Below are 49,339 nucleotides of genomic sequence, written 5' to 3'. Positions count from 1 at the left end.
CCTAAGATGGGTGAGATTACACAAGAAATAATCAAATTCAAACATCTTTAAATTTGGCTTTTGGTTCTGCCTTAGCAAGCATTGGGCTTAGCATTCCTGTAATTGCAATAACATCTGTAGTTACAGGGATAAGAATGAGTTTAGGTATTGATACTAAATCAACTATTTTACTAGGATTGTCATTATTTATTATTACTATTTCTTTAGCAACAGGGAAAACTAATATTATGCAGGGATTTGTATTAATATCAATTTTTTTAATTTATTTATTCACTATAATAATACCTTAGAAATCATATTATTTATTAGTTTTTTCTGATGGTAAACAATTATTAGCTAGATGTTTTATGTTAAAATTTCTTAAATATATAGAAGAAGATTGGAAATGTTAATGAGTGATTTTTTATATAAAAGATAATTTTTCTTAAGTTCATTACTATATGGACACACCCAATTGATAATTTGGGGTTATTTTTAAATCAACTCTTAATTATATTTGAAAAAAGGTTCAACTGTAATACAGTCAAACCCATTTGAAATATCATAATATAAAATTCTGAATAGCTTTTAAGCGTAATTTTTTACATTTTGAATATAATTTCTCACATCGTTTATAAAATTTTTAGATAAAAAAGAACCTTCTATACATTCTTTTTTATTTTTCTCATTAAGCAATACAATTTCTTTTAATTCATGATTCAAATTAAAAACCGCTTCTATTGCTAATAAGTTAAGTTCTACAGTATAATTAGCATCATCTATTTGAGTTTTATTTATAGCTTTACTTAAAGCAAATTGAGATTTTTGATATTCATTAATATAATATATTAAATTATCCAATTCATCATTAATTCTTCCAGTTGTCATACTTATTTTTTTAAAAGGTACACAATAATAATTAAACTCTCTACTTTATGTGTAATTATAACATAGAAATAACATAAATGGAAACATATTTAATAAATTCAAAAAAGTAATGAAAGAAACTCATCTCATTCTATACTTTTTCTCTTCAAATATTCAACATAAATGAAGGATTTGTTTTATTTAAAAAACAATAGAAGTTTTTGTTTAACAAAGTAAGGAATTAATGAAGGAAAATAAATGGATTTTTATTTGAAACGGCAGTGATTTTTACAGTTTATTGCTATAAATAAGAGCCTACTTAAAATTAAGTATCAAATAATTTGAAATAAATTATTTGATAAGTATTAAAATAGGCTCTTGAAATTCAATCAATTCATCATCATCATCACTTTCACAGTTGATTGAATTCTTTTATATAAAATATAAAATATAAAATTTGGGCGTTCCCTTTGGTCGGGATTTCCGTTGCAATCTTTTCTAATCAGGAAAGGATTTTCTCTACAATCCCTAACGCAAATACAAATCAATATTTACATTAAAGGAACAATTTTTATAAATTACTTTGTAAGTAAGCAATCATTTTCTCAGCAACTTTTTCCGAAGATGCAGGATTTTGACCTGTAAATAATAAACCGTCTTCTACAACATGCACTCCCCAGTCTTCAGTTTTAGAGTAATGACCTCCTAATTTTTCTAATTCAACCTGAACTAAGAATGGAACAACATCTGTTAATTGTACCGCATCTTCTTCAGAATTAGAAAAACCAGTTACATTTTTTCCTTTTACAAAAGGTTCTCCATTACTTAAAGTAACATTCTTGAAAACTCCTGGAGCATGACAAACAGCACCAACTGGCTTACCAGCATTATAGAAATCTAAAATCAATTGTTGAGAATGCACATCATTTGCTAAATCCCATAGTGGTCCATGACCTCCTGGATAGAAAATAGCATCGTAATCCTCAGCTTTTTCATTAGCTAATACATGTGTATTTGCAATTAAAGCTTGAACATTTTCGTCTTTATTGTAACGCTCTGTAGCTTCTGTTTGTGCAGCTTCTGTTTCGCTATTAGGATCTATAGGAGCTTGTCCTCCTTTAGGTGTAGCAATAGTAACTTCGTGTCCAGCATCTACAAATTTGTAGTAAGGAGCAGCAAATTCTTCTACCCAAAATCCTGTTTTATGTCCTGTATTTCCCAATTCATCATGAGAAGTAACAACAAATAATATTTTCATAATTTTAATTATTTAAATTCAACAATAAATTCTTCACTTGGTAGTCTAACTTTTTTCATAGATCCAATCCAGTCTAATTCAGGATCGGCAACACCAACATACATTAAAGATACACTTTTAAGACCTAGCTGGTCTAATTTTAAAACTTTATCTACAATAGCGTTATCAAAACCTTCTACAGGAGTAGCATCAACTTTTAACTCAGCTGCTTGTGCTAATGCAAGCCCTAACGCAATATAAGTTTGACGAGCAGTATGTGCAAAATTTTCCTCTGCTGGTGTATTCAAGTAAATACCTTTTATTTTATCTGTATAACTTCCGAAACGACCTCTTGGCAATCCTCTTTCATCTGTAGTAAAATCATATACTTTATCAATTCTTTCTGCTGTATAGTTGTCCCAAGCAGCAAAAATAATTACATGTGAACAATCTCTCATACATTCAGGATTAAGAGCTCCTTCTACTAATTGATTTTTTAAATCTTGGTTCTCTACAACTAATACTTTAAAAGGTTGTAATCCAGATGAAGTAGGTGCTAGTCTAGCAGCTTCTACAATTTTATCAATTTTATCTTGACTAACTTTTTGCGATGGATTGTATGCTTTTACTGCATGTCTCCAATTTAAATCTTCTATTAATGACATTTTTTTAATTATTTAGTTAAAAACACAAACAACATGGTAATTAAAGCAGGAATACCTTGTATAAAAAATATTTTTTTACCAGAGGTTATACCTCCAAAAATACCTGCAACAGTAATACATCCTAAAAAGAATAGACGAATATTACAACTCCATTCATGATTTTCTATAAGAAAAGACCAAATAAGTCCTGCAATCAAAAAACCGTTATATAAACCTTGATTAGCAGCTAATGCTTTCGTAGGAGTAAATAAATCTTTTGGTAAAGATTTAAATGTTTTTTTACCTGCTGTTTCCCAAGCAAACATTTCCATCCAAAGAATGTAACAATGTTCAATTGCAACAACTGCGGTTAAAATACTTGCTATAATTTCCATATCATTTGTATTAATTTACAGAAACACTTAATATAACTTCAATATTTCCACGAGTTGCATTAGAATAAGGACATACTTTATGTGCCGTTTTAATAAGATTTTGAGCTTCTTCCATTGAAACACCTGGTATATTAGCATGTATCTCAGCTGCAAGACCATAACCTCCGCTTTCTAATTGTCCGATAGCTACTTTTACTGTAACGCTCGTTTCTCCTGTTTTTATTTTTTGCTGTTTGATCACCAAATTCAATGCACTATCAAAACAGGCAGAATATCCTGCTGCAAATAGCATTTCAGGGTTTAAAAAGTCATCATTTGCACCTCCTAATGCTTTTGGAGTACGTACTTGCATATCTAAAACACCGTTTTCACTTTTTACTTGTCCGCTTCTACCTCCCGTAGCTGTAGCCTGAGTTTCATATAATTTTTTCATTGTTGTTTGTTTAAAATTTTATTTGCTATTTTTTTTAATTGTTTAAGCTCATCTACAGATATCGCCATTGATTCTAACAATTTTTCTGGAATATCTTTGACTTTCTCTTTCAAAGCACTTCCTTTTTTGGTCAAAGAGATTACTACAATGCGCTCATCTTCAATGTTTCTACTTCTAACAACCATTTCTTTTTGCTCCATTCTTTTTAGTAAGGGTGTTAGTGTACCGCTGTCTAAGAAAAGTTTTTCACCTAATTGCCCTACTGTTTGCTGTTGTTCTTTCCATAAAACCATAAGCACTAAATACTGTGGATAGGTAATATCAAGTGGATCTAAATATAAACGGTACATGTTGATTATCTTTTTTGAAAGCGCATATATGGGAAAACAAAATTGATTATCTAGTTCTAGCGTATCTTTCATAGTTCATCAATATTAAATTACATAACAAAGTTACAAAATTATATTGTACAAAATATAATTTTGTAAAACATTAACAAATGTTTTATTAAAAATTACAATCTGTAAACATTAAGTAATACCTTTTATAATATTTAGAAATAGAATTTTATTAGTTTTTATTTTATTAAGGATAAATATTTTTCATATCCTTTAGCTTTCATTTCTTCTTTTGATATAAACTTTAATGATGCACTATTAATACAATATCTCAATCCTCCTTTATCTTTTGGGCCATCATCAAAAACATGACCTAAATGAGCATTACCAGTTTTACTTCTTACTTCAGTTCTTTTCATTCCAAAAGAATTATCATTTATTTCTTCAATAAGATTTTTACTGATTGGTTTTGAGAAACTTGGCCAGCCACAACCTGATTCAAATTTATCCGTTGACACAAAAAGAGGTTCACCAGTTGTTATGTCTACATAAATTCCTTCTCTAAATTCAGAATTATATTCATTTGAAAAAGGTTTTTCTGTTGCACCATTTTGTGTAACATCGTATTGCAAAGAAGTTAAATGTTTTTTAAGTTCACTTTGGCTTTCTTTGATATATTCTTTTTCTTGAATAGGATTTGCCTTACGAGCATCATCAAATAAACTTGGTGATATATGGCAATATCCTTTTGGATTTTTATTTAAATAATCTTGATGATAATTTTCTGCATCATAAAAATTATGTAAAGGCATATTTTCTACTACAATTTTTTGATTATAATTTTTTTCTAAATCTTTTAACTTCTGATCGATTAATTTAGAGTCAGTTGGGTTTGTATAATAAATTCCTGTTCTATATTGTGTCCCTAAGTCATTTCCTTGTTTGTCTAGACTCGTAGGATCTATTGTCTTAAAATACAAATCAATTAATAATCCTAGATCAACTATATCAGGATTATAAGTTACCTTGACAGTTTCAGCAAAACCAGTTTTACCTGTGATCACTTCTTTATAAGAAGGCTTTTCTATAGTTCCATTAGCATAACCTACAACTGTATTTGTAACCCCTCTGACCTGTTGAAAAAAATGTTCTGTTCCCCAAAAACATCCTCCTGCAAAATATATTTCATTTTCTGATGTGTTATTCATTTTCTGATGTTTATTCGATTTAACTAAATTATTTTTATGAGTTTTACAACTTATACTTGTTAGTATTATTCCTGTAATAATTAATGAGCTTATGATGAATAATTTTTTCATGATTTTTTATTTAAAGATTGAGCTAAAAGAGTGAAACCAAAGCCGAAGTAAGCTATATCTTTTAAAATGAAAAAATCTGTTACAGGAACTCCATCAACAAATTTCCAAATCCCGGGAGTTGTAAAAAGATAACTAAGAGTTGTTCCGAAAATAATAAGAATAGCTATTCCCGCATATTTTTTTAATGATTGATATTTTAAAGTTAAAACAACTAATAATGCTACAAGTAATTCAAGTACTCCAACTATATTAGATACAGTTTGATCACTAAATATTTTATAAATCCAAAACGATAATGGGTGATTTTCTACAAGAGACTTTATAGCTTGAGCCTCTGTTGGTGTAAACTTAAAAATGCCTATCCACACTAAAAGTAATACTGTTCCAAATAGAGGTAAGTAATATCCTATTTTGTAAAGATTTATAAAGGGTGAATTAATATTCAAATTATCTTTATGAGTATGAACTAAATTTTTTGTTTCCATTTTTTAATAATTTTTATTGTATATACGATCTTTTATAATAGTAGTCGTATAAATAATTAAAACCTGACAAAAAAAATCTATTTTTTTTGTTAGATATTAATCTTTCTATAATTTTTATAAAAAAAACCATTGTAAATATATCATTTAAAATGGTTTGAGTTTTTTTATTGTTTTATGAATTTATCTTAAATTTCATTAAATATGTGATGTATTATAATTAAAATAAAAATTAACTTTAGACTATACTTTGGAAATTATTTAATAAATATTTTAGTCTTAAAAATAGCAGTTTAAAAAGAAAATATTATTTATACACTTTATTTTTTGATGATAAACATTCGTAATGTATTTACTCATGTTTACAATGAGTTTCTATTTTGGACTTTATTTTAGATTTTAGATCATCTACATTAATTAATTTTTCTTTTGAATTTTGTTTATTCAAAAGATTATCTATTAGCTTTACTTTTTTGTAGTAAGAAGCGCACCATTTACAACTATAAATATGTAAATTCAATCTCAAATTTTGAATTAATGAGATTTTTTTTGAATTTTTTTTCTCTATTTCAAATGTTATTTCATTACAAGGCATAATAACCCAATGAATAATTTTATTCCACATAAGTTAATTTTTAATTAGATAAATTAGATTCAATGCACTCTCTTAATTGTAATCTAGCTCTTTGAAGAATCTTCCATAAATTAGTCGATGTAATTCCTATTTCCTGACAAACAAGTTCTGTTTTTTTTTGTTTTAAATAGTATAGTTTTATAGGAATTAACCATTTATTAGGTAATTTTTCTAAACAATTTTCTAAATAGTTTTCTCTAATATTATTTTCATTTTCTGTCCAATCATTTAATATATTTTTATCAATCCAATTACCATTTTCATCAAAAAAATAATCTAAAGTGATCTCATTTTTATTATTATATTTTTTTCTGTAAAAATCAGAAATTTTATTTTTCAAAATACTAATTAACCAAGTTTTTACAGAGCTATTCCATTGAAATTTCTCATAATTTTCAAAAGCTGAAATAAAAACATCTTGTACTAAATCTTCTGCATCTTCTTTGTTAGATATTAAATAGTTAGTTTTTTTTAATAGGTCCAATGTATAATCATCAATCCATTTTTGGATATTAATATTTTTATCTTTATTTATCATAGGTATATTTTTATAGAAAAGTAATATTTTATGTCATAGAAAAAAAACTATAAAAAATGATTACTTTTTCTTATTGCAAAATTTCAAGTACTTTCTTCTAAAGTTGTAATAAATATAGAAAATTCTAAAGCTACATCAGATATTAATCCTTCTTATAATGATAATAAAACAATTGATAGAGTAATTGTTCAACGATTAAAGTAAGAAGAATTATGATCAAAAATAGTCTATATTAAAAATAGTAATAAGTAGCAATTTTATATATTATAGCCCCTTATTAAGCAAAAGTTGGAAAAATAATTAACGTTATAAAAAAATATCTCTAAAGTTTATCTGTTAGATTAAGCTCCTTTTTAAGTGCTTTTGGTAGAATTCGGATAATATACTTTTCACGCCAGTTGACACCAATCACTGTTCCTACTTTTCCTGAGAATCCGCTAAGTATTCCTATTTTTATTTCGGCCATAATCTTAATTTTTTTATATTATTTAACAGTGAGTTAGTGGGGTAATATATTGGCTTTGAGGTTTTAAGATGCGATAGCTAGTATATGCCATTAATAACCGCTATTGTCCATTTTTGTCCAGTATGAAGGAGAGTAGAAAAAAGATGAAAAACACATTCCTACACTTATCGTTACCCGCTCATCTTGCGCACGTTTATGGAAATGTTGTTCTCCATTTTCGAGTTTTTTTAGTGGGTCGATAATATAATTGTAAAATATTTTTCCTTTTTCAGTCGGAACCATTTTACGCGCCGAACGATCAAATAATTTTGATCCCGTATAGGCTTCCAATGAGTTCAAATGCAGACTGACACCAGGTTGAGAGATGAACAATTCTTGAGCCGCCGCCGATAAAGTTCCTGTTTCGTAAATCGCTTTAAATGTGCGCAACCATTCTAAATTCCAATGCATAATTTTTTGTTTTTAAACTTAATCGTAGGGTAAATCATTTGGATCGACATCAATATAATCAGGCTTTGGAAGCATCGCTAATCGAAAAGCTTGTATAGAAGTCCATCCTTCTAAATGCGCTTTTACAACACCATGCATACCATCCATCAATTTACCTTCTGGACAAATAATTATAGGATAAGCAAGATCAGCTTCTTGGATCAATTTTATATGTTCGGTAATTGATCGACAAGTAGGCGAATCACCTTCATCGCTGTACCAATAAGTTTCGTTATACTCTTTGATGTCTTTTAAAGCAATTGTTTCTGATTGAAGCTCTTGCGTTAACTGAATCAATCGATCCACATCCCAAGCGTAAAGTTGCTGATTTATTCGACGAAAATGATATTGTTTTCTCATTTATATAATTATTATGATACAAAGGTACAATTTAAATTATTTTTAAAATAAAAAAAAATGATAGAAATTTACAGTATCAATAATTAAAATTATAATAATGAATAAAAGTTTATTAGCATTAGCTCTTGGTGGATTGGCAATAGGGGTAACAGAATTTACAATTATGGGAATGTTACCAGATGTAGCAAAATATTTTGATGTATCTATTCCCAAGGCTGGATATTTGATCACTTCTTATGCCTTAGGAGTTGTTATAGGAGCTCCTTTACTTATAGTTGGTATGAGAAAGTATTCATCAACAAAAATGCTTTTAGGTTTGATGTTGTTATTCACAATATTTAACGCTTTGTCAGTTATAGCACCTTCATTTGAATTTTTAATGCTTTCTAGATTTATTTCTGGTTTACCTCATGGTGCTTTCTTTGGTGTTGGTTCAGTAGTGGCAAGTAAATTAGCTCGAAAAGGAAAAGAAGCTCAAGCTGTAGCAACTATGTATTCAGGTTTAACGCTAGCGAATTTATTAGGGGTGCCTTTAGGGACCTACATAGGACATCACTTTTCTTGGCGATATACTTTTTTATTGATTGTAATTATTGGAATTCTTACTCTTGTTAGTTTAAAACTATGGATGCCTGAGGTAAAAATTAAAAAACAAGAAAACCAAAATAATCCATGGAGCGATTTTGTAATCTTTAAAGATAGTAAAGTATGGTTTATGATTTTAATTTTTTCTGTAGCCCCAGGAGCATTATTTGCATGGATCAGTTATATCGCTCCGTTAATGACACAAGTATCAGGTGTACAAGAGCAAAATATGCCTTATATTATGGTATTAGCGGGATTAGGCATGTTCGTTGGTAACTTAATTGGAGGAAAACTCACAGATCGATTCTCTGCATCTAAGATTGTAATGATTGTTCTTTTCTTACAAATTTTAACTATGGGAACTATTTATTTTACGGCTCAGATTACTTGGTTGTCTTTAGTGATGACATTTATAACAGGTGTTGTCTCTTTTGCCTTAATCCCGTCTTTAACTTTATTGTTATTAAAGTCAGTTAAGAGTAATTCGGAATTACTTGTTGCTTCTTTAGGACCAGCTTGCTTTAATATCGCAAATGCTTTAGGAGCTTATTTAGGAGGTGTTCCCCTAGAAAAAGGATATGGATATACATCAGCTGAGATTGTAGCTATTGGTATGGTTATATTAGGCATAATCATATTTAGTATTTATATGAAAACAAATAAAAATAGAGTACAATTAATTTAAAAAAATAGAAGGATGAAAATTAATATTTTTAAACTAGCAAAAATTGGTTCGTTAGAATTAAAAAACCGTATCGCAATGGCTCCAATGACAAGAGCTAGAAATAAGGACGGAATACCAAAACAATATAATGCTGAGTACTATAGTCAGCGCACTGGAGCAGGTTTGATTATAACGGAGGGAACTGCAATTTCAACTACTGCCTCTGGTGTACTTCATATTCCTGGATTATATACACCTGCTCAAGTACAAGGTTGGAAATTAGTTACTGAAACAGTTCATGCTAAAGGAAGTAAAATCTTTACTCAACTATGGCATGTTGGACGTATATCAAATGTTTCTAATCAACCAGATGGGCAGGCTCCAGTAGCTCCTTCCAATATTCAGGCTAGTAATTCTTCTGCTTGGGGATATGACGAGAATGGAAAAGAAGGATTTGTGACAGCTTCTAAACCAAGAGCTTTAGAAACTAAAGAGGTCTATCAAGTAGTTCTTGATTTTGCTAATGCAGCTAAAAATGCTATTGAAGCAGGTTTTGATGGTGTTGAACTTCACGGAGCTAATGGATATCTTATCGAACAGTTTTTAAATCCATATGTAAATAATAGAACTGATAGATACGGTGGAAGCATTGAGAATAGAAGTCGCTTTTTACTAGAGGCAATCGATGCAAGTATTGAAGCAATTGGCGCGGATAAAGTTGGTATTCGTTTAACTCCTTATGGAGGTTTACATGAATTACCTCATTATGATGAGATAGAGGAAACTTATGAGTATTTAGCCCAAGAATTAAGTAAAAGAAAAATTGCTTATATCCATATTATGGATCAAAAATCAAGAGGAAGTTTTGCTATTCCAGAAGGGTTTTTAGAGCGTTTTAGAGCATGGTATGATGGAATAATTATTTTGGCAGGTGGAATGGACCGAGAAAAATCAGAAAAATTAATCAATCAAGGTGTAATTGATATTGCAGGTTTTGGTGAACCATTTATCTCTAATCCTGATTTAGTTGAACGTTTAGAAAATAATTGGCCTTTAACTGAACCAAAAAGAGAATTGCACTATGGATTAACTATGGAAGGATATCTTGATTGGAAAACCTATAAACAGGAAAATAGCTTACTATAATTTAGTATAATATGAAAGTATCTATAAATTGATTAATATGGAGATCCTCACAAGGTTTTTAAGCAAATAGAAGTGTTAAAACCACAGGTTTTACCAGATCAAGTGCTAATCAAAGTAAAAGCTAGTGCTATAAATCCCATGTTGTGTTACAACTAGCAAAAATTTGTGAAACAGAGGTTCATGCAATGGTTTCAAGTGTAAACAAAGCAAAATTAGCAAGTAAATTAGGAGCAGATTATACCATTAATTATAAAAAAAAGCATATAAATCAGATTATTGATAAGTATACTAATGGGCAGGGATATGATGTTGTATTTGATAATGTTGGAGGAGAGAATCTATTCAATAGTTTTGCGCTTGCTAAGATAAATGGTTCGATTGTCTCTACTCTTACTAGAGATAAAAAGATTGATATTTCAATTTTACACCAAAAAGCATTAAACCTTCATTTTGTATATATGATTACTCTATTGATTTATTATAATCTGCAAGGAATCGATAAATTAAAAGAAATAATGAATCAGTTAACTATTTGGGTTGGACAATCAAAATTAAAACCACTTATTAATAAAGTATTTGATTTTGATCATGTAGCTGAAGCTCATCTTTACGCTCAAAGTGGTCAGGGTTCAGGAAAGACCATCGTAAGTATATCCGAATAATTAAATATATCAAACACAAAATTTAACCTTATAGTTAGTCAGTTTTTTTCTATTGAGTGAAATCCCTAAAGTATACGATTATGATAAAAATGGCATTGGTGGAAGAAAAACAATTGTTATAGCTGATAAACAAAAGAGTCGATAAATTAATCTATCACTATTCTGATAAAAATATATAATTTAAGTTATTTGTATAATATATAAATATGATAGAAATTTACACTATCAATAATTAAAATTATACAAATGAATATATTTATTATCAACGGAGCGCAAAACTTTGCCCATTCAGGTGGAGCTTTCAATAAAACATTAAATAATTGGACAACAGAATTTTTACAAGAAAAAGGTTTTGATTTTCGTGTTACAAATATAAATGATGAATTTGATGCTTTTGAAGAAGTAGAGAATTTTAAATGGGCAGATTTGATTATTTACCATTTTCCTATTTGGTGGTTTCAAGTTCCAAATCGCTTGAAATATTATATCGACGAAGTTTTTACGGCTGGACATGAAAATGGAATTTATAGAAATGATGGTCGTTCACGCAAAAATCCAGCAATTAATTACGGAACAGGTGGATTGATGCAAGGTAAAAAATATATGGTTAATACGACATGGAATGCGCCAGAAACGGCTTTTACTTTAGAAGGAGAATTTTTCGATCAAAAAACAGTTGATGAGGGTGTTTTATTTGGTTTCCACAAAATGAATCAGTTTGCAGGACTAAGTAGAATAAACGGTTTCCATTTCCACGACTTGGAAAAAAATGCAACTGAAGAACGTATCGAAAATTACCGTATAGCATATAGAGAACATTTAGAAAACATATTCATTAAAGAAAAAGAATTGGTATGATTTACCTAACAGCAGTTATTAAAGCAAAACCTGAATATCGCGAAGATGTAACAGTTGTTTTGCAGAATATGGTTACAGAAACCCGAAAAGAAGATGCTAATATTCAGTATGATTTGCATCAAGGTTCGCAGGACGAAAATACATTTGTTTTCTACGAAATTTGGAGAGATCAACAGGGTTTAGATGAGCATAATCAACAGTCTTATATCTTAGAATTTGGCAAATTGGTTGTCGAAAAATTACAAGAAATACCACAAATTTATTTAACAAAAAAACTATAAAAAATGGAATACAGAAAATTAGGAAATACAGATTTAGAATTATCAGCAATCACTTACGGAGCCTTCGCTATCGGTGGAAATATGTGGGGTGGAAACGAGCAAAAAGATAGTATTGCATCGGTACAAGCTTCTATCGAAAATGGTGTAACAACTTTGGATACAGCGCCATTTTACGGTTTTGGATTGAGCGAAAAAATGATTGGTGAAGCTATAAAAGGTTATGATAGAACAAAAATTCAATTGTTAACAAAATTCGGTTTAGTTTGGGACGGAAGTAATAAGGGAAAAGGTGAATTTTTCTTTGATGCAGAAGAAAATGGAAAAGCAATTCCTGTTTATAAATATTCATCAAAAGAAAGTGTTATTAAAGAAGTAGAAGACAGTCTAAGACGTTTACAAACGGATTATATCGACTTATTGCAAATTCACTGGCCAGATACTACAACGCCAATTTCAGAAACGATGGAAGCCTTGGAAATTTTAATTCAACAAGGTAAAATTCGTGCTGCTGGTGTAAGTAATTACAGTGTGGATCAAGTAGAAGAAGCGCGTAAAACACTAAATAGCGCGAGTAATCAAGTTGGATATAGTATGCTGAACCGCGGAGTAGAGCAGGACTTAGTTCCTTATGCTTTGGATAATGATTTAGGAATTATTGTGTACAGCCCAATGGAAAGAGGTTTACTTACCGGAAAATACTTTAAAGATGGAAAACTGAAAGATAATGACCACAGAAATGGTTATTTCCAACAATTTGATTTAGATAAAGTAAAAACTTTCCTTGAAACAATTACTCCAATTGCAGCAGAAAAAGGAGCTACACTTTCACAATTAGTTTTACGTTGGACAAGTTTACAACCTGCTATTTCGATTGTTTTAGCTGGATCAAGAAATGCTGAACAAGCGATAGCCAATGCAAAAGCAATGGATATTACTATTTCTGCTGAAGAAATGAAATTCATCAATACAGAATTGGCGAAAATCTAAAAATAAGAAAATAGATGAAAACAAAACCTATAATCAAATTTGTAGCTATTGGTTACGCACAAGATAAAACTTTAATTGATCCGAAAGATACCAGTTGACAAACATCACCTTATGGAAAAGGAGACGAAATAGGTGCTGCAAATCTGATTACGCCCGAACTGGTTATGCAGTCGATTAAATTGGTAAAGCAAGGTTTACAATATTCAACCAGGAGAACAAGGTGGACAGACTTTAGGTTCTAATAAATTTAGTTTTAATGATGAATTGGTTAACGGTTGGACAGGTGTTGGATCACAGTTAAATGATATTGGACATATTGGAATTGATAATGTATATTACGATGGAAATAAAGCAACTGATTTTCACTTTTAACAATGAATTAAAAACCGTCATTGTTGAAGAGACAAGATTATTGTAAATAAGAGTACCAAAACCGACATACGATTTGCAGACGAGATTCAATCCATTGAAACGAGCGTAAAAAAGATTAGTGAGCGATAGCGAGTCATTTAATATTTTTAGTGAGTAAAATGAAGATTGAACGTCGATAATCGCAGTCTTGACGTTTTGTAATCACATACTCTGTTAGCACAGACTTTGCATTATGGTAAAAGTTTAAAAATGTACCTAAGCTCTACTAGAGCTTCTCCTTTTAATTTCAAATGTTTTTGTGTCAAGTTAAAAATGAACATAGTTAAGCATTTAGTGAGTAGTCGTTATTTCTCGTCTAAGTCTTCGATACTACGTTTTACAAACGTCACTCTGACTGACGATAATAAGAAGCTGAAATGAATTCAGCTTGAGAATTTGTAATTGAAATACAATTTGTTTGTTGTCATTCTGAGTTTATCTAAGAATCTCTTTCTTTCATTTTTTATTCATTTCCTGTTCATTTTAATTATTGGTATTCATATGCCTTACAGGGAAAAGAACAAAAAAGTAATCAATATTTCGGCAGGATCAGTACAAGCAAAGACTTGGCTGTAAACCTCACTACTAAAAATGTTCTCATTTCACTAAAGATTTTAAAAACCCTACGGGCTAAAACCTTTTTTACGTTTTATTCAATCATTTTCTTAACGTGTGAGTTTTAATGCCAGTTTCTTAATTCTTTTTCAATATTCAAATTCATTTTAACAATGAATTTTAAAACCGTCATTGCTGAAGAGTCGAGCGTCAATTCGGCGTAGTGAGCGTTAACAATGATTTATGTTCGCATTTCTTATGCGAATGTTCTAAAGCATTTAGTGAGTAGTCGTTATTGACCGACTTGTAGGCACGGACTTGATTTTTTTGGTTCGCTTTGGATCAAGCCAAAATGAATATATAATCTTTTCTAACCACAATAGAAGCATAGGTTTTTGCTACGTTCTACGCTTGACGTAATACGTTTTCATATAACAGCGAATTTTAGCTAGAATAACGGTATTAACAACCATTCAGTATCTCAATAAAGAAACATAAATAATCTCAAAATTAATCTAGTTCAATAATGCACTACGGGTTATATGTAGTTTTTTAAAGATATTGAAAATAATTGTTGTAAAGCATTTTTTAGTAAGGTATTTTGTACAATCAAAAAATGTTTCTATCTTTGAGATAACCACAGAAAAGAAATGCAAACAATTAAAGAAAATATTAAACCTTTATTTGTTGGAATGAATAAGCAAACTTCTGCTTTACTTTCCAAAATTGTATTTGCTCAATATTCACACTAGAATATTGCAGATTATTTGTTGACGAATTTCGTCATCTATATCCCTTTTCATCAAAATAACAAACAAAATACGATATGCCACTTTATCATCATTTGGGAGAATTCCCACAAAAGCGACATACGGTATTCCGAAAACCAAATGGAGAATTATATGCAGAAGAATTAGTTTCTACGCATGGATTTTCGAGTACGTATTCCAATGTTTACCACTGTTATCCACCAACTTTGGTAAAAGCGATTAGCGAACCTTATTCGGTAGAGCCAAAAATTGCCCGCGCAAAACATTTAAAACATACCTCTTTAAAAGGTTTTAAAGTAGAACCTACCAAAGATTATTTAGAATCTCGTGTACCAGTTTTGGTTAACAATGATTTGCATATTTCATTGGCTGCGCCACAAGAATCGATGACTGATTATTTCTACAAAAATTCGATGGCGGATGAAGTAATTTTTATACACGAAGGTTCTGGAGTTTTAAAAACTGGTTATGGACAAATTGAATTTGAATATGGAGATTATTTAGTGATTCCACGTGGAATTATTTATCAACTTCATTTTAATGATTCTAATAACCGATTGTTTATTACAGAATCATTTAGCCCAGTTGAAACACCTCGTCGTTATCGCAATCATTTTGGACAGTTAATGGAACATTCGCCTTTTTGCGAGCGCGATATTAAACGTCCTCAAAATCTTGAAACAAATGATGAACACGGAGATTTCAAGATTATGATCAAAAAAGAAGGATTAATTTATCCTTACGTTTATGGAACTCATCCTTTCGATTTTGTAGGTTGGGATGGTTATCATTATCCATGGGCTTTTTCTATTCATAATTTCGAGCCAATTACAGGACGTATCCATCAACCGCCACCTGTTCATCAAACTTTCGAAGGTGCAGGTTTTGTGATTTGTAGTTTTGTTCCGCGTCTTTTCGATTATCATCCAAATGCGATTCCAGCACCTTATAACCATAGTAATGTCGATTCTGATGAGATATTATATTATGTGGATGGAGATTTTATGTCGAGAAAATCGGTGGAGAAAGGACAAATTACATTACATCCAGCAGGAATTCCGCATGGTCCACATCCTGGTACAGTTGAAAAATCGATTGGAGCGAAAGAAACACATGAATTAGCCGTAATGATTGATCCTTTCAGACCATTGATGTTAACTGAACAAGCGTTAGAAATAGAAGATCCAGATTATTATAAATCTTGGCTTTATTAAAAGTTATGAGTTATGAGTTATGAGTTATGAGTTGCGCGATTTGTCATCGTGAACTTGTTTCAATATCTCATAAGTTAATTTGAAGAAAAGCTGGAATAAATTAAGCTTGGCGTAACTGTCATTCTGAGCTTGTCGAAGAATCTAAATAATTATAGTAAAACTTAATACATTTTACTTTTTACTGAATACAATAAAATAAAAAACACAATAAAAATGAGTACACAAACATTTGCTGAAAAAATAGCATTAGCACAAGACTTTCTTCCAATTAATGGAACCGATTATATCGAGTTTTATGTTGGTAATGCAAAACAATCTGCACATTATTACAAAACAGCTTTTGGATTTCAGGAAGTTGCGTATGCTGGCCCAGAAACTGGAGTGAGAGATAGAGCTTCTTATGTTTTACAACAAGGGAAGATTCGTTTGGTATTAACTTCTGGTTTAAAATCAGATTCTCCAATTTGTCAACATGCAATGAAACATGGTGATGGAGTTAAAATTTTAGCACTTTGGGTAGATGATGCGTACGATGCTTTTGAGCAAACAACGAAACGTGGAGGAAAACCTTATATGGAACCAACTACGATTACAGATGAGTTTGGTGAAGTAAAAATGTCTGGAATTTATACATATGGTGAAACCGTGCATATGTTCATCGAACGTAAAAATTATGAAGGTCCTTTTATGCCAGGCTATGTGAAGTCTGAATCAACATATCAACCAACAGATTGTGGTTTATTGTATGTGGATCATTGCGTTGGTAATGTGGGTTGGAATCGTATGAACGAAGCGGTTGCTTGGTACCAAGATGTCATGGGATTTGTAAATATTTTATCGTTTGATGATAAGCAAATCAATACAGAATATTCAGCATTAATGTCGAAAGTGATGAGTAACGGAAATGGTTATTCAAAGTTCCCTATTAATGAGCCTGCAGAAGGTCAAAAGAAATCTCAAGTAGAAGAATATTTAGATTTTTACGAAGGAGAAGGAGTGCAGCATATTGCAGTTGCAACTAAGGATATTGTAAAAACTGTGACAGAACTTAAATCTCGTGGAGTTGAGTTTTTATCAGCGCCACCAGAGGCTTATTACGATATGATTCCAGAGCGCGTTGGTGAAATTGATGAGGATATTAAGAAGTTACAAGATTTAGGAATTTTGGTTGATTGTGATGAAGAAGGTTATTTGTTACAAATTTTTACGAAACCAGTCGAAGATCGTCCAACATTATTCTACGAAATTATCGAGCGTCATGGAGCGCAATCGTTTGGAGCAGGTAATTTCAAAGCATTGTTTGAAGCTTTAGAAAGAGAGCAAGAGCGTCGAGGAAATTTATAAATAGATATTTTTTAAAAGCCATTGGATTATTTCTAATGGCTTTTTTCTTAATCAAATCTTAAGTTTTGTGTAAGGAGGTTTCAAATACATTTGTTCAATAAAATGAATGTGAAAATGAACCAAATTAAAACAAAAACGATAGTCATGAATTGTGTATTACTTTCAATATTTTCTATAAAAGGGAATGCACAAGATACAATTCAGCAAACTAAAACCGATTCAATTCAACTTGATTCTATTCCAAAGCAAATATTTAATCCAGAAGATAAAGTTTATCATTTCAACGCCAAAAAGTTGATTATTCCTGCGACTTTAATTACATATGGAAGTCTGAGTTTGGCAATTCCAGCATTGGATAATTTGAATAAATCTACTCAAAACGAAATTTTAGAAGATAAAACAAAAGGAAATAAATTTGATAATTATACACAATATTTACCTGCAGCAGCGGTTTATGGATTGAATTTGGCTGGCGTTCAAGGGAAACATAATTTACGAGATCGTACAATTATTTTTGCAACATCTCAAATCATCAATACAGGTTTGGTGATGGGGCTAAAACACACTGTACAAGAAGAAAGACCCGATGGTACAAACAATCTTTCTTTTCCTTCTGGACATACGGCGAATGCATTTTCTACGGCTCAATTTATGTTTCGAGAATATCAAGATTCTAATTTTTGGTTGAGTTTGGCTGGATATCCTTTGGCAGCTTTTACAGGTGTTTATCGTGTTATCAATAATCGCCATTGGGTTGGAGATGTTGTTGCTGGAGCGGGAATAGGGATTTTATCTACGGAATTGGCGTATTGGTTATTTCCTACGATTAACAATTGGTTTTCTCCAAAAAATAAAGAATCAAAAGTGGCGACAATGTTTTTTCCTGTTTATCAAAATAATCAAGCGGGAGTTGGTTTGGTGATGAGGTTTTAGTTATTTATAACCATATTTCGACCTTTTAAATAATATAAAATAGGACCTAAGTATGGAATTAATACTACAACAAAAATCCATAGAAATTTTGTTTTTAAATTTCTAAATTGATGTGTAATAACATGTATTAAACACATTATAGGTAAAAAGGTCATTGTTAATACAAAAAGAAACCATATCCCAACAAAAATATCTTCCATTGTTTAATTAATTTGCGTAAAACTAATGAATATTTCAACTAACATTCATTAGTTTTTATAAAAAATCATTATCTTCAACGCTCAAAACTGCAAACAAATAAAATGAAGAATATAGAACTAACGATTCCAAAATTGGGAGAAAGTGTAGAGTCTGTACAATTGGTTCGTTTTACAAAAAACGTTGGCGATTTCATTCAAGAAGATGAAGTAATTGCCGAAGTTTCGACGGATAAAGTAGATTCTGATGTGCCTTCTACAACTGCTGGAAAAATTATTGAGTTTAGATTTAATGAAGGAGATGAAATAAAAATAGGAGAAGTTTTCGCTTTAATTGAGCCTTCAGAAACTCAACAACAATCAGCTCAAAAAACTGAAAATGTTGAAGAAAAAAAGATTGAAACTGTTACAACTTCGCAAGTTATAAATTCAATCGATACAAATCATTTTTTATCACCTTTGGTAAAAAGTATTATCCAAAAAGAAAATCTTCAATCAACAGATATTTCACAAATAAAAGGTTCTGGTCGTGATGGAAGAATTTCGAAAAATGATGTATTAAATTATATTCAAAATAAATCATTTACAACTAATAATTCAAGTAATACTTTAAATAAAAATAATATAGTTTCAAGTTCTTCTTATGGAGCGAAAGATGAAATCATTGAGATGGATAAAATGCGTCAATTGATTTCAAAACACATGAAAAAGAGCAAACAAACTTCGCCTCATGTGACGGCTTATGTAGAACCTGATGTTACGAATTTTGTAAAATGGCGAGAAGAAAATAAAGCTGCTTTTGAAGCTAAATACAAACAAAAATTGACATTTACACCGTTAATTGTAGATTGTGTTGTTCGTGCAATTAAAGATTTTCCATTGATTAATGTATCAGTTGATGAAAATGAGACTAAAATAATCAAACACAATGAGATAAATATTGGAATTGCAACTGCTTTACCAAACAATAATTTGATTGTTCCTGTCATTCATCAAGCCAATGAATTAAATTTAGAAGGTTTAGCAAAAGGTGTAAATTCAATTGTAGATAAAGCAAGAAATAATAAACTTTCGCCAGATGATGTTCGTGGAGGGACGTTCACAATAAGTAATGTGGGGACTTTTGGTAATTTGATGGGAACGCCAATTATCAATCAACCTGAAGTGGCAATTTTAGCGACTGGTGTAATCAAGAAAAAACCTGCGGTTTTGGAAACTGAATTCGGAGATATTATTGTGGCGAGACAATTTATGTATTTGTCACTTTCGTTTGATCATCGTGTGATAGACGGATCTTTGGGAGGCGTTTTCTTGAAACGAATTTCAGATTACATGGAGAATTGGGATGTTAACACGCAAATTTAATCAGAATGGAAACCACATTATCAACAACAACATTACTTAAACAAGCATACGAATTATTGGTTACTGCAAAATCTTTAACCGAATTATACGAAGAAAATAAAGCTGTAACAAGCAAATATGTACATGCAACAGCGCGTGGACACGAAGCAATTCAAATTGCAACAGGATTACAATTATTACCACAAGATTATTTAAGCGCATATTACCGAGACGATGCAATGTTACTATCAATCGGAATTACTCCTTACGAATTGATGTTGCAATTATTGGCAAAACGCGACGATATTTTTTCTGGAGGAAGAACCTATTATTCTCATCCAAGTTTGCGCCGTGATAATATGCCGAAAATTCCGCATCAAAGTAGTGCAACTGGAATGCAAGCGATTCCAACAACAGGAATTGCGATGGGAATGCAATACAAAGAGTTAGAAGGTCTTTGTGATGAAGAAGTAAAACCAATTGCAGTTTGTTCGTTAGGAGATGCGTCTTGTACGGAAGGCGAGGTGGCAGAAGCTTTCCAAATGGCAACGTTGAAACAATTACCAATTTTATATTTGGTTCAAGATAATGAATGGGATATTTCGGCTTCGGCAGATGAAATTCGTGCACAAGATATCGCTCATTATGCAAAAGGTTTCAATGGTTTGGAAGTTTTTGTGGTTGATGGAACGGATTTCTTAGCTTCTTATGAAACGATTCAACGTGCAATTGAAATTATTCGTACAGAACGTCGTCCGATTTTGGTTCATGCAAAAGTTCCTTTATTGAATCATCATACATCTGGCGTTCGTAAAGAATGGTACAGAGATGATTTAGAGGAAGCACAATCTCGTGATCCTTACGATAAATTAAAACATACTTTATTAAATGAAGGTTTCGATGAAAATGATTTAATCGAAATTGAAAATAAGATAAAAGAACAAGTTCAGGCAGAATATCAAGAAGCATTAAAAGCAGAAGATCCACGTTCTGAAGATTTATATACGCATGTTTTTGCGTCAACACCGATTAACGAAGAAAAAGGAAATCGTTCACCAGAAGGAAAAGAAAAAACAGTAATGGTAGATTCTGCATTGTTTGCGATTCGTGAATTAATGGCAAAACATCCAGAAGCTTTATTATATGGACAAGATGTAGGATTGCGTTTGGGCGGAGTTTTTCGTGAAGCAGCAACTTTAGCAAAACAATATGGTAAAAATCGTGTATTTAATACACCAATTCAAGAAGCGTTTATAATCGGATCTACAGTTGGAATGTCTGCAGTTGGCTTAAAACCAATTGTTGAGGTGCAATTTGCAGATTATATTTGGCCAGGATTGAATCAATTGTTTACAGAAGTAGCGCGTTCTAATTATTTATCAAATGGTAAATGGCCTGTTTCGATGATTTTACGTGTGCCAATTGGTGCGTATGGAAGTGGAGGCCCTTATCATTCAAGTTCTGTAGAAAGTGTTTTGACGAATATTAAAGGAATTAAAATTGCGTATCCATCTACTGGAGCGGATTTGAAAGGTTTGATGAAAGCAGCATATTACGATCCGAATCCTGTGGTAATGCTAGAGCACAAAGGGTTGTATTGGAGTAAGACAAAAGGAACAGAAGATGCTGCGACAGTTGAGCCGGACGAAGATTATGTATTGCCTTTTGGTAAAGCACGTGAAGTTTTAACGGCTGAATCTTCTCAAAATCATAATTCTGTTACGATTATTACATACGGAATGGGAGTATATTGGGCAAAACAAGCAGCGAAGGATTTTCCTAATCAAGTCGAAATTATCGATTTAAGAACTTTAGTTCCGTTAGATGAAGAAACAATCTTTAATAGTGTAAAAAAACACAATCGTTGTATTGTTTTGACAGAAGAAGCGAAGCAAAACTCTTTTGCACAGAGCATTTCAGGCTTAATTAATGAAGAGTGTTTTGAGTACTTAGATGCACCAATTCGTGTGTTAGGAGCGCAAGATATGCCAGCAATTCCATTAAATTCGACTTTAGAAGCAGAGATGTTACCTAATGCTGAAAAATTAAAAACATTGATTAATGATGTTTTATCTTATTAAAAGACAATAATTAGTATGAATTGTATTTTTTACACTAAAAAAACTAACGTTTGTTAGTTTTTTTAGTTTTTTTGATTAAATTTGTTATTATCAAAAATCAAAATCTGCAAAAATTATGATATTTAATCCCGAGATAGAACAAATGCCAATTGAAAAATTGCGCGTTCTTCAAAACGAAAGACTTCAAAACATGTTGCAAAAAGTGTATAACAATGTACCTTTTTACAAAGAAGCATTTGATGCAGCTGGAATAAAACCAGAAGACATCAAAGGTGTTGAAGATCTACACAAATTACCTTTTACCAAAAAAACACATTTAAGAGAGAACTATCCGTTCGGATTATTTGCAGAACCAAAGAGCAACGTAATCCGTTTACATTGTTCAAGCGGCACAACAGGAAAACCAACTGTTGTAGGTTATACCAAAAACGACATCGAATTATTTTCAGAAGTAGTAGCACGTTCTTTAGCAGCTTCTGGATGCGAACCAGGAATGACATTACAAAATGCCTATGGTTATGGTTTGTTTACTGGAGGTTTGGGATTACATTATGGAGCAGAAAAATTAGGAATGACAGTTATTCCTATTTCTGGTGGAAATACTGAAAAACAAATCATGTTGTTGAAAGATTTTCAGGCTGATGCGATTTGTGCAACACCATCGTATGCATTAACAGTAGCTGAGGAAATCAAAAAAAGAGGAGAATCGTTAGAAAGCTTAAATCTTAAGTTTGCGATTTTGGGATCAGAACCATGGTCAGAAGCGTTACGTCAAGAAGTAGAAGGAAGTTTGAATATCAAAGCGTCTAATATTTATGGATTGAGCGAAATTATCGGACCTGGTGTATCTAATGAAGATTATGAAGAGCAAGGATCAGGATCTTACATTTGGGAAGATCATTTCTTTCCAGAAATTGTAGACGAGAAAACAGGTGAACCTGTGCCTTACGGACAACCTGGTGTTTTAGTGATTACAACATTAACAAAAGAAGCTTTACCATTGGTGCGTTATTGGACGGGAGATATCACAACCCTTACGTACGAACATTCTAAGAAAAGAACGCATATCAAAATGGGACCAATTATTGGTCGTGCAGATGATATGATGATTATTAGAGGTGTAAATTTCTTTCACACGCAAATCGCTGATTTTATTCCAGAATTCCCAGAATTATCACCAAATTATCAAGTAGTTTTAACAAAACCTAAAAATATGGATGCTGTAGAAGTTGGATTTGAAATTAATCCTGACTATTTTGCAAGCCAAGGTTTCACTTGTGATAATTTGAACGACGAATCTAATTATGCATGTTGCAAATTAATCTCTAATATTCACAAAAAAATTAGAGACAATATTGGATTAGGAATGAATGTTAAATTGTATCAAGTTGATGAACTTCCGAAAAGTGAAGGAGGAAAATTAAACCGAATTATCGATAACAGACATTTATAAATATATGCCTAAACAAAGTAAAAAAGAACTCATTATTCAAGAAGCTGCATTAATCTTCAAACAAAAAGGTTATTCGGCAACATCAATGCGCGAACTGGCAGAAAAGGTCGGAATGGAAGCGGCAAGTTTATACAATCACATTCGTTCGAAGGACGAAATTTTAGAAGAGATTTGTTTTAAAGTTGCCAATCAATATGTTTCTCACATTAGTTCGATCGAAGATACGGACGAATCAAATGTTCAGAAATTGAGAGATTTAATTCAATTACACGTCAGAATGATTATTGATGAGCCAAACGAAGTTTCTGTTGCAAATAATGATTGGAAAAATCTTTCGGATACGAAAAAAGAATTGTACAAAACTATTCGAAAAGGATACGAAAAAAGAATCGCTAATCTTATCAAAGCAGGAATTGCAGCAGGCGAATTTAAAGATTTGAATGTTTCGGTTGCTTTATTTACTTTATTATCATCATTACGTTGGATAGAATTGTGGTACAAACCTGGACGAGATATCTCACCAGAGCAATTAGAAAATGACTTAATGACACTATTAATTAACGGATTTCAAAAATAATATGGCTATAAATTTTCACCAATTACGCGTTAAAAATGTAAAAAAGGAAACACCAGATTGTGTATCCGTTACATTTGAAGTGCCAGAAGAATTAAACCAAGAATTCAAATTCAAACATGGTCAATATTTAACGTTTAAGAATTTTCACAATAACGAAGAAATTAGACGTTCTTACTCAATTTGTTCAAGTCCTTTGGATAATGAATTAAGAGTTGCTGTAAAGAAAATTGAGGATGGAATTTTCTCGACATTTGTTAACGATACAATCAAAGTTGGCGATGTTCTTGATGTAATGACTCCACAAGGAAATTTCTTTACAGAAGTACACGAAGACAACAAAAAGTTATATGTAGGAATTGTGGCGGGATCTGGAATTACACCAGTACTTTCGATTATCAAAACAGTTCTACAAACAGAACCTAACAGTCAATTTGTGCTGTTATATGGAAACAGAAACAAAAGTTCGATTATTTTTAAAGAAGAAATCGAAGCATTAAAAAATAGATACATGGAACGCATTAGCGTTTACAATATCTTGAGTCGTGAAACGGCTGATGCTGAGATTTTGAGTGGTCGTATTGATAAATCAAAAATTGAATATTTCTTGCAAAATATCATCGATCCAAAAGAAGTAAGCGAAGTTTTCCTTTGTGGACCAGAAGAAATGATTTTAAGCGGTCGTGACGCTTTTGTAGAAGCAGGAGTTGATGCAAAACATTTGCATTTCGAATTATTCTATAGTGCATCTGCAGAAGCGAAAAAGGTAGAGCGTCAAAAAGCTGTAAAACAATCAGATGATACAATGAGTAAAGTAACCATCAAATTAGATGCAACAGCTTTACAGATTGATTTGGGTTACAATGGCGATACAATCTTAGATGCGGCTTTACAAAACGGAGCTGATTTACCTTATGCTTGTAAAGGTGGTGTTTGCGCAACTTGTAAGTGTAAAGTAGAGAAGGGTGAGGTAGAAATGGACATCAACTACTCACTTGAGCCAGATGAATTAGAAAGAGGATTTGTATTAGCGTGTCAAGCGCACCCTCGTTCTGCAGAAGTCGTGGTAGATTTTGATGCCAAATAATCAACTTTAAAAACGTTTAGAAATGAGTGCAAAAGAAATTGATTTTCAAGAAATCTTCGATAATAAGATTGAAAATGAAGTTCGTATCGAACCAAAAGACTGGATGCCAGACGCATACCGTAAAACATTAATCAGACAAATCTCTCAACATGCTCACTCAGAAATTGTTGGGATGTTACCAGAAGCAAACTGGATTACAAGAGCGCCTTCATTAAATAGAAAGAAAATCTTATTAGCGAAAGTTCAAGACGAAGCTGGTCACGGATTATACTTATATTGTGCTGCTGAAACATTAGGTGTTTCCCGTATTCAAACATTAAATGATTTACATTCAGGTAAAGCTAAATATTCATCAATCTTCAATTATCCAACCCTTACTTGGGCAGATATCGGAATGATTGGTTGGTTGGTAGATGGAGCTGCTATTCTGAATCAAGTTCCATTATGTAGAACTTCTTACGGACCTTATGCTCGTGCAATGGTGCGTGTTTGTAAAGAAGAATCTTTCCACCAAAGACAAGGTTACGAAGCATTAGTGGTATTATCAAAAGGAACACCAGAACAAAAAGCGATGTTGCAAGATGCAATGAATCGTTGGTGGTGGCCTACATTAATGATGTTTGGACCAAAAGATGAAGAATCATCAAACTCAGAATTATCAATGAAATGGAGAATCAAACGTTTCTCGAATGACGAATTACGTCAACGTTTCGTGGATATTTCTATTCCTCAAGCCGAATATTTAGGATTAACTATTCCAGATCCAGATCTAAAATTCAATGAAGAAACAGGTCACTACGAATTCGGAGAAATTGATTGGGAAGAATTCTGGAATGTTGTGAAAGGAAACGGTAAATGTAACAAACAACGTTTGGATGCTCGCCGTAATGCTCACAACGAAGGAGCTTGGGTTCGTGATGCTGCAACAGCTTACCACGAAAAAAGAAAACAAAGAGAATTAGAAAAAGAACAACGCAAAAACGCATAAAAAGATGGAAAATAGAGATTGGCCTTTATGGGAAGTATTCATTAGAAGTAAACAAGGGTTAGACCACAAACACGTTGGGAGCTTACATGCTGCTGATGCTACAATGGCACTAGAAAATGCACGTGATGTATATACGCGTCGTTTAGAAGGTGTAAGTATTTGGGTGGTAGAATCTGCTAATATTCATGCTTCTAATCCTGATGAAGCAGAACAATTTTTTGATCCTGCAGAAGACAAAGTTTACCGTCATCCAACTTTTTATGATGTACCAGAAGAAATTAAAAACATGTAATTTATGACAAGTACAGTTTATCAAAACAATCAAAATTACATCGATTTTATCTTACATTTAGCAGATACAAATCTAATTTTGGCACAACGTTTATGCGAATGGTGTGGTCATGGTCCAATTTTAGAACAAGACATCGCAATGTCTAATATGGCGTTGGATTTATTAGGTCAAACATCTAATTATTATGACTATGCGGCTGAAATGATTGGAAATGGAGCAACAGAAGATACGTTGGCAATGTTACGCGAAGAGCGTGAATACAAAAACTTATTGTTAGTTGAATTACCAAACGGACATTTCGGTGATACAGTTGCACGTCAGTTCTTTTATGATTCTTACCACGCGTTATTGTTAGAACAATTCTTGAAAGTAAAAGATCTTAAATTACAAGCTATCGCTGAAAAATCATTGAAAGAGGTAAAATATCACTTAAAATGGTCATCAGAATGGATGATTCGTTTAGGGGATGGAACACAAGAATCTCACGATAAAATTCAGGAAGCTGTAAATAATATTTTACCTTATGTAAAAGAAGCGTTTTTATTAGCGCCTTACCAAAAAGCTTTAGTTGAAGAAGGATTAATTTTAAGTCCAGAAGAATTCCAAGCGACTTGGTTAACAAATGTAAAAGCAATTTTAGACGAAGCGACAATCAAAGCTGATGTAGAAAATGCTTTTGTACAAAAAGGAGGTAAAGAAGGTGTTCATACAGAGCATTTAGGATTTATCTTAACAGATTTACAATATTTACAAAGAACTTATCCAGATTCGCAATGGTAACCGAAAAAGAAATTTGGCAATACATGGAGGAAGTCGCTGATCCAGAAATTCCTGTGATTAGTGTAATTGATCTTGGTGTTGTGCGTAAAATTGAATTAATTGACCAAGAAAGTGTCAACGTTACAATTACGCCTACGTATTCGGGATGTCCTGCTATGAGTGCAATTTCAATTTCTGTTCGTTTAAAATTAATCGAAAAAGGATTCAAAAATATCAATGTCATTAATCAGTTGAGCCCTTCGTGGTCAACTGATTGGATGACAGAAGAAGGAAAGCAAAAAATGAAGGCTTATGGAATTGCACCGCCAACCAAAAATCCTTCGAGCGATGAGCTCTTTTCAGACGAACAAAATGTAGAATGTCCACAATGTGGCTCTACAGATACCAGACTTATCAGTCAATTTGGTTCTACGGCCTGTAAAGCTATGTATCAATGCAATAGTTGCCACGAACCATTTGATTATTTCAAATGTCATCATTAAAAAATTATGGAAAATTCAACATCAATCCTATACACACAAGAGGGAGGAATTGCTACGATTACGTTGAATCGTCCTTCTGTTTTTAACAGTTTTAATCAGGAAATGATTAAATCTCTTCAACATCACTTGGATGTTGCAGCTCAAGATGTTTCTGTTCGTGCAGTGGTTTTAACTGGAACGGGAAAAGCATTCTGCGCTGGTCAAGATTTAGGAGAAGTTTTAGAAGAAAAAGAAATCGACTTCAATAAAATCGTTCAAGAAAATTACAATCCATTGGTTCTTAAAATTAGAAATATGGACAAACCAGTTGTTGCTGCTGTAAACGGTGTTGCTGCCGGTGCGGGAGCAAATTTAGCTTTGGCTTGTGACATTGTTGTTGCGAAAGAATCGACAAATTTCATTCAAGCTTTTTCTAAAATTGGTTTAATCCCAGATTGTGGAGGAACTTATTTCTTACCTCGTTTAATTGGACTTCAAAAAGCAACTGCTTTAATGATGCTTGCAGATAAAGTTTCGGCGGCTCAAGCAAAAGAAATCGGAATGATTTATGAGTTTTTTGCTGACGATATTTTCGATGCTGAAGTTGCAAAGATTGCTGATAAATTAGCCAATCTTCCAACAAAAGGTTTGGCTTATACAAAGAAATTATTGAATCAAACATTTAATAATTCAATCGAAGAACAATTAATTCAAGAAGGATTATTTCAAGCTAAATCAGGGAATACATCAGATTATCAAGAAGGTGTAGACGCATTTATCGAGAAAAGAAATCCTGTTTTTAAAGGCGAGTAAGAAATGAAAAAAATAGGAATTATTGGTGGTGGAGCAATGGGGTCTGGAATTGCGCAAGTTTTTGCTCAATCTGGTCATCCAGTTGTTTTATATGACACAAATAAAGAAGCTTTAGATCGTTCAAAACAAAACTTAGCGAAGACATTCGAGAAGTTAGTGGCGAAAAAAAAATATACAGCTGAAAAAGCACAAGAAATTCAAAACAATATCGAATATGCAGATAGCTTAACCGCTTTTGCATCGATTGATTTGATGATTGAAGCAATTATTGAAAATTTAGATATTAAAAAATCAGTTTTCAAACAAGTGGAAGAACTCGTTTCTGACGAATGTATTTTAGCGTCAAACACTTCTTCATTATCAATCGCATCAATTGCATCTGCGTGTTCAAAACCAGAACGTGTTATTGGAATTCACTTTTTTAATCCTGCGCCTTTAATGGCTTTGGTAGAGATTATTCCAGCCGTACAAACGCGAGAAGATTTAGCAGAAGAAGTAAAAGCATTGATTCAATCTGTTGGTAAATTACCTGTAATTACGAAAGATACGCCAGGATTTATTGTAAATCGTGTAGCTCGTCCATTTTATAGCGAATCAATTCGTTTATTAGAAGAAGGAGTTGCAGATGCAGAAACAATAGACTTTGCGATGACTTCTGTTGGAGGTTTCCGTATGGGACCATTCGAATTAATGGATTTTATTGGTCATGATGTAAATTATCGTGTAACCGAATCGGTTTTCGAATCATTCTTTTATGATCCAAGATTTAAACCATCTTTCTCTCAAAAACGCTTATTCGAAGCTGGATATTACGGACGTAAATCTGGTCGTGGATTTTACAATTATGCAGAAGGAGTGGAGAAAAAAGTACTATCTCAAGATCAAGCTTTATTAGAAAAAATATACAAACGTGTTTTGGTGATGTTAATCAACGAAGCAGCTGATGCTTTATTTTTAAACATTGCAAACCGTGAAGATTTAGATACGGCGATGACAAAAGGTGTAAATTATCCAAAAGGATTATTGAAATGGGCGGATGAATATGGACTGGAAAATGTACAAAATGATTTAGATGAATTGTATAATTATTACCATGAAGATCGTTACCGTTTAAGTCCAATTATCAGAAATTTCGTCAAAGAAAATAAAACATTCTACTAAAAATTATCAAAAAAAATGGAACCACAAAAGTTATTAAATAGAATGCTTGACCACGATAAATTTAGTGAATGGTTAGGTTTAGAAGTAATCGAAGTTAGAGAAGGATATGCAAAATTACAAGCAGCAATTCGTCCAGAAATGATGAACGGAGTAGGGTCTGTTCACGGAGGCGTAACGTTTGCGATGGCAGATTCTGCGTTTGCTTTTTCGTGCAATATGTACAATAATATTTCTGTAGCCTTAGATGTTCACATTTCGTTTACGAAAGCTGGACGCGAGGGAGATGTATTTACCATTGAATCTCAAGAAGTTTCGACAACGAAAAAAACAGGTATTTACGATATCAAAGTTACGAATCAACATAATGAATTAATTGCTTTATTTAAAGGAACTTGTTTTAGAACAGGTAAACCTTTAATTGAAGAGAATTAAGTAATAAGTTGTGGGTTATGAGTATTGAGTATTTTCAACTCAAAACTTAGAACTCATTACTCAAAACTAAAGAAACAATGAACCAAACATATATTATAGATGGAGTTAGAACTCCAATTGGTAAATTAAAAGGTGGATTATCTGCTGTTCGTCCGGATGATATGGGGGCAATGGTAATCGTCGAATTATTAAAAAGAAATCCATCAATTGATCCTGCTGCATTCTACGATGTAATTTTAGGGAATGCAAATCAAGCAGGAGAGGATAACCGTAATATAGCTCGTATGTCGGCTTTATTATCTGGATTACCTTACACAGTTCCAGGTGAAACAGTGAATCGTTTATGTGCTTCTGGCTTATCAGCTGCAATTGCAGCATCGAGAGCAATTCAGGTTGGTGATGCACAATTAATGATTTCTGGTGGAGCAGAATCGATGACACGTGCACCTTTAGTAATTTCTAAATCGGCTTCTCCATTTGGTGGTGATGCACAAATTTATGACTCAACTTTTGGTTGGCGTTTTATCAACCCAAAAATGAAAGAAATGTGGGGTGTTGATGGAATGGGAAATACAGCGGAAAACTTAGCAGAGCGTGATAATATTTCGCGTGAAGATCAAGATTTATTTGCGGTTTGGTCTCAACAAAAAACGGCTGCTGCCCAAGTGAATGGACGTTTAGCGAAAGAGATTGTTCCTGTTGTTATTCCACAACGTAAAGGTGATGCTATTATTTTTGATATAGATGAATTCCCAAAGAATAATACAACAATGGAGATTTTATCAAAGTTACGCCCAGCTTTCAAAGCAGATGGAACGGTAACTGCGGGTAATGCTTCTGGGCTTAATGATGGTGCGGCAGCGAATATTTTAGCTTCTGAACAAGCGATTAAAGATTTTGGTTTAACACCAATGGCACGTATTGTTTCTTCTGGTGTTGCAGGTGTTGAGCCTCGCATTATGGGAATTGGACCAGTGAATGCAACTAAAATTGCATTAGAAAAAGCTGGTTTAACAATGAATGATATTGATGTAATTGAATTAAATGAAGCTTTTGCAGCGCAATCTTTAGCATGTACGCGTGCATTAGGTTTAGTAGATAACGATTCTCGTATCAATCCAAATGGTGGAGCTATCGCTTTAGGACATCCACTTGGAATGTCAGGAGCGCGTATCTTAAATTCTGCGGCTTACGAATTACAAGCTACAGGAAAACGTTATGCATTGGTTACAATGTGTATCGGTTTAGGACAAGGTTACGCTGTAATTATTGAAAGAGCATAAAATAGTTATTCGAAATTCGAAGTTAGTTTTTCGAGTAATACTAAGTTCGAATTTCGTCAAACGAAAAACTATATTAGAAAAATGATTTACGAATTCAAAGGATATAAACCCGTTGTTCATCCAACAGCATTTATTCATCCGCAAGCTGTGGTGACAGGAAATGTGATTATTGGGAAAGATGTTTACATTGGTCCAGGTTGTGCGTTACGTGGTGATTGGGGACAAATTATTATCGAAGATAATTGCAATGTACAAGAAAATTGTACGATTCATATGTTTCCAGGAACAACAGTTCATTTAAAAGAAAAAGCGCATATCGGTCACGGCGCAATTATTCACGGCGCAACAATTGGTCGTAATTGTATGGTTGGGATGAATGCAGTTGTTATGGATAATGTTGTGGTAGAAGACGAATGTATTGTTGGTGCTTTAGCTTTTGTAAAGGCTGATACACATATTCCGACAAGAAGTGTTGTGGTTGGAAATCCTGCAAAAATCGTAAAACAAGTTTCGGATCAAATGATCGAATGGAAAGATCAAGGTACTCAACAATATATGCAATTACCAAGTGATTGTCATGATAGTTTAAAACCTTGTGAACCATTAACAGAAGTTCCAGATTATTATTACGAGTCAATGGCTTCGAATTATAAAACGTGGAATGAAAGTAAGTAAAATGTAAAAAGTATTATGTAAAATGTCATACTGAACTTGTTTCAGTATCACACTTAAATTTAATGAGATTCTGAGATGAACTCAGAATGACAAAAACTTATAACTTAATACTTACGACTTATAACTAAAAAAATACACAAACAACATAAAAATGGCTAAACAATTAGAAAATTATGCTTTAGGACAATGGACAAAAGGTTCGTCTGAAGGGCAAATGTTATATAACGCCATCAATGGCGAAGAAATAGGAACTGCATCATCAGCTGGATTAGATTTCGGTGCGATGATGGATTATGCACGTACAGTTGGTGGACCAGTTTTACGTAAAATGACGTTCCAAGAAAGAGGTTTAATGTTGAAAAAATTAGCCTTATACTTAATGGATCGTAAAGAAGAATTTTACACGGTTTCTTGGGCAACAGGTGCGACTCGTGCAGATTCTTGGGTTGATATTGAAGGAGGAATTGGAAACTTATTTGCCAATGCATCTTTACGACGTCAATTCGGAGATCAACCATTTTATGTTGAAGGAGAAACGCATAAAATCTCTAAAAACGGAACATTCTTAGGTACACATATTTTAACACCAAAACGAGGTGTTGCAATTCATATTAATGCATTCAATTTCCCAGTTTGGGGAATGTTAGAAAAAGTTGCGGTTAATTTATTGGCTGGAGTTCCAGCTATTGTAAAACCTGCGACAATTACTTCTTTCTTAACGGAAACTGTTGTTCGTGCAATCATTGAATCTGGAATTTTACCTGACGGTGCTTTACAATTAATCACAGGTTCAGCAAACGGAATTTTAGATAATGTAGAGTCAGAAGATGTTGTAACATTTACAGGTTCTGCTTGGACAGGACAAATGTTAAAAGCACATCCAAGAATTACTTCAGAAGGTGTTCCATTCAACTTAGAAGCAGATTCTTTAAACGCTTGTGTTTTAGGAGAAGATGTACAAGTTGGCTCACTAGAATTTGATATTTTTATTAAAGAGGTTACACGTGAAATGACAACTAAAGCAGGACAAAAATGTACAGCGGTTCGTCGTGCATTGGTGCCAGCTCATTTGGTTGAGGATGTTCAAATCGCTTTAGGACAACGTTTAGCAACGACTACAATTGGAGATCCAAATGTGGAAGGTGTTCGTATGGGAGCTTTAGCGGGAGCAGCGCAAGTAAAAGAAGTTCGTGAGAAAGTAGAAGAATTAGCTAAAACACAAGAAATTATTTTTGGAAACTTAGATAATTTCGAAGTAAAAGGTGCTGATAAAAACAAAGGTTCTTTTATTTCTCCAATCTTATTTTTAAACAACGATCCATTCAATAAAACGGACGTTCACAATATCGAAGCTTTTGGACCAGTTTCTACGATTATTCCTTACAACGGAACTGCCGAAGCAATTGACTTAGTTCGTATGGGGAAAGGATCTTTAGTTTGTTCGATTGTTACTGCGGATAATGATATCGCAACAGAATTTGTATTGAATGCAGGTTCTTTACATGGACGTATCGTTATTTTGGATGCAGAATGTATAAAAGAATCGACAGGTCACGGATCACCACTTCCATTATTAGTTCACGGAGGTCCAGGTCGTGCAGGTGGAGGAGAAGAAATGGGAGGTAAGCGTGGTGTATTACACTATATGCAACGTACAGCAATCCAGGGTTCTCCAAATAAATTGACGGCAGTTACGCAACAATACCAATATGGAGCAGATTATATCGAAGAAGATAAACATCCATTCGCGAAGCATTTCGAAGAAGTAAAAGTTGGTGATACATTAATCACAGCAAAACATACGATTCAACAATCAGATATTAATGCATTTGCAGCTTTATCTGGCGATAATTTCTATGCACACGTTGACGCAACTTCTTTAGAAGGAACTATTTTTGAGCGTAATGTTGCTCACGGATACTATTTATTGTCTAAAGCGGCAGGTTTATTTGTTTTAGCGAAAAAAGGTCCAGTTTTATTAAACTATGGTTTAGATGAATGTCGTTTTGTGAAGCCTGTATATCCAGGTTCTACAATTGGAGTTCGTTTTACGTGTAAAGAAAAAATAGATCAAGAGAAAAAAGATGAAAACGATGTGGCAAAAGGAATTGTTCGTTGGTTAGTTGATATTTACGACGAAACGGGAGAAACAGTTGGTATTGCAACAATTTTAACAATGGTTAAAAAATTAAATCAAGATTAATGTAATGTGAGAATGTGGTAATTTGTTAATGAGAAGATGATTATTAAGTTGAGTCTATTTTAGAATCATTTTCAAATTGAAAAATTACGTGAAATATTTGTCATGCTGAGCATGTCGAAGCATCTCAAATTATTAATTGTTTTGATTCAAACAATTAAACATATAATGAATAATTTATTAGTTAAATTTGCTCATTACCACATTTAAAAAAATTATCAAATTAGATATGGAAGCATACGTAAAATCAGATATACAAAATGGAATTGGTACAATTGAATTCTTTCACCCGCAAAGTAATTCAATGCCAGGTTCTCAATTAAGAAATTTAGCAACAGAAATTGAAAAATTAGGAAACGATGACGAAGTAAAAGTTATTGTTTTAAAAAGTGCTGGAGATAGAACATTCTGTGCTGGTGCATCTTTTGACGAATTAATTTCAATCAAAGATCGTGAAACTGGTCTAGAATTTTTCTCAGGATTTGCACATGTTATCAACGCAATTCGCAAAGCACCAAAATTTGTTTTAGCACGTATTCAAGGTAAAGCAGTCGGAGGTGGATTTGGAATTGCTTCGGCAGCAGATTATACTTTTGCAACAGAATTTGCATCTGTAAAGTTATCAGAATTAGCAGTAGGTATCGGACCGTTTGTAGTTGGACCTGCTGTAGAACGTAAAGTTGGAAATTCTGCTTTTACACAAATGGCGATTAATGCAACTGAATTTCAGTCGGCTGAATGGGCTAAAGAAAAAGGTTTGTATGCAGAAGTTTATGCAAATTCAGTTGAAATGGATGAAGGCATCGATATTTTAGCTAAAAAATTAGCTAATTCAAATCCAGAAGCAATGAAACATTTGAAACGTGTTTCTTGGGAAGGAACAGAAAATTGGGATGAGTTATTAATCGAGCGTGCAAAAATTTCGGGTGAATTAGTTTTATCAGAATTTACGATTAACGCGATTAACAAATTCAAAGCAAAATAAGAATACAATATAGTTTATAAAAAAATCCACTTCAAAATGAAGTGGATTTTTTTTATAATTTAAAATACTCGTCTTTATAATATTTACTTTTCTTTACATATAAAATATCTTTTTCTGGATTGAGAATTAGATTGAAACGTTTAATCAAATCGCCACCCATAATATTTTTGTGTTGAATTTTTATTGTACTATCAAAAAATGACATTGGTACATTTTTGAATGTTTGATTTGCCAATTCGAAATTAGGTAAAATTGATTTTTTGGAAAGTATTACATTACCAGCAGCATCATTTAGTTTTGATTCTCCAATAATTTCAAATTTTTCTAATAATTTATTTTCTTTGGCAAAATCATCCGAAATCATCAATGCTCCAGAAAAACCTGTGTGAATCATAAACTCTGTTTCAATCGGTTTTTTGTCAATAAATGGAAAAGCTTTTATATACAGTGTTTCTTGAGAATATCTCGAATTTAATTTTGTATACTTTTTTAGTTTGGTAGGAGCTTTATCATAAACATATAATTTATTCTCATCAAAATTGATTTCTAAATATTTTCCTTCAAAAAATTTCAAACCAATTTTTCCATCACTCTCATGTCCAGATTGTTTGTCAATAAAAATTGGAATTTTGCTGAACTCTTCATTACCAAATTTAATCACATTGCTTTGACTCATTTTCATATCCGAATATCCAGCCCAAGATGTCACATTGTTTAAGGTATCAGAAATCGAAATAGATTTCATTTTTTTATACGAATCTTCAATAATTGTAATATAATCAGAGCCTGTATGTAACATCAATTGCACCGTATCTTTTTGATTGATAATAACTGGTACTAAAATATTGTTGTATTTTGTTAATCGAAATGGTATTTCTTTTACGATATTCTGCCCGAAAATTACAATTGAAATAATAGTAAAAAGTAACGAAAATATTATCTTTTTCATTTAGTTGTATAATTTCATTAAAAGTAAACTAATTTGTAGAAATGATTAATATGCTATAATTAAAAATATTCCTTTTAAATTTGTGGTATGGGAGTAGCTGAATTATTACTAAAACGCAAACAAGAATTGATTGAAAAGAATAAAACTGAAGGTTTAGCTTTTCGAGAAGAATATAAATTGAAAGAAGGTGTAACCGAAACTGAAAGCGGATTATTGTACGAAATAATCACATTGGGCGAAGGAGTGAAGCCAACTTTATCCGATACAGTTTTGTGTCATTATCATGGAACAAATATCAAAGGTGAAGTTTTTGATAGTTCGGTTCAACGTAAGAAGCCAGCCGCTTTTCCTTTGGAAAATGTAATAAAAGGATGGGCGGAAGGAGTACAATTAATGCCAGTTGGAAGTAAATTTAGATTTGTTGTAAAACCAGAAATTGGTTATAAAGATCGCGAAATTTCAAAAGAATTAGGACCATATTCTACCATGATCTTTGAAGTAGAGTTGATGGGGATTTTATAAAATATTAAAAAACAAAAACCTCCAAATTTTGGAGGTTTTTTTATGCTTAATTTTTTGCGTTATTGCGACGTTTTTTCTTTAAACGATTCGTTTGAACTAATTGTTTATGTTTTGGATCTTTTAATTTATCCACTAAAACTTGTAAATGATTTTCTTCTTTTTTTGCCTTTTTAGCCATTTTTCTTGGTTTTAAATTTGATTTAAATTAATCATTATTCCTCAAGTAGTCAAACTTATTTATTTAATTATAAAATATTTAACGTTTATTTTTTAGGTTTGTCACTCATATAAAAAATGATTTTTCCGCCATTAACAATATCAAAATGATTCAAATTAAAAGATGAAAAACTCTTTCCGTTCAACTCTATTTTATGGATGTAAACATTCTTCTTCGATTGATTTTTCACTTCAATTTCAAATTGTTTTCCATTCTCTAAATTCAATATAGCATGATCTACCAAAGGACTCCCAATTGCGTAATCTGTCGATCCTTGCTGAACAGGATAAAAACCTAAAGCACTAAAAATATACCATGCACTCATTTGTCCAGTATCATCATTTCCACCCAAACCATCAGGCGTTGGCTTGTATTGCATATCCAAAATCATTCTGATTTTTTCTTGTGTTTTCCACGCTTGTCCCGCCCAATTATACAAATACGCAACGTGGTGTGCCGGCTCATTTCCATGAACATAACCTCCAATTATTCCTTCACGCGTAATGTCTTCTGTTTCCGCAAAATATTCGTCAGGCAAATGCATCGTAAATAATTTGTCCAATTTTGCTCCAAACTTCTTTTTTCCACCCATTGCTTCAATTAATCCATTTGGATTTTGAGGAACAAAAAAGCTAAAATTCCACGAATTTCCTTCAATAAAACCTTGTCCATGTGTATTCAATGGATCAAATTCTTTCTTGAAACTTCCATCCGCTAATCGAGGACGCATAAATCCAATCGAAACATCATAATTATTTTTCCAATTCTCAGAACGCTTCATAAATGTTTCATATACATCCATTCGATTCAATTTTTTTGCAGCTTGCGCAATCGACCAATCATCGAAAGCATATTCTAACGTATTCGAAATTGATGTACCATTTTTCTCAGCTGGAATATAACCTTTGTCGATATAATCGCCAATTCCTTCATAATCACGTTTATTTGCCGTAACAATACACGCGTCCAAAGCAGCATTTGCATCTTCGTTATAAACACCTTTTACAATCGCATCTGCAACAACTGTAACAGAATGATAGCCGCTCATACACCAGTTTTCGTTGGCATAATGCGACCAAATTGGCAACATTTTTATTGGATTTTGCTCATAATGTTTCATCATCGATTTTACCATGTCATTGTTGCGTTTTGGTTGAATGATATTGAACAACGGATGCAGTGCACGATAGGTATCCCAAAGTGAAAAAGTGGTGTAATTTGTAAAATCTTTGGCTTGATGAATTTCTTGATCCAAACCTTTGTACTGCCCATTCACATCCATATAAGTTGTCGGATTGATGAAGGTATGATACATCGCTGTATAGAAATTTATTTTATCATTTTCTGAAGCTTTAATCTGAATTCGATTCAATTCCTTGTTCCAATTTTCTTTTGCTTCGTTACGCACTTGTTCAAAATTCCAATGTGGAATTTCTGTTGTCAGATTTTCTAACGCATTGGTTTGACTGACTGGAGAAATCGCAAATTTGATTTTTACTTTTTCATCTTTTTCTGTATCAAAATCGAAATACATTTTGATCTTTTTTCCTTCGATTAATGGAAAATTCTGAGTTTCGTTCCATTTACGCCAAAAACCTTTGTAATCAACTTGTCCGTCTTCATTTTTCTGTCCATAATTTTTAAATGGTTTTGAAAAAGTCATCGCAAAATAAACCGTTCTATTTCTTGCCCAACCTCGTGTTTGTCTATAACCCGTAATCAATGTGTCATTCACCACGCGAACATACGTCCATGTATTTTTGTCATCATAATTATAAATTCCAGCATTCAAATCCAAAATAATATGCGAATCAATCGATTTTGGAAATGTATATTGATGAAAACCAACTCGAGTAGAAGCGGTCATTTCTGCCCAAATATTATAATCATCCAATTTGACTTTGTAATATCCAGTTTCGGCAGTTTCGTTTTGATGCGAAAATCGAGAACGATAACCGCTATCAGGATTTTGAGCAGTTCCGGGATTTAATTTTAATTTTCCAACGGTTGGCATAATTAAGAAATCACCCAAATCAGAATGTCCTGTTCCATTAAAATGTGTATGACTAAATCCAGTTATTGTTTTATCTTCAAAACGATAACCCGCACAATAATCATAAACTTTTGGATTGTATTTGTGGTTGATAGCATAAGGAATAGAATCTGTTTCTGGGCTTAATTGAACAGCGCCAAAAGGAACAGTTGCGCCAGGGAAAGTATGTCCCATTTTTTCTGTTCCAATCATGGGATTGACATATTTTACTAAATTCTGTTGCTGCGCAAAAGCAAGAGAATTGAGTGAAAGTAGAGCGATTACTAATTTTGTTTGCATCGATTTTTAAGTATTAATTTGAATAAAGTTAAACAAATCGAGCATAAAAAAAGGAAAGCTTTTTAACTTTCCTTTCGAATCTTTATTTTTTATAAAATCATTTCGGGAATTTCTCCTTCAATAATTAATTTTCCTTCAGTTGCATTTTTGATGTCTTCCACAGAAATTCCTGGTGCTCGCTCTAATAATTTGAAACCACCTTCTGGTAAAACTTCTAAAACAGCTAATTCAGTAACAATTTTTTTGACACATTTTATTCCTGTTAAAGGAAGTGTACATTCTTTTAGAAGTTTAGATTCTCCTGCTTTGTTCACATGTTGCATGGCTACAATAATATTATCAGCCGAAGCTACTAAATCCATTGCACCGCCCATTCCTTTTACCATTTTTCCAGGAATTTTCCAGTTGGCAATGTCTCCATTCTCCGAAACTTCCATTGCGCCAAGAATTGTTAAATTGATTTTTCGTGCGCGAATCATTCCGAAACTCATCGTCGAATCAAAGAAAGCTGAACCTGGTAAAGTTGTAATCGTTTGTTTACCCGCATTGATAAAATCAGGATCTTCTTCACCATCGATAGGGAAAGGTCCCATTCCTAATAATCCATTTTCTGATTGTAAAACAACATTTACATTTTCGGGAATATAATTAGCAACCAACGTTGGAATTCCGATACCTAAATTCACATAAAATCCGTCTTGTACTTCTTTTGCAATACGTTTTGCAATACCATTTTTATCTAACATTTTCTTTTATGATTTAGGTTGAACAGTTCTATTTTCGATACGTTTCTCGTATTTCGCACCTTGAATAATTCGATTGACATAAACGCCAGGCGTATGAATTTGATTTGGATCTAATTCTCCAATTTCTACCAATTCTTCCACTTCGGCAATCGTAATTTTTCCACACATAGCAGCTGGATGATTGAAATTTGCTGTTGCACCACGGAAAACTAAATTCCCCGCTGTATCACCTTTCCACGCTTTTACAATTGCAAAATCAGGCTCGAAAGCATATTCTAACAAATATTCTTTTTCGATTCCGTGAAAGGTAAATTTTCTGATTTCTTTTCCTTCAGCGACTTCAGTTCCAACTCCAGCAGGCGTAAAAATTGCAGGCATTCCATAACCAGCAGCCATTAAGCGAGTAGCTAAAGTTCCTTGCGGAATCAATTCAACCTCTAATTCACCTGAAAGCATTTGACGTTCAAATTCTGCATTTTCTCCAACATAAGAAGAAATCATTTTTTTGATTTGTCGTCCTTGTAATAATAATCCTAAACCAAAATCGTCTACACCTGCATTGTTACTAATACACGTAAGGTTATTGATTTTTTTGTCTACCAATCCTTGAATCAAGTTTTCAGGAATTCCAGAAAGTCCAAAGCCTCCAACAGCAAGCGTCATTCCGCTTTCTACGCCTTGTAGCGCTTCTTCGATGCTGTTTACTTTTTTGTTTATCATTTTTGTTGTGTTTGATCAAATATAATTCTAATGTTAAAGATAAATAAAAACCATTCATATTTCAATTAACCTACAAAAATCTTAGGTTAACCTCTTAAATTTAGATAACAAAATATCGATATATACTTTTGTTTAGAAGATTATATGAGGACATGATAAAGTTGTGCAAGGCTGAGAATCGAAATTTATTTGAAAATAAATTTATTAGGATAAATGCTTTAAATGATACAAATCCGATTTTGGATTTTGCTTTTATTGATGATGTTGCGTTAAGCGGAATGGGTACTTATCAAAAAGTAATTAAAGAAAGTGGTTATATTATTTTAATGCCTTTATTGAATAATATTCGCTTGAATATGAATGGTTTTAATTGGAAAATTGAAGTCAATCAATCATTTGTTTATTACTTAGAAAAAGGAACTATAATAGAAATAGAAGGCGATTTGAGCCACGATTTTTCTTATTTCTATGCGTTATTCATCGTAAAAGAAAAACAGCAAATTGCTAAAATGATTGTTCCAATTGATTTGGATAGAGAGAATCGTTTAGAGAAAATAATCCGACATGATTTGTTTAATGTTTTTTTAGGAAAATTTGACTTGAGAAAAGAATCTGAATTACCATTCAAAAGAAACGAAAGAAGTTGGTTAATCATTTCTTTGACAGGTATTTTTGAAGTTCACAATCGTTTAATAGAATCAAGAGATTTATTACAAATAAGATCTGATGAGAATGTTGAATTTGAATCGTTGAGCGAAAATTCTTTGTTAATGGTAATTGATTACTAATGTTAAAAATACTTAACAAAATGGAAAGAAAAGATTTTATAAAAAATAGTTAAGGATTATTAGGAGCAAGTTTAATTGTTCCAAAAGTGTTGATGAGTTGCAAAGATTCTACTGTTGTAAATGATTGTGAAGTATGGGCCTCTGAAACAGAAGGTCCATTTCCTACAAAAAAGCCAGAAGATTTTTTATCAAAAAATATAAAAGGCGATCGAACAGGAGTAGAGGCGACAATCAAAATTAATGTAACCAATGTTGATGAAAGCTGTCAACCTTTAATAGGCGCGATTGTTGATATTTGGCATTGTGATAAAGATGGAAATTATTCGCAATATGGCGGAATACGAATGCAACCAACCGATTATAAATCGTATAAATTTTTGAGAGGTAGACAAGTAACCGATGAAAATGGAAATGTTGAATTTAATTCTATTTTCCCAGGTTGGTACGAAAGTCGCGCAACGCATATCCATGTTCATATTTACGATCAAAAAGGAAAATCATTAAAAGTGACTCAAATCGCTTTTCCAGAAGGTGAAAATTCTGTTGTAGAAATTGTAAATTCAGCCAAAGAATATGGTTATACAAAAGGTTTGAATGGCTATACGTACAATGAGAATGACAATGTTTTTACAGATGATACAGACGGAAATCAATTGGCAAAAGTGAGCGGAAGTTTAGAAAAAGGATATACAATTGAGGCAGATATTGTAATTTCTACAGAAAATATAGAGAAAGCAAAAGAGCCGATGGGCGGAGGGCCAGGAATTCCTCCACCTCCAGATGGAATGCCTCCTTTTGATAGAAAACCAAAAGATGAAAACAATTAAAAAAGTTCAGTTTGCTTATCGTTTAGTGATTGATGCTTCGACAACGTCAATTTGGGAGAAATATGTTTTTCATGCGACGTACAAAGAGTATTATTTGCAAGAGCAACTTTTTCAACAAGAAATGCATAAAGTAGAAACTTTTCGAGAATTGTTGCGCCAAAATAAAAAAGCAGAGCAATTGCATTATTTGGTAGGAATGGCGACTATTCCGTATATCGAACAATTGGAAGGAAATTTGTATCAAATCACAGATAATTTGAACAAAATCTACCTTAATTTTGTAGATTTCGAGTTGGATGTTATAAATTCTTCTAATCAAAATCACGCAAATCACAAGGTTGCGCTTACGTTTTATACCAAATAATATTTTTATTTTGGAGAGGTTAACAATCATTATTTAATTTCTTTGGATGAAGAGTTAAATGAAAATATAAAAACGTTGATGATTCCAAATAGACAACATTTTTCTATTGTTTCAATTGAATTACAAGATGAATAAAGTAAAAATTACAAAGAGAGAAATCGTTATTTTCAGTATAGTTTCAATTATTTTTCTGTTGATTCCATTTATTGCTGCGCCAAATTTTTCGAGCGATCAATCTATTTTCAAAACAGGTTTTTTCAAGCGAATGCTTTTTGAAAATATCTTATTGTTAGTGTTCTTTTTGGTGAATTATTTCGTGTTAATTCCAAAATTATATTTTCAGAAACGTTATTTTTTCTACATCGTTATTCTCATCATTTTCTTTTTTGTGGTGTATAAAGTTCCAGAATTTGCGTTTCATTTTAACAAAGTTCCACCAAAAATTCCGCCTTTTAATCGTTTTGAGTCTCGAAAACCGCCTCGTAATTTTATGATGTGGAGCCCGAAAATTATTATGTTTTCGATGATGGCGATTGTTTCGCTTTTTATTCGACAAAATAAACGTTTTCAGGAAATGAAAAATGAAAAACAATTGTCTGAAATTGCTTATTTAAGAGCACAAATCAATCCACATTTTTTGTTCAATACGTTGAATAATATTTATGCTTTAACGCTTCAAAAGTCAGATTCTGCTTCGGATGCGGTGATGAAATTATCCAAAATGATGCGATTTGTAGTTTCAGATTCTTCCAAAGATTTTGTGCCTTTGCAACAAGATTTAGATTATATAAAGAATTATATTGAGTTGCAAAAATTGAGATTAACGAACAAAGAATCTGTTATTTTTGAGGTCGAAGGAAATTCTGCAGATTTAAGAATTTCGCCATTAATTTTAATTAATTTTATCGAAAATGCATTTAAATATGGTGTGATTGATGAAGCTTCGGAACCTGTCATTATTTCGATAAAAGTTGAGCAACAAACACTATTTTTGAACGTAGAAAATACCATTTCGAAAGAGGTAACTCCTGAAACTGAAAAAAGTGAAATTGGTTTGAAGAATACGAAAAAGAGGTTAGATTATTTTTATACAAATCATTATAAATTAACTATTCATAATGATTTATCTAAATTTATTGTTGAACTAAAAATTTTCTTGAATGATTAAAGTAATTGCGATAGATGACGAGCCTTTAGCATTAATGGTAATCGAAAATTATTGTTCGAGAAATGAACATGTCGAGTTAGTGAAAACATTCTCAAATTTGAAAGATGCACAGAAATATATCAATCAATTTCCAATCGATTTGATGTTTTTGGATATTCAGATTTCGCGTACGAATGGAATGGAATTTTACAAAAATTTAGAAAAGAAAATTCCTGTTATTTTTACTACGGCTTTTGCAGAATATGCGGTTGATGGTTTTAATGTTGCGGCGATAGATTATTTGTTGAAACCGATAGATTACGATAGATTTGAAGAAGCAGTGAATAAAGCGGTGCTGATTTTGGTGGATAAAAAACTGAATGAAGACAAAGAGTTTTTGACAATTCGAGCTGATTATAAACTGAATAAAATTGCGTACGATGATATCGATTTTATTGAAGGTTTGGACGATTATGTAAAAATTCATCTCGCAAACGGAAAACGAATTACTGCTCGAATATCGATGAAATCTATCTTAGAAAAACTGCCCGATCAACTTTTTGTCCGAGTTCATCGATCTTATATCGTTTCGATAAAAAAAGTGAAATCAATTCAAAATAAAGTCTTATATTTGAAAGACGAAGAAATTCCGATTGGTGAAACGTATAAAAATGTCATTCTAGAATTTTTCAAAATTTAAGAGGTTAAGAAAATGGAAAAAAAAGTGATTAGTCGATTTATCGTAAACATTTTTTTTTCCAATTTTTTTTTAATTCTACTTTCTATCGTGCTCAATATAGAGACGAATATCAAAATTGGTTTACCGTTTAATTCAATTGCGTATTACGCTTTTATTAGCACCATTACCGTATTGTTTTATTTGTATGCCTACAGAATTCCAAAATCTTTAAAATCATCAAGTAATCCAAGAACTCAGTTTTACATTACTCATCGTAAATCTGTTTGTATTTATACCGCTATTTTAGCCGTAATCGCTTTAGTTTCTGGAATTATTTTAGCGATAAATTGTTTACCGAATTACGAAATATTAACTTGGAAATGGTTGGCTGTTTTATTTTTTACGACAGTTTTATCCTTTGGTTATTATGATTTAAAATTAGGAATTTCATTACGTAAAACGATGTTGTTAAAACCATTTTTAATTGGCTGGACTTGGGCGATTACAACCGTTTTTTTACCTGTTTTATTTTTGATGTTGAAGAATGAAACGCATTATGTCATTGATGCAAAATTCTATTTTCTATTTTCTCAAACCTTTATGTATTGCGTTGTGAATGCGATTTTGTTTGATTTGAAAGATTATGAAGATGATAGCAACCGAAATTTAAAAACCTTTGTTGTAAAATATGGTTATCATTTTACGTTAAACCGCATTATTTTACCCTTAATATTTCTAGGATTTTTGAGTTTTGTAATCTTCGGAATATGTTATGGATTACCACTTCACCGCATATTGTTTATGTTAATTCCGATTGTTTTTTTAGCTATTTTCGCCTTTAAACTCAATCGTCCAAAAGCCATTTTATATTATTTAATTGCGATTGATGGAATGATTTTGTTGAAAGCAATTTGTGGAATTTTAAGCGTAATTTTATTCGAATAATGAATTACAATTTTATTGCGCCATATTATCATTCGTTGAGCCAGTTGATTTTTTTAAATCGTCAACATCAAGCTCATTTTGTGATTTTAAAATATTTGAAAAAGAATGATAAAATCTTGTGGGTTGGAGGAGGAGCGGGAAAATTTATCGCTGAAATAGAAAAGTTAAATCTAAAATTGGATATAGATTATGTTGATTTTTCTTCGAAAATGATTGATTTAGCGAAAATAGAAAAAACGTCGAATTTAAATATAAATTTTATTGTTGCGGATATTTTTGATTTCGAAACGGATAAAAAATATGATGTGGTGATGACTACTTTTTTGTTTGATCATTTTAATCAATCCAAAGCAGAAGAATTATTTAGTCAATTAAATTCGTATTTGAAAGTAGGAGGTTTGTGGTTTTATGTTGATTTTGTACAAAATCAGAAAGGTTGGCAAAAAAGTGTGACGAATGTGATGTTGAGCTTTTTTAGAATTATTATTGGTTTGGATATTTCTCAATTGCCTAAAATGTATCAAAGTTTTCTACCCAATTTTAAAATCGTCGAACACAAATTCTTTTTCAAGAAATATATAGAAAGTATCGTTTATCAAAAGAAATAAAAAAAGCGATTCAATTTATTGAATCGCTTTTATTTTACATATAATCGGTGTCTAATTTACCTTTTTTGAACTGAATGATATTCATTTTATTCATTGCCCAAATGCATGGATACATTGGATCGAATTCCCATTTCTTAACTGCGAAATTAGGACGTCCGCCAAATTTATGGTGATTGTTATGTAAACATTCTCCCCACATTAACCAGTCAATCGGCATCAAGTTTGTCGAAGTATCTCCAACATCGTAATTACGGTAACCTAATTTGTGTGAAAACCAGTTGATGATTACACCATGTAGTGGGCTCATCAAAACTTGCATCGGAATGAATACAAAATACGTCCAAAGTGGAGCGTCAACAGCAACATAAATTAATATGTAAATGATTACCCAAGCTAAACGTACAGCATTATTTCCAGCAAATCTATCCCAAGAACGCCAAGAAGGAACACCTTTTTTGAATTTTTCTAAAACTTGTGTTTTATCGTGGTCAATTTCGTTGTAAACAATACGAGTTCTCCACATCATCGCAAAGAAATTTGGATCATATTGTGGCGAATGTGGATCCTTTTCTGTGTCTGCATACGCGTGGTGATGTCTGTGCATAACCCCGTATGTATAGGGACTTAGATAAGATGAACCTTGAAAAATCCACGCTAAAACGTGAAATATTTTTTCCCAAGCTCTTGACATCGTAAACATTGCATGTGATGCATATCGGTGATGAAAAAAAGTTTGGAAAAATAAAGAAGCATACCAATGTATAACAAAGATAATGATTACTGCTGTCATTACTAATTTTAAATTTTTACAAATATAATCGCTAGGATTGTGAATTCCACTAATTAAAATCATAGAACTCATAAAATTATTGATTATTTATAATGAAAAAATTTAATTTTTAATAGACTTTAATCAAATAAATTATCCATTTGTTAGTAAGGTTTTTACGTGTAAATATTTAATACTAAATGCATTGATTAAATAAATGTTAAAGTTACACACCTAAATAAGCAATTATTTCTCTTGCAATTGCTGCACCAGCTCTATTTGCACCCATTGAATGGGCAAGCCTTCTCTCACACGTTTATCTACAATTGCTACGGCTTCTTGCCCTAATTCTTCGGTGAATTTGTTATCTCTAAAATCGAGTGATCTTCTTTTTACCTATGTTGCATCGGTAGCTTTTGAGATTTCGTCTAATAATTGAACGACTTCCAATCACAACGATATCAACTTTGTAAAATAGTTCTGAATGATTCATTTTATAAAGCTAATTAAAAGTATTTGTAAAGTCATGTGAAGAAATCGTTTTATTTGGTTTTCTTCTGAATGCGATATGTAAATAGTGAAACTTTACATCCCCAAAGTTTTAGGGTTTGAATTGCTTGTAAATGATTATCTTTTTCTTTTACAATTAATTGATCGGTAAATGAAGATATAAATTGAGCCCAATAATTGTGTTTAGCATCATTCAATAAAAAGTAGAAACCAGCATCTCCAAATTGTTTTCCGCTCGAATCTAAAATCAATTCATTCTCATGACTGACTCTAGGACTCATAATAACTGTTGCATTGCCTTTTGGTAAAGGAAAAACAGCTTTGATACAGGTTTTGCCAGAAGGAAGTGTACACGTCCCGTAAATTCCCGAATAAATAACTTTACCCGAAGTTTTGAATTTTCTCAACCAAATGGTATAAATAATTTCGTTGTTTTGCGGATGATTTAGTGTGATAATTTTACTTACTAAATCTTCAGATTGCGCGATATTTTTTGTCGGAATATTTAATTGATTAATTCGCTGACTAAATAATCGGTTGACCAAATAACCAAAAAATGAAAAATAAGGATTCCATTTTACATTGAATTCTAAATCATAATTTGCTGTAGATTCATAAAAATCGATCACTTTTTTTGGTAGAATTTCAAGTTGATTATCAGTGAAATTCAATTCATGAATAGATCTTAATAATCCTTTTGAAGTTGAATTTCGAGTGACAATTAAATTTTCATTTTTTGCTAATTGATAAATAAACTCTTCGCCAATTCCGTTCAATTCTCCGAAAGGAGCAATCAACCACGGATAATCTGTAGGATTAATTTTTCTTCCCCAAAGAATCACCCATTGTTGCGTAAACCAATCCTGAAATTTTTGCATTGTAAAAGCTAAATTCATCTAAATATTTTCTTTTTTTGGAAGAAAAGATTCGCAATTATTCCATTGTCCATGTTCAGAAATTGGTTTAAACCGGAGAGTTGTAAATTCAAAATGAAAATCCTTTCGATTACGCTCTTTCATTGCGTTAGCGTGTCTTTTTGGATCAGATATTTTGCTATGTCCATTTACCATATTTGTCATTTCTAATTGAGATTTCCAGATCGAAAATGTCGAAATAATATTGGGATATCGAATAGAAGCCAAAGAAAGTGTTGTGCCTTTGTGATCACGAACTAATTTCTCGACTAGTCTTCCCCAGCGCAGAAAACGAGGAATTTCTGTGTATTTCATTCGCGCAATTGTTACCGCAACAACAGGCTCATTTGTCATATTTACCTCGATATTTTTTGTCGGAATTTGAAAACCAGAAATATTTCCCCATTGTCTCAAAAAATCTAATCGAACATGCCAGCCTTTCGTCAAAAGTTTTCCGTATGAATTGGATTTTAGAAAATTTTCGAGTGATTTTTCATCTTCCCATTGTGCAAATACAATAATAGTTTGATTGAAAATCCTTGTTTTCGAAAAAATGGGCGAACCTAATTTCATTGTGGACATCGTTTCGGAATGTTTCAAACCATTTATTTTATTTGTTTTCAAAGGAAAAAACATCAATTTAAAAGCTTGAAAATAGCTAAGCTTTGCGATATGATACGAGAAAATATTCATCTATGCAAAATACTATTTTAAAAATGAAAAGATGAAGTTGTCATTAAATATTTTGAAAGGAATTTCAAGAAAATTAAATATCAATATATAATGTTCTCTTTACTTAGTTGAGGTAGTTTTCATATTTAATCACTGTTTATAAAAAGATGAAATAATTAGAAACTTCTAATTTGATTGACAATAATTTGTACTGTGGATATCCCCCTGAATTT

General features: G+C 32.1%; 54 protein-coding genes and 1 pseudogene. 34 read left to right on the top strand and 21 right to left on the bottom strand.

Annotated features, from left to right (window positions below; all coding sequences use genetic code 11):
• Positions 1–35: 35 nt before the first annotated feature.
• Positions 36–290, top strand: a complete 255-nt coding sequence (locus tag B3M86_RS00270) for a hypothetical protein (RefSeq protein ID WP_349679588.1) — start codon at positions 36–38, stop codon at positions 288–290.
• Between the two features lie 277 nt (positions 291–567).
• On the opposite strand, the gene B3M86_RS00265 is transcribed toward B3M86_RS00270, so the two are convergent.
• The 12 genes and pseudogenes from B3M86_RS00265 to B3M86_RS00210 form a co-directional block, all read right to left on the bottom strand.
• Positions 568–867 (bottom strand): hypothetical protein, encoded by a 300-nt coding sequence (locus B3M86_RS00265; RefSeq protein WP_291047609.1) that lies wholly within the window; start codon positions 865–867, stop codon positions 568–570.
• 550 nt (positions 868–1,417) lie between these two features.
• A complete protein-coding gene (locus B3M86_RS00260; protein ID WP_038330677.1) occupies positions 1,418–2,104 on the bottom strand; it encodes a type 1 glutamine amidotransferase domain-containing protein in 687 nt (228 codons plus the stop codon).
• A gap of 8 nt (positions 2,105–2,112) precedes the next feature.
• On the bottom strand, positions 2,113–2,748 hold the full coding sequence (locus tag B3M86_RS00255; RefSeq protein WP_125350410.1) for a nitroreductase family protein: 636 nt from the start codon (positions 2,746–2,748) through the stop codon (positions 2,113–2,115).
• A gap of 8 nt (positions 2,749–2,756) precedes the next feature.
• Positions 2,757–3,122, bottom strand: a complete 366-nt coding sequence (locus tag B3M86_RS00250; protein WP_286502449.1) for a DUF1304 domain-containing protein — start codon at positions 3,120–3,122, stop codon at positions 2,757–2,759.
• A gap of 10 nt (positions 3,123–3,132) precedes the next feature.
• Positions 3,133–3,555 carry an organic hydroperoxide resistance protein gene (locus B3M86_RS00245; protein WP_291072251.1) on the bottom strand — a complete coding sequence of 141 codons (423 nt, stop codon included), beginning with the start codon at positions 3,553–3,555 and terminating at the stop codon, positions 3,133–3,135.
• Positions 3,552–3,977 (bottom strand): MarR family winged helix-turn-helix transcriptional regulator, encoded by a 426-nt coding sequence (locus B3M86_RS00240; RefSeq protein WP_180906579.1) that lies wholly within the window; start codon positions 3,975–3,977, stop codon positions 3,552–3,554. Before B3M86_RS00240 ends, B3M86_RS00245 begins: the two co-directional genes overlap by 4 nt.
• A 155-nt stretch (positions 3,978–4,132) precedes the next feature.
• Positions 4,133–5,212, bottom strand: a complete 1,080-nt coding sequence (gene msrB / locus B3M86_RS00235; protein WP_038330688.1) for a peptide-methionine (R)-S-oxide reductase MsrB — start codon at positions 5,210–5,212, stop codon at positions 4,133–4,135.
• Positions 5,209–5,697 carry a DUF417 family protein gene (locus B3M86_RS00230; protein WP_115000182.1) on the bottom strand — a complete coding sequence of 163 codons (489 nt, stop codon included), beginning with the start codon at positions 5,695–5,697 and terminating at the stop codon, positions 5,209–5,211. Before B3M86_RS00230 ends, msrB begins: the two co-directional genes overlap by 4 nt.
• Before the next feature lie 632 nt (positions 5,698–6,329).
• On the bottom strand, positions 6,330–6,866 hold the full coding sequence (locus tag B3M86_RS00225; protein ID WP_291076563.1) for a sigma-70 family RNA polymerase sigma factor: 537 nt from the start codon (positions 6,864–6,866) through the stop codon (positions 6,330–6,332).
• A 322-nt stretch (positions 6,867–7,188) separates the two neighbouring features.
• On the bottom strand, positions 7,189–7,332 hold the full coding sequence (locus B3M86_RS00220) for a hypothetical protein (RefSeq protein WP_185144204.1): 144 nt from the start codon (positions 7,330–7,332) through the stop codon (positions 7,189–7,191).
• A gap of 129 nt (positions 7,333–7,461) precedes the next feature.
• Positions 7,462–7,782: pseudogene (locus B3M86_RS00215) on the bottom strand (LysR family transcriptional regulator); the annotation flags it as partial.
• A gap of 18 nt (positions 7,783–7,800) precedes the next feature.
• Entirely contained in the window at positions 7,801–8,181 is a 381-nt protein-coding gene (locus B3M86_RS00210; RefSeq protein ID WP_125350406.1) for a hypothetical protein, read from the bottom strand.
• Positions 8,182–8,278: 97 nt separating this feature from the next.
• Here B3M86_RS00210 and B3M86_RS00205 point away from each other — a divergent pair, with 97 nt between their 5' ends.
• The 9 genes from B3M86_RS00205 to B3M86_RS00165 all read left to right on the top strand — a co-directional run bounded on the left by B3M86_RS00205 (position 8,279) and on the right by B3M86_RS00165 (position 18,591).
• Complete coding sequence (locus B3M86_RS00205) at positions 8,279–9,451, top strand: MFS transporter (protein WP_291069024.1); 1,173 nt, start codon at positions 8,279–8,281, stop codon at positions 9,449–9,451.
• Between the two features lie 12 nt (positions 9,452–9,463).
• Positions 9,464–10,576 carry an alkene reductase gene (locus B3M86_RS00200; RefSeq protein WP_291069026.1) on the top strand — a complete coding sequence of 371 codons (1,113 nt, stop codon included), beginning with the start codon at positions 9,464–9,466 and terminating at the stop codon, positions 10,574–10,576.
• A 143-nt stretch (positions 10,577–10,719) separates the two neighbouring features.
• Positions 10,720–11,238 carry a zinc-binding dehydrogenase gene (locus B3M86_RS00195; protein WP_286496246.1) on the top strand — a complete coding sequence of 173 codons (519 nt, stop codon included), beginning with the start codon at positions 10,720–10,722 and terminating at the stop codon, positions 11,236–11,238.
• A 246-nt stretch (positions 11,239–11,484) separates the two neighbouring features.
• Positions 11,485–12,096: an NAD(P)H-dependent oxidoreductase gene (locus B3M86_RS00190; RefSeq protein ID WP_125350263.1), complete on the top strand. Its 612-nt coding sequence runs from the start codon at positions 11,485–11,487 to the stop codon at positions 12,094–12,096.
• The gene (locus B3M86_RS00185; protein ID WP_221856550.1) at positions 12,093–12,377 is read left to right on the top strand and encodes a putative quinol monooxygenase; all 285 of its coding nucleotides are present in this window, start codon (positions 12,093–12,095) and stop codon (positions 12,375–12,377) included. Before B3M86_RS00190 ends, B3M86_RS00185 begins: the two co-directional genes overlap by 4 nt.
• Before the next feature lie 3 nt (positions 12,378–12,380).
• Positions 12,381–13,364 carry an aldo/keto reductase gene (locus B3M86_RS00180; RefSeq protein WP_291052339.1) on the top strand — a complete coding sequence of 328 codons (984 nt, stop codon included), beginning with the start codon at positions 12,381–12,383 and terminating at the stop codon, positions 13,362–13,364.
• Positions 13,365–15,156: 1,792 nt separating this feature from the next.
• Complete coding sequence (locus B3M86_RS00175; protein WP_221855015.1) at positions 15,157–16,314, top strand: homogentisate 1,2-dioxygenase; 1,158 nt, start codon at positions 15,157–15,159, stop codon at positions 16,312–16,314.
• Between the two features lie 213 nt (positions 16,315–16,527).
• On the top strand, positions 16,528–17,658 hold the full coding sequence (gene hppD, locus B3M86_RS00170) for a 4-hydroxyphenylpyruvate dioxygenase (protein ID WP_286500594.1): 1,131 nt from the start codon (positions 16,528–16,530) through the stop codon (positions 17,656–17,658).
• A 144-nt stretch (positions 17,659–17,802) separates the two neighbouring features.
• A complete protein-coding gene (locus tag B3M86_RS00165; RefSeq protein WP_260509578.1) occupies positions 17,803–18,591 on the top strand; it encodes a phosphatase PAP2 family protein in 789 nt (262 codons plus the stop codon).
• Here the strand turns inward: B3M86_RS00165 and B3M86_RS13895 are convergent.
• Positions 18,588–18,728 (bottom strand): PLD nuclease N-terminal domain-containing protein, encoded by a 141-nt coding sequence (locus tag B3M86_RS13895; RefSeq protein WP_407933297.1) that lies wholly within the window; start codon positions 18,726–18,728, stop codon positions 18,588–18,590. The genes B3M86_RS00165 and B3M86_RS13895 overlap by 4 nt on opposite strands.
• A gap of 165 nt (positions 18,729–18,893) precedes the next feature.
• Here B3M86_RS13895 and B3M86_RS00160 point away from each other — a divergent pair, with 165 nt between their 5' ends.
• The 16 genes from B3M86_RS00160 (at position 18,894) to B3M86_RS00085 (ending at position 35,397) form a co-directional block, all read left to right on the top strand.
• Positions 18,894–20,153, top strand: a complete 1,260-nt coding sequence (locus B3M86_RS00160) for a dihydrolipoamide acetyltransferase family protein (RefSeq protein WP_291076565.1) — start codon at positions 18,894–18,896, stop codon at positions 20,151–20,153.
• Positions 20,154–20,158: 5 nt separating this feature from the next.
• Positions 20,159–22,213: an alpha-ketoacid dehydrogenase subunit alpha/beta gene (locus B3M86_RS00155; protein WP_291076567.1), complete on the top strand. Its 2,055-nt coding sequence runs from the start codon at positions 20,159–20,161 to the stop codon at positions 22,211–22,213.
• A gap of 115 nt (positions 22,214–22,328) precedes the next feature.
• Positions 22,329–23,666, top strand: a complete 1,338-nt coding sequence (locus B3M86_RS00150) for a phenylacetate--CoA ligase family protein (RefSeq protein ID WP_291076568.1) — start codon at positions 22,329–22,331, stop codon at positions 23,664–23,666.
• Positions 23,667–23,670: 4 nt separating this feature from the next.
• Positions 23,671–24,243 (top strand): TetR/AcrR family transcriptional regulator, encoded by a 573-nt coding sequence (locus tag B3M86_RS00145; protein ID WP_115000316.1) that lies wholly within the window; start codon positions 23,671–23,673, stop codon positions 24,241–24,243.
• A gap of 1 nt (position 24,244) precedes the next feature.
• Entirely contained in the window at positions 24,245–25,327 is a 1,083-nt protein-coding gene (gene paaE, locus B3M86_RS00140) for a 1,2-phenylacetyl-CoA epoxidase subunit PaaE (RefSeq protein WP_291076569.1), read from the top strand.
• A gap of 22 nt (positions 25,328–25,349) precedes the next feature.
• Positions 25,350–26,315 carry a 1,2-phenylacetyl-CoA epoxidase subunit PaaA gene (gene paaA / locus B3M86_RS00135; protein WP_038335708.1) on the top strand — a complete coding sequence of 322 codons (966 nt, stop codon included), beginning with the start codon at positions 25,350–25,352 and terminating at the stop codon, positions 26,313–26,315.
• Positions 26,316–26,319: 4 nt separating this feature from the next.
• Positions 26,320–26,607, top strand: coding sequence for a 1,2-phenylacetyl-CoA epoxidase subunit PaaB (gene paaB, locus B3M86_RS00130; RefSeq protein WP_038335709.1), 288 nt, complete (start codon positions 26,320–26,322; stop codon positions 26,605–26,607).
• Between the two features lie 3 nt (positions 26,608–26,610).
• Positions 26,611–27,387, top strand: coding sequence for a 1,2-phenylacetyl-CoA epoxidase subunit PaaC (gene paaC, locus B3M86_RS00125; RefSeq protein ID WP_291076571.1), 777 nt, complete (start codon positions 26,611–26,613; stop codon positions 27,385–27,387).
• Entirely contained in the window at positions 27,381–27,869 is a 489-nt protein-coding gene (gene paaD / locus B3M86_RS00120; protein WP_219035122.1) for a 1,2-phenylacetyl-CoA epoxidase subunit PaaD, read from the top strand. Before paaC ends, paaD begins: the two co-directional genes overlap by 7 nt.
• A 6-nt stretch (positions 27,870–27,875) precedes the next feature.
• A complete protein-coding gene (locus tag B3M86_RS00115) occupies positions 27,876–28,661 on the top strand; it encodes an enoyl-CoA hydratase-related protein (protein WP_038335712.1) in 786 nt (261 codons plus the stop codon).
• A 3-nt stretch (positions 28,662–28,664) separates the two neighbouring features.
• Positions 28,665–29,822 (top strand): 3-hydroxyacyl-CoA dehydrogenase NAD-binding domain-containing protein, encoded by a 1,158-nt coding sequence (locus B3M86_RS00110; protein ID WP_291076573.1) that lies wholly within the window; start codon positions 28,665–28,667, stop codon positions 29,820–29,822.
• 15 nt (positions 29,823–29,837) lie between these two features.
• Positions 29,838–30,254: a hydroxyphenylacetyl-CoA thioesterase PaaI gene (gene paaI / locus B3M86_RS00105; RefSeq protein WP_291076575.1), complete on the top strand. Its 417-nt coding sequence runs from the start codon at positions 29,838–29,840 to the stop codon at positions 30,252–30,254.
• A gap of 77 nt (positions 30,255–30,331) precedes the next feature.
• On the top strand, positions 30,332–31,537 hold the full coding sequence (gene pcaF / locus B3M86_RS00100; RefSeq protein WP_291076577.1) for a 3-oxoadipyl-CoA thiolase: 1,206 nt from the start codon (positions 30,332–30,334) through the stop codon (positions 31,535–31,537).
• A gap of 81 nt (positions 31,538–31,618) precedes the next feature.
• Positions 31,619–32,212, top strand: coding sequence for a transferase hexapeptide repeat family protein (locus B3M86_RS00095; protein WP_219035117.1), 594 nt, complete (start codon positions 31,619–31,621; stop codon positions 32,210–32,212).
• Between the two features lie 151 nt (positions 32,213–32,363).
• On the top strand, positions 32,364–34,415 hold the full coding sequence (gene paaZ, locus B3M86_RS00090; protein ID WP_291075514.1) for a phenylacetic acid degradation bifunctional protein PaaZ: 2,052 nt from the start codon (positions 32,364–32,366) through the stop codon (positions 34,413–34,415).
• A 226-nt stretch (positions 34,416–34,641) separates the two neighbouring features.
• The gene (locus B3M86_RS00085; protein WP_291075516.1) at positions 34,642–35,397 is read left to right on the top strand and encodes an enoyl-CoA hydratase/isomerase family protein; all 756 of its coding nucleotides are present in this window, start codon (positions 34,642–34,644) and stop codon (positions 35,395–35,397) included.
• Positions 35,398–35,449: 52 nt separating this feature from the next.
• Here B3M86_RS00085 and B3M86_RS00080 read toward each other — a convergent pair whose 3' ends face one another.
• On the bottom strand, positions 35,450–36,346 hold the full coding sequence (locus B3M86_RS00080) for a hypothetical protein (RefSeq protein ID WP_286496263.1): 897 nt from the start codon (positions 36,344–36,346) through the stop codon (positions 35,450–35,452).
• A gap of 87 nt (positions 36,347–36,433) precedes the next feature.
• Here B3M86_RS00080 and B3M86_RS00075 point away from each other — a divergent pair, with 87 nt between their 5' ends.
• The gene (locus B3M86_RS00075) at positions 36,434–36,868 is read left to right on the top strand and encodes an FKBP-type peptidyl-prolyl cis-trans isomerase (protein WP_125350278.1); all 435 of its coding nucleotides are present in this window, start codon (positions 36,434–36,436) and stop codon (positions 36,866–36,868) included.
• Between the two features lie 46 nt (positions 36,869–36,914).
• Here B3M86_RS00075 and B3M86_RS00070 read toward each other — a convergent pair whose 3' ends face one another.
• The 4 genes from B3M86_RS00070 to B3M86_RS00055 all read right to left on the bottom strand — a co-directional run bounded on the left by B3M86_RS00070 (position 36,915) and on the right by B3M86_RS00055 (position 40,883).
• Positions 36,915–37,046, bottom strand: a complete 132-nt coding sequence (locus B3M86_RS00070) for a hypothetical protein (protein WP_257468234.1) — start codon at positions 37,044–37,046, stop codon at positions 36,915–36,917.
• Between the two features lie 85 nt (positions 37,047–37,131).
• Positions 37,132–39,417 (bottom strand): GH92 family glycosyl hydrolase, encoded by a 2,286-nt coding sequence (locus B3M86_RS00065; protein ID WP_291047571.1) that lies wholly within the window; start codon positions 39,415–39,417, stop codon positions 37,132–37,134.
• Between the two features lie 89 nt (positions 39,418–39,506).
• Positions 39,507–40,163 (bottom strand): 3-oxoacid CoA-transferase subunit B, encoded by a 657-nt coding sequence (locus B3M86_RS00060; RefSeq protein WP_219035112.1) that lies wholly within the window; start codon positions 40,161–40,163, stop codon positions 39,507–39,509.
• Between the two features lie 6 nt (positions 40,164–40,169).
• Positions 40,170–40,883: a CoA transferase subunit A gene (locus B3M86_RS00055; protein WP_038331757.1), complete on the bottom strand. Its 714-nt coding sequence runs from the start codon at positions 40,881–40,883 to the stop codon at positions 40,170–40,172.
• A 152-nt stretch (positions 40,884–41,035) separates the two neighbouring features.
• Here B3M86_RS00055 and B3M86_RS00050 point away from each other — a divergent pair, with 152 nt between their 5' ends.
• The 7 genes from B3M86_RS00050 (at position 41,036) to B3M86_RS00020 (ending at position 46,241) form a co-directional block, all read left to right on the top strand.
• Positions 41,036–41,671, top strand: a complete 636-nt coding sequence (locus tag B3M86_RS00050; RefSeq protein WP_286496365.1) for a hypothetical protein — start codon at positions 41,036–41,038, stop codon at positions 41,669–41,671.
• Positions 41,672–41,763: 92 nt separating this feature from the next.
• Complete coding sequence (locus B3M86_RS00045; RefSeq protein ID WP_291075518.1) at positions 41,764–42,498, top strand: intradiol ring-cleavage dioxygenase; 735 nt, start codon at positions 41,764–41,766, stop codon at positions 42,496–42,498.
• Positions 42,485–42,862 (top strand): hypothetical protein, encoded by a 378-nt coding sequence (locus tag B3M86_RS00040; RefSeq protein ID WP_280037663.1) that lies wholly within the window; start codon positions 42,485–42,487, stop codon positions 42,860–42,862. Before B3M86_RS00045 ends, B3M86_RS00040 begins: the two co-directional genes overlap by 14 nt.
• Before the next feature lie 127 nt (positions 42,863–42,989).
• Positions 42,990–44,030, top strand: coding sequence for a sensor histidine kinase (locus B3M86_RS00035; protein ID WP_291065188.1), 1,041 nt, complete (start codon positions 42,990–42,992; stop codon positions 44,028–44,030).
• Positions 44,023–44,709 carry a LytR/AlgR family response regulator transcription factor gene (locus B3M86_RS00030; protein ID WP_291047557.1) on the top strand — a complete coding sequence of 229 codons (687 nt, stop codon included), beginning with the start codon at positions 44,023–44,025 and terminating at the stop codon, positions 44,707–44,709. The genes B3M86_RS00035 and B3M86_RS00030 overlap by 8 nt, the downstream gene beginning before the upstream one ends.
• An 87-nt stretch (positions 44,710–44,796) precedes the next feature.
• The gene (locus B3M86_RS00025; protein ID WP_291047555.1) at positions 44,797–45,633 is read left to right on the top strand and encodes a hypothetical protein; all 837 of its coding nucleotides are present in this window, start codon (positions 44,797–44,799) and stop codon (positions 45,631–45,633) included.
• Positions 45,633–46,241, top strand: a complete 609-nt coding sequence (locus B3M86_RS00020) for a class I SAM-dependent methyltransferase (RefSeq protein WP_291075520.1) — start codon at positions 45,633–45,635, stop codon at positions 46,239–46,241. The genes B3M86_RS00025 and B3M86_RS00020 overlap by 1 nt, the downstream gene beginning before the upstream one ends.
• Before the next feature lie 34 nt (positions 46,242–46,275).
• On the opposite strand, the gene B3M86_RS00015 is transcribed toward B3M86_RS00020, so the two are convergent.
• The 3 genes from B3M86_RS00015 to B3M86_RS00005 form a co-directional block, all read right to left on the bottom strand.
• A complete protein-coding gene (locus B3M86_RS00015) occupies positions 46,276–47,031 on the bottom strand; it encodes an acyl-CoA desaturase (RefSeq protein ID WP_286496360.1) in 756 nt (251 codons plus the stop codon).
• 521 nt (positions 47,032–47,552) lie between these two features.
• On the bottom strand, positions 47,553–48,416 hold the full coding sequence (locus B3M86_RS00010) for a hypothetical protein (protein WP_291075522.1): 864 nt from the start codon (positions 48,414–48,416) through the stop codon (positions 47,553–47,555).
• Complete coding sequence (locus B3M86_RS00005) at positions 48,417–49,016, bottom strand: hypothetical protein (protein WP_349679587.1); 600 nt, start codon at positions 49,014–49,016, stop codon at positions 48,417–48,419.
• Positions 49,017–49,339 lie beyond the last annotated feature (323 nt).

It is taken from the genome of Empedobacter sp. UBA6305 (assembly GCF_002440405.1).
Classification (GTDB): Bacteria; Bacteroidota; Bacteroidia; order Flavobacteriales; family Weeksellaceae; genus Empedobacter; species Empedobacter falsenii_B.
This window is presented reverse-complemented; position numbering and strand designations above follow the sequence as displayed.

Excerpts from the sequence above, each read along its gene's own strand:
- B3M86_RS00265 (WP_291047609.1), bottom strand. The coding sequence starts at position 867 with ATGACAACTGGAAGAATTAATGATGAATTGGATAATTTAATATATTAT.
- B3M86_RS00260 (WP_038330677.1), bottom strand. The coding sequence starts at position 2,104 with ATGAAAATATTATTTGTTGTTACTTCTCATGATGAATTGGGAAATACA.
- B3M86_RS00255 (WP_125350410.1), bottom strand. The coding sequence starts at position 2,748 with ATGTCATTAATAGAAGATTTAAATTGGAGACATGCAGTAAAAGCATAC.
- B3M86_RS00250 (WP_286502449.1), bottom strand. The coding sequence starts at position 3,122 with ATGGAAATTATAGCAAGTATTTTAACCGCAGTTGTTGCAATTGAACAT.
- B3M86_RS00245 (WP_291072251.1), bottom strand. The coding sequence starts at position 3,555 with ATGAAAAAATTATATGAAACTCAGGCTACAGCTACGGGAGGTAGAAGC.
- B3M86_RS00240 (WP_180906579.1), bottom strand. The coding sequence starts at position 3,977 with ATGAAAGATACGCTAGAACTAGATAATCAATTTTGTTTTCCCATATAT.
- msrB (WP_038330688.1), bottom strand. The coding sequence starts at position 5,212 with ATGAAAAAATTATTCATCATAAGCTCATTAATTATTACAGGAATAATA.
- B3M86_RS00230 (WP_115000182.1), bottom strand. The coding sequence starts at position 5,697 with ATGGAAACAAAAAATTTAGTTCATACTCATAAAGATAATTTGAATATT.
- B3M86_RS00225 (WP_291076563.1), bottom strand. The coding sequence starts at position 6,866 with ATGATAAATAAAGATAAAAATATTAATATCCAAAAATGGATTGATGAT.
- B3M86_RS00220 (WP_185144204.1), bottom strand. The coding sequence starts at position 7,332 with ATGGCCGAAATAAAAATAGGAATACTTAGCGGATTCTCAGGAAAAGTA.
- B3M86_RS00210 (WP_125350406.1), bottom strand. The coding sequence starts at position 8,181 with ATGAGAAAACAATATCATTTTCGTCGAATAAATCAGCAACTTTACGCT.
- B3M86_RS00205 (WP_291069024.1), top strand. The coding sequence starts at position 8,279 with ATGAATAAAAGTTTATTAGCATTAGCTCTTGGTGGATTGGCAATAGGG.
- B3M86_RS00200 (WP_291069026.1), top strand. The coding sequence starts at position 9,464 with ATGAAAATTAATATTTTTAAACTAGCAAAAATTGGTTCGTTAGAATTA.
- B3M86_RS00190 (WP_125350263.1), top strand. The coding sequence starts at position 11,485 with ATGAATATATTTATTATCAACGGAGCGCAAAACTTTGCCCATTCAGGT.
- B3M86_RS00185 (WP_221856550.1), top strand. The coding sequence starts at position 12,093 with ATGATTTACCTAACAGCAGTTATTAAAGCAAAACCTGAATATCGCGAA.
- B3M86_RS00180 (WP_291052339.1), top strand. The coding sequence starts at position 12,381 with ATGGAATACAGAAAATTAGGAAATACAGATTTAGAATTATCAGCAATC.
- B3M86_RS00175 (WP_221855015.1), top strand. The coding sequence starts at position 15,157 with ATGCCACTTTATCATCATTTGGGAGAATTCCCACAAAAGCGACATACG.
- hppD (WP_286500594.1), top strand. The coding sequence starts at position 16,528 with ATGAGTACACAAACATTTGCTGAAAAAATAGCATTAGCACAAGACTTT.
- B3M86_RS00165 (WP_260509578.1), top strand. The coding sequence starts at position 17,803 with ATGAATTGTGTATTACTTTCAATATTTTCTATAAAAGGGAATGCACAA.
- B3M86_RS13895 (WP_407933297.1), bottom strand. The coding sequence starts at position 18,728 with ATGTGTTTAATACATGTTATTACACATCAATTTAGAAATTTAAAAACA.
- B3M86_RS00160 (WP_291076565.1), top strand. The coding sequence starts at position 18,894 with ATGAAGAATATAGAACTAACGATTCCAAAATTGGGAGAAAGTGTAGAG.
- B3M86_RS00155 (WP_291076567.1), top strand. The coding sequence starts at position 20,159 with ATGGAAACCACATTATCAACAACAACATTACTTAAACAAGCATACGAA.
- B3M86_RS00150 (WP_291076568.1), top strand. The coding sequence starts at position 22,329 with ATGATATTTAATCCCGAGATAGAACAAATGCCAATTGAAAAATTGCGC.
- B3M86_RS00145 (WP_115000316.1), top strand. The coding sequence starts at position 23,671 with ATGCCTAAACAAAGTAAAAAAGAACTCATTATTCAAGAAGCTGCATTA.
- paaE (WP_291076569.1), top strand. The coding sequence starts at position 24,245 with ATGGCTATAAATTTTCACCAATTACGCGTTAAAAATGTAAAAAAGGAA.
- paaA (WP_038335708.1), top strand. The coding sequence starts at position 25,350 with ATGAGTGCAAAAGAAATTGATTTTCAAGAAATCTTCGATAATAAGATT.
- paaB (WP_038335709.1), top strand. The coding sequence starts at position 26,320 with ATGGAAAATAGAGATTGGCCTTTATGGGAAGTATTCATTAGAAGTAAA.
- paaC (WP_291076571.1), top strand. The coding sequence starts at position 26,611 with ATGACAAGTACAGTTTATCAAAACAATCAAAATTACATCGATTTTATC.
- paaD (WP_219035122.1), top strand. The coding sequence starts at position 27,381 with ATGGTAACCGAAAAAGAAATTTGGCAATACATGGAGGAAGTCGCTGAT.
- B3M86_RS00115 (WP_038335712.1), top strand. The coding sequence starts at position 27,876 with ATGGAAAATTCAACATCAATCCTATACACACAAGAGGGAGGAATTGCT.
- B3M86_RS00110 (WP_291076573.1), top strand. The coding sequence starts at position 28,665 with ATGAAAAAAATAGGAATTATTGGTGGTGGAGCAATGGGGTCTGGAATT.
- paaI (WP_291076575.1), top strand. The coding sequence starts at position 29,838 with ATGGAACCACAAAAGTTATTAAATAGAATGCTTGACCACGATAAATTT.
- pcaF (WP_291076577.1), top strand. The coding sequence starts at position 30,332 with ATGAACCAAACATATATTATAGATGGAGTTAGAACTCCAATTGGTAAA.
- B3M86_RS00095 (WP_219035117.1), top strand. The coding sequence starts at position 31,619 with ATGATTTACGAATTCAAAGGATATAAACCCGTTGTTCATCCAACAGCA.
- paaZ (WP_291075514.1), top strand. The coding sequence starts at position 32,364 with ATGGCTAAACAATTAGAAAATTATGCTTTAGGACAATGGACAAAAGGT.
- B3M86_RS00085 (WP_291075516.1), top strand. The coding sequence starts at position 34,642 with ATGGAAGCATACGTAAAATCAGATATACAAAATGGAATTGGTACAATT.
- B3M86_RS00080 (WP_286496263.1), bottom strand. The coding sequence starts at position 36,346 with ATGAAAAAGATAATATTTTCGTTACTTTTTACTATTATTTCAATTGTA.
- B3M86_RS00075 (WP_125350278.1), top strand. The coding sequence starts at position 36,434 with ATGGGAGTAGCTGAATTATTACTAAAACGCAAACAAGAATTGATTGAA.
- B3M86_RS00070 (WP_257468234.1), bottom strand. The coding sequence starts at position 37,046 with ATGGCTAAAAAGGCAAAAAAAGAAGAAAATCATTTACAAGTTTTAGTG.
- B3M86_RS00065 (WP_291047571.1), bottom strand. The coding sequence starts at position 39,417 with ATGCAAACAAAATTAGTAATCGCTCTACTTTCACTCAATTCTCTTGCT.
- B3M86_RS00060 (WP_219035112.1), bottom strand. The coding sequence starts at position 40,163 with ATGTTAGATAAAAATGGTATTGCAAAACGTATTGCAAAAGAAGTACAA.
- B3M86_RS00055 (WP_038331757.1), bottom strand. The coding sequence starts at position 40,883 with ATGATAAACAAAAAAGTAAACAGCATCGAAGAAGCGCTACAAGGCGTA.
- B3M86_RS00050 (WP_286496365.1), top strand. The coding sequence starts at position 41,036 with ATGATAAAGTTGTGCAAGGCTGAGAATCGAAATTTATTTGAAAATAAA.
- B3M86_RS00045 (WP_291075518.1), top strand. The coding sequence starts at position 41,764 with ATGAGTTGCAAAGATTCTACTGTTGTAAATGATTGTGAAGTATGGGCC.
- B3M86_RS00040 (WP_280037663.1), top strand. The coding sequence starts at position 42,485 with ATGAAAACAATTAAAAAAGTTCAGTTTGCTTATCGTTTAGTGATTGAT.
- B3M86_RS00035 (WP_291065188.1), top strand. The coding sequence starts at position 42,990 with ATGAATAAAGTAAAAATTACAAAGAGAGAAATCGTTATTTTCAGTATA.
- B3M86_RS00030 (WP_291047557.1), top strand. The coding sequence starts at position 44,023 with ATGATTAAAGTAATTGCGATAGATGACGAGCCTTTAGCATTAATGGTA.
- B3M86_RS00020 (WP_291075520.1), top strand. The coding sequence starts at position 45,633 with ATGAATTACAATTTTATTGCGCCATATTATCATTCGTTGAGCCAGTTG.
- B3M86_RS00015 (WP_286496360.1), bottom strand. The coding sequence starts at position 47,031 with ATGACAGCAGTAATCATTATCTTTGTTATACATTGGTATGCTTCTTTA.
- B3M86_RS00010 (WP_291075522.1), bottom strand. The coding sequence starts at position 48,416 with ATGAATTTAGCTTTTACAATGCAAAAATTTCAGGATTGGTTTACGCAA.
- B3M86_RS00005 (WP_349679587.1), bottom strand. The coding sequence starts at position 49,016 with ATGTCCACAATGAAATTAGGTTCGCCCATTTTTTCGAAAACAAGGATT.